The sequence below is a fragment of the Microlunatus panaciterrae genome (genome assembly GCF_016907535.1).
Lineage (GTDB): Bacteria > Actinomycetota > Actinomycetes > Propionibacteriales > Propionibacteriaceae > Microlunatus > Microlunatus panaciterrae.
The window spans coordinates 3,659,308-3,715,326 of record NZ_JAFBCF010000001.1 but is presented as its reverse complement, the minus strand read 5'-3'; the positions used below and the strand labels follow the sequence as shown (position 1 = coordinate 3,715,326).

Sequence of the window (56,019 nt, the reverse complement as noted above, 5' to 3'; positions counted from 1 at the left end):
TACGAATAGCCACCCAAGAGGTGTTTAATGTCCGGCGACGTCCTAGTCTCCCACACGGTCCCCCGTGCAGTACCATCGGCGCTGAGAGGCTTAACTTCCGGGTTCGGAATGGAGCCGGGTGTTTCCCTCTCGCCATGATCACCGAAACTCTATGGAGATTCGATCTGGACGAACTCTCGCAAACTCATGGTTTGCGCTCAGTTCCCGACCGTATCTCGGGAACCTCACAGTGGACGCGTAGCATCTTTGTAGGAACAAGCCCTCGGCCTATTAGTATCGGTCAGCTCAATGCATTGCTGCACTTCCACATCCGACCTATCACCCAGTGATCTGCTGGGGGCCTTACCAGGTTATTCCTGTGGGAGTCCTCATCTTGGAGCGTGCTTCCCGCTTAGATGCTTTCAGCGGTTATCACTTCCGAACGTAGCCAACCAGCCGTGCTCTTGGCAGAACAACTGGCACACCAGAGGTTCGTCCGTCCCGGTCCTCTCGTACTAAGGACAGCACTCCTCAAGACTCCTACGCGCGCAGCGGATAGGGACCGAACTGTCTCACGACGTTCTAAACCCAGCTCGCGTGCCGCTTTAATGGGCGAACAGCCCAACCCTTGGGACCGACTCCAGCCCCAGGATGCGACGAGCCGACATCGAGGTGCCAAACCATTCCGTCGCTGTGAACGCTCGGGAAAGATCAGCCTGTTATCCCCGGGGTACCTTTTATCCGTTGAGTGACGGCGCTTCCACATGCCACCGTCAGATCACTAGTCCCGACTTTCGTCCCTGCTTGAGATGTCTCTCTCACAGTCAAGCTCCCTTGTGCACTTACACTCGAAACCTGATTGCCAACCAGGCTGAGGGAACCTTTGGGCGCCTCCGTTACCTTTTAGGAGGCGACCGCCCCAGTCAAACTACCCATCAGGCACTGTCCCTGATCCGGATAACGGACCTAGGTTAGATAACCAGAACAATCAGAGTGGTATTTCAACGTTGACTCCACACGAACTGGCGTCCATGCTTCAAAGTCTCCCACCTATCCTACACAAATTGTACCGATCACCAATACCAAACTATAGTAAAGGTCCCGGGGTCTTTCCGTCCTGCTGCGCGTAACGAGCATCTTTACTCGTAGTGCAATTTCGCCGAGTCTGCGGTCGAGACAGCGCCCAAGTCGTTACTCCATTCGTGCAGGTCGGAACTTACCCGACAAGGAATTTCGCTACCTTAGGATGGTTATAGTTACCACCGCCGTTTACTGGGGCTTAAGTTCAGTGCTTCGCCGAAGCTAACACTTCCCCTTAACCTTCCAGCACCGGGCAGGAGTCAGTCCGTATACATCGTCTTTCGACTTAGCACGGACCTGTGTTTTTAGTAAACAGTCGCTTGGGCCTGGTCTCTGCGGCCTTCAGTGCCGTCTGGAGTAAATCCATAGACACGTCCGGCCCCCCTTCTCCCGAAGTTACGGGGGCATTTTGCCGAGTTCCTTAACCACAGTTATCTCGATCACCTTGGTATTCTCTACCTGACCACCTGAGTCGGTTTAGGGTACGGGCGGCTCATCAACTCGCTCACGAAGGTTTTCTAGGCAGCATAGGATCACCCACTCGAATGCACGTATGCAAACCAGCCGTCATGTCTCAGGCATATGAGGTGCGGATTTGCCTACACCTCGCCCTACGCATTTAGCCCGGGACTACCATCGCCCGGGATGGGCTACCTTCCTGCGTCACTCCGCAGCTTGCCTAATACAAGCTTGGGTCGCAGACTCAGCTTCGATTGACCCGAAGGTCGCCTGAAGCCTTGCGTGCTTAGCATTACTCGCCTCGGCAGGATCGTTAAAGCGCCGGTACGGGAATATCAACCCGTTGTCCATCGACTACGCCTGTCGGCCTCGCCTTAGGTCCCGACTTACCCAGGGCAGATTAGCTTGACCCTGGAACCCTTGGTCTTTCGGTGGACGGGTTTCTCACCCGTCATTCGCTACTCATGCCTGCATTCTCACTCGTGTGCTCTCCACGACTAGGTCACCCTGTCGCTTCTTAGCGCACACGACGCTCCCCTACCCATCCACGCGCTTGGATCATCAAAGATGACCGGGCACGAACGTGAATGACACAGCTTCGGCGGATTGCTTGAGCCCCGCTAAATTGTCGGCGCAGAATCACTTGACCAGTGAGCTATTACGCACTCTTTCAAGGGTGGCTGCTTCCAAGCCAACCTCCTGGTTGTCACCGCAACTCCACATCCTTTTCCACTTAGCAATCGCTTAGGGGCCTTAGCTGGTGTTCTGGGCTGTTTCCCTCTCGACTACGAACCTTATCGCCCGCAGTCTCACTGCCGCGCTCTCACTTACCGGCATTAGGAGTTTGGTTGATTTTGGTAAGCTTGTGGGCCCCCTCGACCATCCAGTGCTCTACCTCCGGTAAGAAACGCGCGACGCTGCACCTATATGCATTTCGGGGAGAACCAGCTATCACGGAGTTTGATTGGCCTTTCACCCCTATCCACAGCTCATCCCCTCCATTTTCAACTGAAGTGGGTTCGGTCCTCCACGACGTCTTACCGTCGCTTCAACCTGGCCATGGATAGATCACTCCGCTTCGGGTCTAGAGCACGCGACTATGTCGCCCTATTCGGACTCGCTTTCGCTACGGCTTCCCCACACGGGTTAACCTCGCCACGTACCACTAACTCGCAGGCTCATTCTTCAAAAGGCACGCCGTCACCTCGCCCGAAGGCTCAGCTCCGACGGATTGTAGGCAATCGGTTTCAGGTACTATTTCACTCCCCTCCCGGGGTACTTTTCACCTTTCCCTCACGGTACTAGTCCGCTATCGGTCACCAAGGAGTATTTAGGCTTAACGGGTGGTCCCGCCAGATTCACACGGAATTTCTCGGGTTCCGTGTTACTTGGGGTGACGCTCAACAGTGATCAACTTACGTCTACAGGGGTATTACCTTCTGTGCCGTACCTTCCCAGAGTACTTCGACTTCATTGATCATTTTTGACTGTTTGACCGATTAACAGCTCGGTCAGAGCGGCCCCACAACACCATATGTACAACGCCTGTCAGCTATCACATACACATGGTTTGGCCTGTTCCGCTTTCGCTCGCCACTACTCACGGAATCACTTTTGTTTTCTTTTCCTGTGGGTACTGAGATGTTTCACTTCCCCACGTTCCCTCCTACTGCCCTATATATTCAGGCAGAGGTCGCCGGACATTACTCCGGTTTCTTTCGAGGTTTCCCTATTCGGAGATCCCCGGATCGAAGCTCGTTTACCAGCTCCCCGGGGCTTATCGCAGGTTACAACGTCCTTCATCGGCTCTTGGTGCCTAGGCATCCACCGATTGCCCTTAGTAGCTTGTTTTACTACAAAGATGCTCGCGTCCACTGTGAAGTTCTCAAAATACGGGCGGTATCGGATCTCCGGCCAACGGCCTCGGACTCCGGTCCGCAGAAGAGTGTCACCGAGGCAACCGACCCTTCAGGACCCAACAGCGTGCTTAGGCTTCATCGCCATCTCTTTGAGGTTCCACTCCTCTTGCGAGGTTGTACTGACATCGAGATCTTGAATCGGCTTAATAGTCAATGTTCCACATTCCGGTGCTTGTTCAGCTGAGGACATACGCCTCAGCACTGAACGCATGGACAAGCAAGCTTGCCATTAGCTCCTTAGAAAGGAGGTGATCCAGCCGCACCTTCCGGTACGGCTACCTTGTTACGACTTAGTCCTAATCGCCAGTCCCACCTTCGACAGCTCCCTCCACAAGGGTTGGGCCACCGGCTTCGGGTGTTACCGACTTTCATGACTTGACGGGCGGTGTGTACAAGGCCCGGGAACGTATTCACCGCAGCGTTGCTGATCTGCGATTACTAGCGACTCCGACTTCATGGGGTCGAGTTGCAGACCCCAATCCGAACTGAGACTGGCTTTTTGGGATTCGCTTAACCTTGCGGTCTCGCAGCCCTTTGTACCAGCCATTGTAGCATGCGTGAAGCCCTGGACATAAGGGGCATGATGACTTGACGTCATCCCCACCTTCCTCCGAGTTGACCCCGGCAGTCTCCTATGAGTCCCCGGCATTATCCGCTGGCAACATAGGACGAGGGTTGCGCTCGTTGCGGGACTTAACCCAACATCTCACGACACGAGCTGACGACAGCCATGCACCACCTGTATACCGACCTTGCGGGGGCTACATCTCTGCAGCTTTCCGGTATATGTCAAACCCAGGTAAGGTTCTTCGCGTTGCATCGAATTAATCCGCATGCTCCGCCGCTTGTGCGGGCCCCCGTCAATTCCTTTGAGTTTTAGCCTTGCGGCCGTACTCCCCAGGCGGGGCACTTAATGCGTTAGCTTCGGCACGGAGAACGTGGAATGTCCCCCACACCTAGTGCCCACCGTTTACGGCGTGGACTACCAGGGTATCTAAGCCTGTTTGCTCCCCACGCTTTCGCTTCTCAGCGTCAGGAAATGCCCAGAGAACCGCCTTCGCCACCGGTGTTCCTCCTGATATCTGCGCATTCCACCGCTCCACCAGGAATTCCGTTCTCCCCTGCATTCCTCTAGTTTGCCCGTATCGGAAGCAGGCTCAGGGTTGAGCCCTGAGTTTTCACTTCCGACGCGACAAACCGCCTACAAGCCCTTTACGCCCAATAATTCCGGACAACGCTCGCACCCTACGTATCACCGCGGCTGCTGGCACGTAGTTGGCCGGTGCTTCTTCTGTAGGTACCGTCACTTGCGCTTCGTCCCTACTGAAAGCGGTTTACAACCCGAAGGCCGTCATCCCGCACGCGGCGTTGCTGCATCAGGCTTTCGCCCATTGTGCAATATTCCCCACTGCTGCCTCCCGTAGGAGTCTGGGCCGTATCTCAGTCCCAGTGTGGCCGGTCGCCCTCTCAGGCCGGCTACCCGTCGAAGCCTTGGTGAGCCATTACCTCACCAACTAGCTGATAGGCCGCGAGCCCATCCTTGACCGCCGGAGCTTTCCACCTCTAGAAGATGTCTTCAGAGGTCGTATCCGGTATTAGCGGCTGTTTCCAGCTGTTATTCCAGAGTCAAGGGCAGGTTGCTCACGTGTTACTCACCCGTTCGCCACTCGTGTACCCCCGAAGGGGCCTTACCGTTCGACTTGCATGTGTTAGGCACGCCGCCAGCGTTCGTCCTGAGCCAGGATCAAACTCTCCGTTGAAAAATATCGGAATCGATGTCGCCGAAGCGATCATCGGGTACCGTCTGAATCAACGAGCTTGACCTCTGACAGGACCCATTGCTGGGTCTATCAATAATCAATCTCAAAGGAATCCGACCTAGTTCGCAGCACTGTTCCGGACCGAGGTCCGGGTCGTGTCACTAGCCAGGCACGGGTTCTTTAGTGCATATTTGGCATTGACTTTTAGCACGCTGTTGAGTTCTCAAGTTTCGGGCGCACACCGCGCTTCGGCTTCTCAGCTTCCGCTTGGGGCAACTCGACTTACTTTAGTGAGGTTCTTCGCACCGTGTCAAATCGGTGTTTCCGACCCTCCCCGCCCGCACAGAGGCTCCGGACTTGTTGGTGGGTTCTGTCTGGAACGCACACCGATCCGGGGGATCTGTAGTGTTTGGGTCCCCTTCGGCGAGGCCGCTTTCGCGACCCGTTCCTTCCAGGGCTTGCTCTACGTTACTCGTCCGACCTGCACTCGTCAAATCGTCCGTCCTGCTGGTTTCCGCCCGCGCAGATGTTCCGGATTTTGGTGGCTTCTCGTTGAAGGCACACCGATCCGGTCAGTCCTTGACAGGTGGGTTCCTCCCGGTCCGGCCGCTTCAGGTTTCCCTGTCCGCGTCCCGCTCTCGGCGAGGCAGGTAGAACATTACGGACGAGTGTCCCAGGGGTCAAATCCACCAGCGGTGTTCGTCATCACAGGGTGTCGGACGCGTTTCGGCGTGCGTCAGCTCATCGTTTGATGGTAGTGCCGCCGACCGTCTTCTTGCCTCGGCGGGCGACGACGAAGCGGCCGTGCAGCAGGTCTTCCGCAGTCAGCCGGGCGTCGACATCGGCCACCTTGGTGTTGTTGATGTAGGCACCCCCCTCGGCGATGGCTCGCCGGGCCGCCGACTTGCTCGGCACCACCCCGCTGGCCTCGAGCACGTCGACCACCATCGGCAGCTCGCCGCCGGCGACGATCTCCACCGCACCGATCTCCTGCAGCACCCCAGAGAGGGTCGACTCGTCCAGGTCGGCCAGCTCGGAACGCCCGAACAGCGCCTCCGCGGCCGCGATGGCGGCGTCACGTTCAGCCGCGGAGTGCACGAATGCGGTCACGTCATCGGCCAGCGCCCGTTGGGCCGCGCGTCGATGCGGGCTCTCGCGAGTCTCCCGTTCCAACGCCTCGATCTCTTCTTGGCTGCGCGGGCTGAAGACCTTCAGGTACTCGATGACCTTGGCATCCTCGGCGTTCAGGAAGTACTGGTGGAAGGCGTACGGACTGGTGAGCTCGGGGTCGAGCCAGACAGTGCCGGTCTCGGTCTTGCCGAACTTGCTCCCGTCGGCCTTGGTCAGCAGTGGAGTCGCCAGCGCGTGGACCCGTTTCCCGTCGGAGCGGCGCAGCAGCTCCACCCCGGCGGTGATGTTCCCCCACTGGTCGCTGCCACCGAACTGCAGCGTGCAGCCGTACTGCCGGAACAGTTCGCGGTAGTCCATCGCCTGCAGCAGGACATAAGAGAACTCCGTGTAGGAGATCCCGCCCTCCAGCCTCGACCGGACCACGTCGCGGGCCAGCATCCGGTTCACCGGGAAGTGTTTACCGACATCCCGTAGGAACTCCAGGGTGCCCAGGGAGCCCGTCCAGTCGAGGTTGTTCACCACCCTGGCGGCGTTGTCACCGTCGAAGCTGACGAACCGCTGCACCTGGGCCCGGATCTTCTCGACCCAGGCGGCGACGACCTCCGGAGAGTTCAGGACCCGCTCGCCCGTCTCCTTCGGGTCGCCGATCATGCCGGTCGAGCCGCCGACCAGGATCAGCGGCCGATGTCCCGCCCGCTGCAGGTGGCCGGCGACGATCAGCTGCACCAGGTTGCCGAAATGCAGGCTGGGCGCCGTCGGGTCAAAGCCGACGTAGAACGTGACCGGTCCCGCCTGCAGGTGTTCGACAAGGGCGGCCTCGTCGGTGGAGTCCGCCACCAGGCCCCGCCACTTCAGCTCATCGAGAACACTCGTCACGCTGCTTTCCTCCTGCTGTCATCCGCTGCGGAGCCCGCGGACCCGCGGAACCCGCCTTTGAACCTACTGGTTCGCTGCGCACATCTCATCGTGAGATCTCAGCGGCTGGCCACCCGCGGTCCCGGCCAGCGGCACGCTCACACCGAGGTGTCGCACCACATCCGGAACGTCGCCGCCTGGGCGGCCAGCTCCTCGAGCTGCTCGGCCACCCGCGCTGTCGCGGTGCCGCCCCGCCCGTTGCGGGAGTTGATCGACCCCTCGACCGTCAACACGCTCAACACGTCCGGCGTCAGCTGCGCAGAGATCTCCTGCAGCATCTCGGGCGTCAGGTCGGCCAGTTCGATCCCCTCCCGTTCGCAGCGACGGACACAGGCGCCGGCGAGCTCGTGCGCCTCAGCGAACGGGACCCGTCTGCGCACCAGCCAGTCGGCGACGTCGGTGGCCAGCGAGAATCCGCGCGGTGCCAGTGACTCGAGCCGGTCAGGATGGAACGTCAGCGTGCCGACCATGCCGGCCACTGCCGGCACCAGCACCAGCAGTTGGTCGATCGAGTCGAACAGCGGCTCCTTGTCTTCCTGCAGGTCCCGGTTGTACGCGAGCGGCAGACCTTTGAGGGTGGCCAGCAGCCCGGCCAGGTTACCGATCAGCCGCCCAGCCTTGCCCCGGGCCAGCTCGGCCACGTCCGGGTTCTTCTTCTGCGGCATGATCGATGACCCGGTGGACCAGGCGTCGTCCAGGGTGGCGAAGCCGAACTCGTGCGTACACCACAAGATGACGTCCTCACTCAGCCGGGAGAGGTCGACGGCCGTCTGCGCCAGGACGTAGCCGGCCTCGGCCGCCAGATCCCGGGCGGCGGTGCCGTCGATCGAGTTCGGCACACTGTCAACGAAACCCAGATCGAGCGCCACCGCCTGCGGGTCCAGCCCCAGCGAGGTGCCGGCCAGCGCCCCCGACCCGTACGGGCTGATCGACAGCCGCTTGTCCAGGTCGACGATCCGGTCCAGGTCGCGCAGCAGCGGCCACGCATGGGCCAGCAGGTGATGGGAGAGCAGCACCGGCTGGGCGTGCTGGAGATGCGTCCGCCCCGGCATGGCCACGCCGAGGTGCGTCCTGGCCTGCTGCTGCAGCGCCGCCACCAGCCCCAGCAGCTCGGTGCCGACGGCGCGGAGGCTGTCCCGCAGATACAGCCGCAGCAGGGTGGCGATCTGGTCGTTGCGGGACCTACCAGCCCGGAGCCGGCCGCCGAGCTCAGAACCGAGCAGGGCGATCAGACCGCGCTCCAGCGCCCCGTGCACGTCTTCGTCGGTCGGGGTCGGGCGGAAGGCGCCGGAGACGACGTCAGCCTCCAGTCGGTCGAGGCCGTCCACCATGGCGGCCAGCTCGTCGTCGGTGAGCAGGTCGGCCCGGTGCAGTGCCGCGGCGTGCGCCCTGGACCCGGCCAGGTCGTAGCGGGCCAGGCGCCAGTCGAACTGGGTCGAGACACTCAGGGCGAACATGGCCTCGGCCGGGCCGCCGCTGAACCTGCCACCCCAGAGGCGTCCGCTGCTGTCGGGCTGCGTGGTCACGGGCTTCCTTTCGTCTTCTCGGTCAGGCTCTGCTCGGCGGTGCGGTGGGGGGCATGGGCGCTCAGCTGCAGGAACTGGTCCGCGATCGCCTGCCCGCCGTCCGGCGACCGGGTGATCAGCAGGATCGTGTCGTCGCCGGCGATGGTGCCCAGGATCGAGTCCCAGGACACCCGGTCAATGGCGGAGGCGAAGTACTGCGCCGCGCCCGGTGGTGTCCGCAGCACGACCAGGTTGGCCGACGCCTCCGCCGACACCAGCACCTCAGCGCACAGCCTCGCCAACCGGGCTTCGAAGGTGGCGTACTCCCCCACCTGTGGCGTCCGGTCACCGCCCTCGGCCGGCACCGCATAGATCAGGTGCCCCTCCGCCCCCCGGACCCGCATCGCCCCCAGCTCCACCAGGTCGCGGGACAGCGTCCCCTGGGTGACGGTGACACCCTCAGCAGCGAGCAGCTCGGCGATCTCGGTCTGGGAGCGGACCTGGTGGTGCTCCAGGATGGCGAAGATCTTGGCATGCCGCGCAGTCTTCGTCAGTGGCGCCCGGGCTGCTGCGGTCATCGCGCAGGTCCGGCCTCTGCTGCGCGCTCGTCGAGGAAGGCGAGCAGCGCCTTCTGGGCGTGCCGACGGTTCTCCGCCTCGTCCCAGACCACCGACTGCGGGCCGTCCAGCACCTCGGCGGCGATCTCCTTGCCACGGTAGGCGGGCAGGCAGTGCAGCACGATGGCCTGCGGGTCCGCCAACGCCAGCAGCGTGCTGGTGACGGCGTACGGCCCGAACACCTTCTCCCGGTCGCGGCCGTCGTTCTCCTGCCCCATCGACACCCAGGTGTCGGTGGCCACCACGTCGGAGCCGGCCACCGCGTCGGCGGCGGACCCCGTCACCGTGACACTCCCTCCGGTGCTCTGGGCCACCTGGCTGGCGCGGGACACGACGACAGGGTCCGGCTCGAACCCGGCCGGAGCGGCGATCCGGACATGCAGCCCGGCCACCGCGCCACCCAGCAGGTACGAGTGCGCCATGTTGTTCGCTCCGTCGCCGAGATAGCTCAGGGTGAGTCCGGCCAGCCGACCCTTGTGCTGGCGGACGGTCTGCAGGTCGGCGAGGATCTGGCACGGATGGAACTCGTCGGTCAGACCGTTGACCACCGGCACCCCGGCATAGGCCGCCATCTCCTCCAGCCGCTGCTGACCGCTGGTGCGCCAGACGATGGCCGACACCTGCCGACCCAACACCCGCGCGGTGTCGGCGATCGACTCGCCGCGTCCCAGCTGGGAGGTGGACAGGTCCATCACCAGCGGGTAGCCGCCCAGCTCGGCGATACCGACAGCGAACGAGACCCTGGTCCGGGTCGACGACTTGTCGAACAGGACCGCGACCGAGCGTGGACCGGCGAACGGCTGCACCGCGTAGGGGTCAGCCGCCAGCCGGTCGGCGAGATCGAGAACCGCAGTCTGTTCCTCCTGGCTGAGGTCGTCGTCGGCCAGCAGGTGCCGGAGGCCGGTCATCGTACCGCTCCGTCGACACTCACCGACGAGATCAGCTCGGGCAGCACAGCGACGAATGAGTCGAGCTGTTCGGCTGTGATGATCAGCGGGGGCGCCAGCCGGAGGACGTCCGGCCGCGGCGCGTTGATGATGAATCCGGCGTCGAGCGCCACGTCGGCCACCCGGGCGGCGATCGGCGCCGCCAGCACGATCGCGCGGAGCAGTCCTCGGCCGCGGACTCCGGTGATCATCGGCGACTCGAGGGAGCTCACCCGGCCGGCCAGATGATCACCCATCGCGTTGGCGTTCGCCAACAGGTTGTCCCGTTCGATCACCGACAGCACGGCCAAGCCGGCGATGGCGGCGACCGGATTGCCGCCGAAGGTGCTGCCGTGCGAACCCGGCCCCAGCAGGTCGGCCGCCGCCCCGGTGGCGATACAGGCACCGATCGGGAAGCCGTTGCCCAGACCCTTCGCGATGGTGACGATGTCGGCGGTGATCTGCTCGCGGGTATGGTCCAGCCAGGCGCCACTCCGGCCGATGCCTGTCTGCACCTCGTCCAACCAGAGCAGCGATCCGTGCCGACGGGTGATCTGCCGAGCCGCGGCGAGATAGCCCTCGGGCGGGACGATCACCCCGTTCTCGCCCTGGATCGGCTCGAGCACGACGGCGGCGACCGTGTCGTCCACGGCCGCCTCGAGCGCCGCCACGTCGCCGTACGGAACGAAGGTGACGTCGCCGGGCAGCGGCTCGAACGGCGTCCGGTACTTCTCGTTGTGGGTGATGGCCAACGCACCCATGGTGCGGCCGTGGAAGGCTCCCTCGGTGGAGATGATCCTGGTCCGGCCGGTCCGACGGGTCAGTTTGAATGCGGCCTCGTTGGCCTCGGTCCCCGAGTTGCTGAAGAAGACCCGGGCGGGGGTGTCCGGCGCACTGGCCACCACCATCGCCGCCAGCCGCTCCGCCAGGGCCACCTGCGCCGGGGTGCTGAAGAAGTTCGACACGTGCCCGAGGGTGGCGATCTGACTGGTGATCGCCGACAGTACGAACGGGTGGGCATGGCCGAGGGCGTTGACGGCGAGGCCCGACAACAGGTCGAGGTAGCGGACGCCGTCGGCGTCGAAGATGTGGCAGCCCTCGCCCCGGACGAACACGCGTTTCGGCGGACCGAAGGTGTTCATCATGACCTGGCCGTAGCGTGCGGTCAGACTGGCCGACGGCTCGGTGGCCACCAGCTGGCCCAGTGGGTTGTTGCTCATCACAGGGCCTCCCCGGCCTTGGTCGCCCGGGGGTCAGCGGCCAGTGGGTCAGCGGCCAGTGGGTCGGCGGCCCGGGTGCCTGCGGTCACCATCGTGCCGATGCCGGCATCGGTGAAGATCTCCAGCAGCAGCGAGTGCGGAACCCGCCCGTCGATCACGGTGGCACGGTCCAGCCCCCCTTCGACGGCCCGCAGGCAGGCCTCCATCTTGGGCTGCATGCCCGACTCCAGCCGGGGCAGCAGCTCGGCCAGCTCGGTTGCGCTGATCTGCGACACCACCTCCGCACTGTTCGGCCAGTCGGCGTACAGACCTTCGACGTCGGTGAGCACCACCAGCCGCTCCGCCCTCAGGGCAACTGCCAGAGCTGCTGCCGCAGTGTCGGCATTGACGTTGTGCACCTGCCCGTCCTCGTCCGGCGCCACTGTCGCGACGACCGGGATCCGACCCGCCTCGATCAGGTCCAGGACCGCCTCGGGTCGCACCTCCACGACGTCACCCACCAGACCAAGGTCGACGGTCTCACCCTCCACCGACAGACCACGCCGCTCGGCAACGAACAGTCCACCGTCCTCGCCGGACAGACCGACAGCGAGCGGCCCGTGGGAGTTGATCAATCCCACCAGCTCGCGGCCGACCTTGCCGACCAGCACCATCCGGACGACGTCCATCGCCTCCGGCGAGGTCACCCGCAGTCCGCCGCGGAACTCGCTCTTGATCCCCAGCCTGCCGAGCATCTGCGAGATCTGCGGGCCGCCGCCGTGCACGACGACCGGCTGCACTCCGCAGCGTCTGAGGAAGACGATGTCCTCGGCGAAGGCACGCTTCAGGTTCTCGTCGATCATGGCGTTTCCGCCGTACTTGATCACGATCGTCTTGCCGCCGTAGGTCTCCAGCCAGGGCAACGCCTCGATCAGAATCGAGGCCTTGTCGCCGGTGCTGATGTGTGCAAGTCCTGTGGTCACGAGGAGTACTCCGCGTTCTCTTTCACGTAGTCGTAGGTCAGGTCATTGGTACGGATGGTCGCGGTATGGCCGCCGGCATGCAGGTCGACATCGACCTGCACCTCCCGTCCGCTGAGGTCGACCAGCTCGCGCGGCTCGCCGATGGCACCCCCCACACAGACGGCGACGCCGTTGAACGAGACATCGAGCTGGTCGGGTTCGAAGGCGGCATCGGTGGTGCCGATCGCGGCCAGAACCCTGCCCCAGTTGGGATCCTGGCCGAAGATCGCGCACTTGAACAGGTTGTTGCGGGCGATCGTGCGCCCGACGTCGACGGCCTCCTGCTCCGAGGCGGCACCGCGGACGGTGATGGTGATGTTGTGAGCCGCTCCCTCCGCGTCGGCCAGCAGCTGCAGCGCCAGGTCGTCGCAGACGGTGGTCAGCGCGGCGGTGAGCTCGGTGGGGTCCGGTCTGCTGCCGGACGCACCGCTCGCCATCACAATCACTGTGTCGTTGGTGGACATGCAGCCGTCGCTGTCGAGCCGGTCGAAGGTCAACCGGCAGGCTTCGGCCAACGCCGGTCGCAGGGTCGCCGGCTGGACCACGGCATCGGTGGTGATCACCACCAGCATGGTGGCGAGCCCGGGAGCCAGCATCCCGGCACCTTTGGCCATCCCGGAGATGGACCAGCCGTCGGCAGTGACATCGGCCTGCTTGCTGACCGTGTCGGTGGTCATGATCGCGACCGCGGCATCCGCGCCGCCGCTCTGGTCCGCGTTCGCCACCAGGTCGGGAACCGCAGCCTCAATCGCGGCCATGTCGAGCCTGGTGCCGATCAGTCCGGTGGAGCAGACGGCGACGTCGATGGCGCCGATGCCCAGCTCGGTCGCGACCAGCTCGGCGGTGCGGTGGGTGTCGGCGAACCCTGCTGGGCCGGTGCAGGCGTTGGCACCACCCGAGTTCAAGATCACCGCCTGCAACCTCGAGTCGGCCAGCACACGCTCGGTCCACAGCACCGGCGCCGCCTTCACCCGGTTGCTGGTGAACACCCCGGCCGCGGCGAAGTCGGGACCGAGGTTGCGGACCAACGCGAGATCGGGCCGACCGCTGCTCTTCAGCCCGGCGGCGACGCCGGTGGCCGCAAACCCCCGCGGTGTGGTGATGCTCATGTCAGCTCCTCGTTCTCGATCCGATGTCCCGCCGCCACCCACACCTCGACCGCCTGGTGTGCCTGCGCGCTGGGGATCAGGATCCAATCGGTGTCGAAGGTCGACTCGGCCAGGATCGAGATGCCGGCATCGGCCAGCGGCGCCAGCAGTCCGGCCAGCACCCCGACCAGTGAGTGGTCGAGCGGTCCGTCGATGCTGAACACCGTGAACGGACCGACGGCCGGCACGGTCCCCGGGATGTCCTCGAAGTCAGTGATCAGGCACAGCTCGTCCGCCGTCCTGCTGGCGCTCCAGAACGGGGTCTCGTGGGCGTTCTCCAGGGCCCAGCCGGGGACCGAGGCGTGCGCCGGCAGCTGCGCCATGCCGACCTCGACCGAGTGCCGGGTGAGCTCCCAGGCGACGGTCACGGCGCCACCCCGATCGTCGACAGGCCGAGGGTCTCGGGCAGGTCCAACGCCAGGTTCATGCACTGCACGGCCGCCCCGGCGGTGCCCTTGGTGAGGTTGTCCAATGCTGCGACGGCCACCAGCCGGCCGGCGCCGCGGTCAACGGTCACCTGCACGTGCACGGCGTTGGAGCCGAGCACCGACTGCGTCTGCGGCCACTGCCCGGACGGCAGCAGGTGGATGAACGGCTCGGTGGCGTAGGCCTGCTGGTAGGCGCGGTAGGCATCGTCAGCCGTCGCCCCGGCGTCCGCCAGTGGCGCGGTACAGGTCGCCAGGATGCCGCGGGACATCGGGACCAGCACCGGCGTGAATGACACCGAGGGGCTGGCTGCGCCGCAGGCAGCGAAGTTCTGCACCATCTCGGGCGTGTGCCGGTGCACTCCGCCGACGCCGTAGGCACTGGCCGAACCCATCAGCTCGGCCCCGAGCAGGTGCGGCTTGAGCGACCGCCCGGCACCCGACGGTCCGCTCGCAGCCACGATCACGGTGTCATGGGCATCGGTCAGTCCGGCCCGGATCGCCGGCAGCAGGGCCAGCGTCGCCGTAGTCGGGTAGCAGCCGGGTACGGCGATCCGGTGCGCGGACTTGAGCCGGTCGCGCTGGCCGGGGAGCTCCGGCAGCCCGTACGGCCAGGTGCCGGCATGGGGCGACTGGTAGAACTGCTGCCACGCCTCGGGATCGGAGAGGCGGAAGTCGGCGCCGCAGTCGATCACCACACAGTCGGGATCGAGCTGGGCCGCCACCTCGGCCGACGCGCCGTGTGGCAGCGCCAGGAAGACGACGTCGTGACCGGCCAGGGTGCCGACCTCGGTAGGTTGGACCACCCGGTCGGCCAGCGGGACCAGGTGCGGCTGGTGCTCGCCCAGCCGGCTGCCGGCGCTGGCTCCGGCGGTGACCGCACCGATAACGACCTGGGGATGACCCGACAGCAGCCGGAGCAGCTCCCCGCCCGCATATCCGGTGGCTCCAGCCACGGCGACCTTCAACGTCATATGCATGATTATGCCATAAGCCACATTTATATGTCACCGACCCCCGCTAGGCTGCACTCATGCGCATCGTCATGATCGGAGCAACGGGCCACGTCGGCAGCTATCTCGTGCCGCGGCTGGTGAACGCCGGCCACCAGGTGCTGGCCGTCAGCCGCGGGCAACGCGAGCCCTACCACCCGGACCCCGCCTGGGACCGGGTAGAACGCCTCCAGATCGACCGTACGGCGGAGGAGGACTCCGGAACCTTCGGAAGGCGGATCGCCGACCTCGAGGCCGAGGTGGTGATCGACATGGTCTGCTTCACCGCCAAGTCGGCCGGCCAGCTCGTCGAGGGGCTGCGCGGTCGGGTCCGGCAGCTGCTGCACTGCGGCACCATCTGGGTCCACGGACTGAGCACGGTCCTGCCGATGCGGGAGGACGACCCCAAGACGCCGATCGGTGACTACGGCACCAACAAGCTGGCCATCGAGGAGCTGCTGTTGGCCGAGACCCGGTCGGGCGGGTTGGCCTCGACGATCATCCATCCCGGACACATCAGTGGGCCCGGCTGGCCGGTGATCAACCCGGTCGGCAACCTCGACCCTGCGGTCTGGACGACCCTGGCGACCGGACAGTCGCTACTGGTGCCCGGGTTGGGCGCCGAAACGATGCACCATGTGCACGCCGACGACGTGGCCCAGCTCTTCCAGCTGGCCCTGGAGAAGCCCGACGCCGCCCTCGGTGAGAGCTTCCACGCGGTCAGCGAGCGGGCCCTGACCGTCCGTGGCTACGCCGAGGCGGCTGCCCGCTGGTTCGGTCAGCACGCCCAGCTGGAGCAGGTTAGCTGGGAGGAGTTCCGCCGGCGCACCGACGACCAGCACGCGGCGGCCAGCTGGGATCATCTCTCGCGCAGCCAGGTCGCAAGCATCGACAAGGCTCGCCGGCTGCTCGGCTACCAGCCCGCCTACAGCTCCGACGAAGCTGCCCGCGAGGCGGTCACCTGGCTGGTCGAGGCCGGCCAGCTCGACCTCGGTCCGCGAGGAGCCCTGCTCTAGCCGAGCACAGACCGGCCCCGGCAGCGCTCTCTGGCCCCCGTTCCCCTGATCCCTGTGCCTCTCATGAAAGTGCCCTTCACTCGGTGCGCTGAACCGCCCCGGTCGCCGCCGCCGCAGCGTCGACGGCGGCGTCGCGGGCGGCGGCCGCCTCCCCGTCGGTGAGGGTGCGGTCGGGGGCACGGAAACGGAGCGCGAAGGCCAGCGACTTCTTCCCCTCGCCGATCTGCGGCCCCCGGAAGATGTCGAACAGCCTGACCGACTCCAGCAGGGCGCCGGCGCCGGACCGCAGCGCCGCTTCCACCGCGGCAGCGGGGACCTCCTCATCGACGATCAGCGCCACGTCCTCCTTCGCCACCGGGAAGGAGGAGATGGCAGCCACCTCACCGGCGCCGGGCGCGGCAGCGACCAGTGCGTCCAGGTCGATCTCTGCCGCGGCGCTCCGGGGCGGCAGCCCGAAGCTCCGGCAGACCTCGGGGTGCAGCTCTCCGGCGAACCCGATCACCTGATGAGAGTCGGCGAGGCTGAGCTCGGCGCACCGGCCGGGATGCCAGGGGGCCACGTCGGCGCTCCGACGCTGCAGTCGCAGCCCGACAGCCTGCGCCGCCGTCTCGGCGAAGGCGACCGCGTGCTGCCAGCCGGCCCGGATCGCCTCGCCCTGCCAGCCCTTCGGCAGCCAGTTGCCGGCCAGCACGACCGCAAGGTGCCGCGGCTGGTCGGCCAGTGCCGCATTCAGCGCGGCGAGCTCGTCGTCGCCCGGGCGCCCTGCCACTGCAGGCCGCGGGGCAGCCGGCGCGCCCGGCCGCGCATAGAAGACGGAACCGGACTCGTACAGCGCCAGGTCGTCGTTGCTTCGGCTGGTGTTGCGCACCATCGCAGCGAACAGTCCCGGGAGCAGGGTGGTGCGCAGGTACGGATGGGTCTCCGACAGCGGGTTGGCCAGTCGGACCAGCTGACGCCGAGAGTCGTCCCGCTCCACACCGAGCTGGTCCAGCTCGTGCTCGGACTGGAACGGGAAGGTCAGCACCTCGACGAAACCGGCGGCGGCAACGGCGGCGTTCACCGCGCGCCTGGACCGCTGCGAGGGGCTCAGACCCCGTCCGACCGGCGCTCGCGGCACCACCGGCTCGATGGTGTCGTAGCCGACCAGCCGACCGACCTCCTCGACATAGTCGTACGGGTCGCGCAGGTCGGAGCGCCAGCTCGGCGGGACGAGCTGCAGCCGGTCTCCCTCGACTCCGACGTCCACACCGATCAGGGTGAGCAGCTCGACCACCTGCTCGGCCGGCACCTCGGTGCCGAGAACACGACCCGGCAGAGCGGCGTCGATCGTCTGGGTCGGCTGCGTTGGCACCGCCCCACGCACCGTCTCCTCGGCGGCCACCGTCCCGCCGGCCAGCTCGACCAGCAGGTCGGCAGCCCGGTGGGCCGCGGCGTAGGCGGCCGCCGGGTCGACACCGCGTTCGAACCGGCGAGACGCCTCCGAGGACAGCTTCTGCCGCCTGGAGGTGCGGGCGATGGTCATGGCGTCGAAGTTGGCCGCCTCGATCACGATCGTGGTTGTGTTCTCGGACAGTTCGGTTGACTCACCACCCATCACCCCCGCCAGCCCGATCGGGCCTCTGTCGTCGGCGATCACCAGATCTGCCGGGTCCAGGTCGCGGACGATGTCGTCAAGGGTGGTCAGCTTCTCCCCCGCCCGGGCCTCACGGACCACGATGCCACCGTTCAGCCGGTCGGCGTCGTAGGCGTGCAGCGGCTGACCGGTCTGCAGCATCACGTAGTTGGTGATGTCGACCGCCAGCGAGATGGGCCGCATCCCGGCCAGCTGCACCCGGCGGGCCAGCCAGCGGGGGCTCGGCCGGGACGGGTCCACGCCCCGTACCGTGACGGCGACGAAGAGTGGCGCTGCGGGAGACTCCAGGCTCACCGCCCAGCCGGCGGTCGACTCGGCCGGAACCGGACGGTCGACCGGGTCGGTGAACGTGGTGCGGGTCGCCTGAGCCGACTCCCGGGCCAGTCCGCGGATGGACAGGCAGTAGCCGCGGTCGGGGGTGACGGCGATGTCAAGGACCTCGTCGCGCAGATGCAGCACCGGTGCCGCATCCTGGCCCGGGACCAGACCGTCGTCGGGCAGCACCATGATGCCGGAATGGTCATCGCCGAGACCCAGCTCGCGGGCCGAGCAGATCATCCCGTCGGAGACGTGGCCGTACGTCCGGCGGGCCGCGATGGCGAACTCGCCGGGCAGGACGGCACCCGGCAGCGCCACCACCACCAGGTCACCCACCTGGAAGTTGTGCGCACCGCAGACAATGCCACGCGACGGCGGCTGATCACCGTCGGCAGGGTCGTTGTGCTCGCCGACATCGAGCCGGCAGTAGCGGATCACCTTGCCGTTGGAGTGCTTCTCGTTCTCATACGACAGCACCCGGCCCACCACCAGCGGGCCGGTGACATCTGCACCGGCCTGCTCGACCGTCTCCACCTCGAGACCGGCGCGGATCAGCGCCTCGGCCAGATGACGGCCGCCGAGCTCCTCGGGCAGCGCGGCATGCTCACGCAGCCAGGACAGGGGCGCTCTCATCGGGCTCCTCCCACCAGGGAACGGCTGAACCGGACGTCCCCTTCGATCATGTCGCGCATGTCCTCGGCGTTGTTGCGGAACATCAGGGTGCGCTCGACGCCCATGCCGAAGGCGAACCCGGAGTAAACGTCGGTGTCCACCCCGCAGGCCTGCAGTACGCGCGGATTGACCACGCCACAGCCGCCCCACTCGATCCATCCTTCGGAGGCGCAGGTCCGACAGGGGTTGTCAGGGTTTCCGACGGAGGCACCGTGGCAGACGAAGCACTGCAGGTCCACCTCGGCCGACGGTTCGGTGAACGGGAAGTAGTTGGGGCGGATCCTGGTCCGGGTGTCGCCGAACATCGCCTGGGCGAAGTAGTCCAGAGTGCCACGCAGATGCGCCAGGGTGATGCCCTTGTCGACGCAGAGCCCCTCGATCTGGTGGAAGACGGGCACGTGCGTCGCGTCGTACTCGTCGGCCCGGTAGACCTTGCCGGGACAGACGACATAGACGGGCAGCTCCCTCGTCAGCAGGCTGCGTGCCTGCACCGGTGAGGTGTGCGTACGCAGCACCACACCGCTGTCGGCCGGGTCCGCGAAGAGGGTGTCCTGCATGGTCCGCGCCGGATGGTCGGGGATGAAGTTCAACGCGTCGAAGTTGAGCCATTCGGCCTCGAGCTCGGGGCCTTCGGCCACCTCCCAGCCCATCGCCACGAAGACGTCGCACATCCGATCCATCAGTGCCGTGATCGGGTGGACGGCGCCCTGGGGGGTCAGCTCGACCGGGAGGGTGACGTCGACCCTCTCCTCGACCAGCACCCGGGCCAGCTCGGCCGCGGTGACCTCGGCCTCGCGAGTCTTCAGGGCCTGGTTCACCTCACCACGTGCCCTGCCGATCCGCTGCCCGACGTCCTTGCGCGCCTGCGGCGGCAGTGCCCCGATCTCCCGGTTGGCCAGCGCCAGCGGCGACCGGTCACCGGCGTGCGCGATCCGCGCCTGCTTGAGCTCGGCCACCGTCGTCGCCGCGGCGAACGCAGCCAGCGCCTCAGCCACCATGGCCTCGACGTGCTCCGCGTTCAGCGGCGTGACCTGGACGGGGTCGTAGCTCTTGTTTGGCCCGGACATGGGCTCCCCTCGTGATGTGGCTTCGTGGATGGTGCGAGTGACAGTCTAGGAAGGCTGACCGGTCGTCGCCGCACCGGACTGGCCGGTGGACCTGTGCCGCTGCTCAGCGGCGGTGGCATAGAGGCAGACCGCAGCGGCGGTGCTCAGGTTGAGACTCTCCGCGGCGCCGTAGATGGGCACCCGCACCACCTGATCGGCGAGTCGGGCGTCCTCGGCCGGCAACCCCCACGCCTCGTTACCCATCAGCCACACCGTCGGTCGGGCCAGGCCACCGGATCCTTTCAGCTCGTCCAGGTCGACAGCGCCGGCACCGTCGGCCGCCAGCACCTGCAAACCTCGCCGGCGGCACTCGGCCAGCGTGGTCGCCAGCTCCACTCCCTGCACCAGCGGCAGATGAAACAGGCTGCCGACGGTGGCGCGCACCGTCTTGGCGTTGTAGAGGTCGACCGAGCCCTCGCTGAGCAGCACCGCGTCCGCGCCGAAGGCGTCGGCGCAGCGGATGACCGTGCCGGCGTTGCCCGGGTCGCGCACCTGGGCGCAGCAGACCACCAGCCGGGGATCACCCGCCAGCGCCTGATCCAGCGACACGTCGATGACGCGGCAGACGGCGACCACGCCCTGTGGGGTCACCGTGTCGCTGAGACCGGCGATGTCCTGGTCTGACAGCAGCCGCGGTTCGACCCCGACCGCCCGGGCCGACTGGATCAGGTCGCCGTGCCGCTCGACGCTCGAGCCGCCGACGAACAGCGCGGCGACCACCCCGGCTGCGGCCAGTGCCTCGCGGACCGCCTGCCGGCCCTCCGCCAGGAACAACCCGGCCCTGATCCGCTCCTTGCGCCGAACAAGCCGACGAGCCGACCGGATCTGAGCCTGGCTGGCAGGACTCAGTCTGGTCGGCTCGTCGTTGGCGGAGATGTCGAGCCTGTTGTCGTCAGGCCGCAGACGAGTCCGCGATCGGCACGTTGGCCTTGGCGACCCCGACCAGGACGGCGAACGCCTTGGGGTCGGTGACAGCCAGGTCGGCGAGGATCTTGCGGTCGACCTCGACCCCGGCGGCCTTGAGGCCGGAGATGAAGCGGTTGTAGGTCATGCCCTCCGCACGGGCAGCGGCGTTGATCCGCTGGATCCACAGCTTGCGGAAATCACCCTTGCGGGCGCGACGGTCGCGGTAGGCGTAGACCAGGGAGTGGGTCACCTGCTCCTTGGCCTTGCGGTAGAGGCGCGAACGTTGGCCGCGGTAGCCGGCAGCCTGGTCCAGAACTTCACGACGCTTCTTGTGCGCATTAACAGAACGCTTGACGCGTGCCATCCGGATACTCCTTATTTCTCTGATCGGGGCGGGCCCGAGGGGTTCTCAGGTCGGGCTCGTCCACGGCTCGGTGCTGAGCGCGGTGGGTTGGGCCCAGTCGGTTGGGTGGCGCCTTGGGGCGCCGGCGCTCACTTGCCGAGCAGCTTCTTGGCCTTCTGGGCGTCGCCCTTGGACATCACGGCATCGCCGTCGAGACGCCGGGTGCGGGTGGTCGGCTTGTGCTCGTTGAGGTGCATCTTGCCGGCCTTGCGGTGCATCACCTTGCCCGAGCCGGTGATCTTGAACCGCTTCTTGGCACCGGAGTGCGTCTTCATCTTCGGCATGCTGGAGACTCCATTTCCTTGTCTTCGGGAGAAGAACCGTGTGGTTCTGGTACTGCTAACTCAGGTCGATGTCAGCGTCGAGGTTGTCGACCGGGCCGCGCTTCCGCTTCGGGTGGGGCTCGGTGGCGGCCTGGGCCCGATGATCGGCCTGCTCGGTGCGCTCGGCAGCCGCATCGGCCTGCCGCTCCGCTGCCCTGCGGTCGCGCTCCGCCCGGACCTCCGCCCGCGCCTCCGTCTTCTTCTTGTGCGGTCCCAACACCATCAGCATGTTGCGACCGTCCTGCTTCGGGGACGACTCGACGAAACCGAACTCGCCGACATCCTCGGCCAGCTTCTTCAGCAGGTTGTAGCCGAGCTCCGGGCGTGACTGTTCACGGCCCCGGAACATGATCGTGATCTTGACCTTGTCCCCGGCCTTGAGGAACCGCACGACGTGACCCTTCTTGGTCTCGTAGTCGTGGCTGTCGATCTTGGGCCGGAGCTTCATCTCCTTGATCACGGTGTTCGTCTGGTTACGACGCGTCTCACGGGCCTTCTGCGCGTTCTCGTACTTGAACTTGCCGTAGTCCATGAGCTTGGCGACCGGCGGACGCGCCATCGGGGCGACCTCCACCAGATCGAGTTCAGCCTCACGCGCCAAGCGCAGGGCGTCATCGATGCGCACGATCCCCACCTGTTCCCCGGCGGGCCCGACGAGTCGGACCTCGGGAACGCGAATGCGATCGTTGATTCGCGGTTCGGTGCTGATATGTCCTCCAAGTTGAAAAGTTGACGGTCGATCGACCCGGAGAACGCACAAAGGGCTCCCGCTGCGCGGAAGCCCTGAACATGCCTCAAGTCCGGATGCTCTCGCCTCCGGCTCGGGACCTACCCGACAACGGTTACCGAACGGATCGGAAGGTGCTGTGACGGGTGGGAGATCAGGTCTCCGCTTTGCGGACCCAGTGAACTCACTGAATCGGTCGGACGACAGACTAGCAAAGAATGCGCCGGCAGGCACATCTGGCGACTAGACGTCGACACCTGAAGAACCTGCGAGGATGCGACCTTATTCCCGGCCGTCTCTCTGCCCGTCCGGCCCGCCCGACCCGTCGGGGTGCCCGCTACCCTCGCCCACCACCCAGCCGAACTGGCCGCCGGGCAGGTCCACCAGCCGGTGGCCCTGCGCGAGCTGGTCAAGCACCTCGCCCTCGATCACCAGCGGATGCGGCCCCGAGTGGTCCACCAAGAGCGCCACAGCCTGGTCGGCCAGGGCGGACCGAGCGGCCAGATCCAGCGTCACCGGGACCGGCCGGGCCTGCGGGCTCCAGGCCCGCAGCGCGTCCATCCCGGTGAAGACCACCATGGCGCGCCGGCCATCCCCGGCCTGCAGCATGACCACCGACATCTCGGCCTCCCTATCCGAGGTCAGCCCGTCCACCGTGGTCGCCACGCTGGTGGCGGTCGCCACCACCGGCACCAGCACTCGGTCGGCACAGAGCTGCGCAACCGCGCGCAGGTAGTCGGACGGCTCCCTGCTGCCGTCCGCGGCGGCGAGCAGCCGACGGGTGAGGTCGGTCGCCTTCCCCTCGTCATCGGGGAAAGCGGAGTCGGTCAGGGTTCGCTCGTGCGCCATGTCCACCACCGTAGGGGTCCCGGCCGGCCGGGGAGTGGGCGGTGCAGCACCAGGGCCGGCTGAGGGATCTCCCCCATCGCCGGATTGGGCCCCACGTGGCACTGTGGAGACATGCCCGCAGTAGACACCGTGTTGTTGCCGTTGTGCGTCGGCCTGTTCCTGCTCGGGGTGATCGCCACCGGCGTCGCCTGGCGGCGGCACAACAAGGGCCGGGTCATCCAGGGCGTCGCTCTGGCGCTCGCCCCCATCGCACTCTTCTTCAGCGGCCTGTTGCGGCTGGTGTGGAATGGCGCGGTGGCCGTGATCAACTGGGCCGGAGCGGTGATCTTCTCCCCCGCGGTCTGGTTCGGGCTGTCGCTGCTCGGCCTGTGCATCGTCTTGTGGGTGGTCGGGGGCCTCGTCAGCCGCCGCGGCGCCGGCGGCTCGAAAGCTGAGCCCGGCAAGGCCGTCACCGCCGGTGGCCTTCAGACCCCCAAGGCATCGGCGACCAGAGCCGTCGCGAAGACGGGCCCGGCGAAGGGCAGGCAGCCGGCTCCGATCGACGAGGAGATGGCCGAGATCGAGGCACTGCTCAAGTCGCGCGGCATCGAGTAGCAGCCGAGCCGGGGGTCAGTGCGACGCCAGGAACGCGCGGTGCCGCGCGCGAAGCTCCTCGACCGCCCGCACCGCACGCGGTCCGTCGCTGGCCTGGATGCCCATCAACTGTCTCTTCTCGGCGTCCAGGTCGACCTGGAACGGGCGCCCGTCGCTCGGCTTGAGCAGCAGCAGCGCCCACGGGTCGCCGGGTCGCAGCAGGATCGTATGCACTCGCGACCATTCCACCCGGTGCCGGCGCAGCCCGTTGCGGAGCAGCAGCCCATCCGCGTCCGCCCAGACCGCACTCGCGGCCATGGTGATCATCGCGAACACGAGGAAGCCGAGAATCGCCAGCAGCGTCAAGAGCTGCGAGAAGGTGAAACCCGCCCTGAGATGAGGCGGCAGGGCGACCCAGCCGACCGCGCAGAGCACCACCAGGGCGACGGTGAAGATCACGGCCACGATCCTCAACCGGAACGGGCGGAACACCACCGGCGCTACAACCGGCATGCGGCGATGTCGGTGACCAGGATGGCCCTGGCGCCGAGCTCCCACAGGTCGTCCATCAGTTGCTGGGCGTCCTTGCGCGGCACCATCGCCCGGACCGCGTACCAGCCCTCTCGGGCCAGCGGCGAGACGGTCGGCGACTCCAGCCCCGGGGTGATCTCGGAGGCCTTGTCGACGATGTCGGCGGACGCGTCATAGTCCATCATCACGTAGTTTCGCGCCACCATCACGCCGTTGAGGCGCCGCACCAGAGGCTCCAGCCCGACCGGGGGCTCGGCCTCCGAGCGGCGGATCAGGATGCCCTCCGACTCCAGGATCGGCTCGCCGAACAGTTCCAGCCCGTTCTGTCGCAGCGTCGTGCCGGTCTCGACCACGTCGGCGATGACATCGGCCACCCCGAGCCGGATGGCTGTCTCGACCGCTCCGTCCAGCTTGATCATCCGGGTGCTGACGCCGTGCTCTGCGAGGTAGCTCTGCACCAGACCCGGGTAGGACGTGGCCAACCGCAGGCCGTGCAGCTTCTCGACGGTCAGCTCGGCGCCCGCCGGGGCGGCGAACCGGAACCGGCTGCGGGCGAAGCCAAGCGGACGCACCTCGGTGGCCTTGGCACCGCTGTCCACCAGCATGTCCCGACCGGTGATGCCGACGTCCAGCGTCCCCTCGCCGACGTAGACGGCGATGTCGCGCGGACGGAGGTAGAAGAACTCCACCCCGTTGGCCTCGTCCAGCAGGACCAGCTCTTTGGCGTCGGACCGCTGCGCATAGCCGGCCTCGCGGAGCATCGCGGCTGCCGCCTCGGAGAGGGAGCCCTTGTTGGGGACGGCGACTCTGAGCAGGCTGGCCGACGATCTGGGCGGACGGTGGGAGTTCACGACGCTCAATCTACCCAGCCGCTCAGAGGTGGGCGTACACGTCTTCGAGGTCAAGACCGAGCGACAGCATCATCACCTGCAGGTGGTAGAGCAGCTGGCTGATCTCCTCGGCCGCCTCCGCTGTGGACTGGTACTCCGCAGCCATCCACACCTCGGCCGCCTCCTCGACGATCTTCTTCCCGATCTGGTGCACACCCGCATCCAGGCTCGCCACGGTCGCGGATCCGGCCGGACGGTTGGCTGCCTTGTCGCTGAGCTCCTGGAAGAGCGAGTCGAAGGTCTTGTAGGTCACCGACTCAGCCTAACGGCTGCGTCAGCACCTCCTGGTCGGCTCCGGCGTCACCGGGCCGAACGGCCCGTTCACGACGCTGGATCCGCCACCAGGAGACGAAACCGATCACACAGAAGGCGCCGTAGACCGCGTACATGATCGCCGACGGATAGTACTGGGCTGTCAGCAGCAGCGGTACGCCGACGAGGTCGACCGCGATCCAGATCAGCCAGAACTCGACCCAGCCGCGCGCCATCCCGTATGTCGCCAGCACCGAGCCGGTGAGGATCCAGGCGTCGGCCAGCGGTCCCCAGGAGCCGAGTGCCTTGAGGATGAAGTAGAAGGAGGCGTAGAGCACCACAGCGCCCACGGCGAGCTCGACCAGGCCTCGGCGACCGGCCCAGCGGGGTGTGACCCCGACCCCGCCCTCGGAGCCGTTCTTGCGGTACTGGTACCACCGGTACCAGCCGTAGACGCTGACGATGAAGAAGAAGATCTGCCGACCGGCCTGGCCCCACAGGTCGAGGTTCTGGGGGGTGTGGAAGACACCGCCGAGGAAGACCGTGAACAGCACGATGTTGCCGATGATCCCGATCGGCCAGGCGGCCACCCTGCGCCGCATGCCCAGCAGTGCGCTGGCCAGTCCAAAGCCGTTGCCGACGATCTCGCGCCACAGAATGGGCTTGCCGAGACCGAGGTCGAGCTGGGCGTTCGCAAACCTCAGAAGCAGTTCCGAGATGTCCATCAGTCTCTCCACTCATCCGGTCGCGCAGGCACCGGGGCGATAGAGACATCACCGGCCGCCAGCGGGCAGCGGTGACGCACTCGCGTGATCCTCCCATCCGGACTTTCACCGTCGGTTGTGGAGTTTCACCACATCAGCCGATCGCTGGCTGCGATCGGGTCGCGGACTGTACCGCCGGCTCGGAATTGCACCGACCCCGGAACACGCGCGAGTTGTTCACTCGTCGCCCAGCAGTCTATTCAGTCAGCGGCGGACTGACCAACCGGCACCCCAGGAAGACAGTGGCGAACCGAGACGCCGAGGTCACAGGCGTACGCCGAGGAGGGCGTCGCAGACCTGGGCGACCAGCGTCGGCGCCTCCGAGTCGTCGGAGTCGATCGCGGTCGAGGCGCCGGCCCAGGCGTCCACCGCTGCCAGCGCGGCCGGGGCGTCGAGGTCGTCGGCCAGCGCCGCGCGGACGGCTTCGACCACCGGTGCGGCGTTGAGGCCGGAGTCCAGCCGGACCGCTTCACGCCACAGCGCCAGCCGCCGCCGGGCCGACTCGAGCAACTCCGAGGTCCAGGTCCATTCGGAGCGGTAGTGGTTGGCCAGCAGGGCCAGCCGGATCGCCATCGGATCCTCGCCCCGCTCGCGCAGCTGCGAGACCAGGACCAGGTTGCCCTTCGACTTCGACATCTTCTCCCCGTCCAGGCCGACCATCCCGCTGTGGACGTAGAGCCGGGCGAACGGCTGACCGGTGGCGACCCGTCCCTCGGCCGCGCACATCTCGTGGTGCGGGAAGACCAGGTCGCTGCCGCCGGCCTGCACGTCGAAGCCGGTGCCGAGCAGGGCGAGCGCGATGGCCGTGCACTCTATGTGCCAGCCAGGTCGACCGCGTCCGAACGGGCTGTCCCAACCCGGCTCCCCGGGGCGCTGCTGCAGCCACAGCAGACAGTCCAACGGGTGCTTCTTGCCAGGACGGTCCGGGTCACCGCCGCGTTCGCGGAAGATCTCCAGCGCCTCCGCGTCCGGGAGATGGGCCAGCGACCCGAACTCGTCATCGGCCCCGCAGCTGAAGTACAGGTCGGGGTGCTCGGCGTCATCGACCCGGTAGACCGCGCCGCGCTGCTCCAGCCGCTGGATCAGCTCGATCACCAGCGGGATCGACTCCACCGCGCCCACGTAGTGCTCTGGAGCGATGACATTGAGTGCCGTCATGTCGTCGCGGAACAACTGCGTCTCCCGCTCGGCGAGATCCACCCAGTCGATCCCGGTCGCCGCCGCCCGCTCCAGCAGGGGGTCGTCGACGTCGGTCACGTTCTGCACATAGTTGACCCGGTGACCGCTGTCACGCCAGACCCGGTTGAGCAGGTCGAACGAGACGTAGGTATTGGCGTGCCCCATGTGGGTGGCGTCGTAAGGCGTGATCCCACACACGTACAGGGTGGCGACGCCCTGGCTACTGCCCGGTGCGGCCGGCTGGAGGGACTGCGACGCCGTGTCGAACAGCTCGAGCGCCGGAGTGCTGGCTGGGCGCTGAAGTCGACGGACGGGAGGAGAGTTCCAAGCCTGCATGCGATGCAGCCTATCTGCCGGCCCGAATCCGATCGGGGGGCGGATCCGAACGGGGACGGCTCAGAAGGGGGGCCAGGGAATGGACGGCCAGTCGTCGCCCGGTTGCGGCAGACAGCCCTCGCCGAGCAGTCGGTCGGCACGCCACAGCAGGGCGTCGATCTCCTGAGCCGAGAGCAGCGACTCGAGCAGGCTGGCGGCATCCGCACGGACCCGGCCCACGGCCTCGATCGCCTGCCGCTCCAGCGGCTTCCCGGCCCACCCCCACAGCAGCGTCCGCAACTTTGGTTCGGTGTGGAAGCTGATGCCGTGGTCGACCCCGAAGACGGCACCGGCACTGGCCAGGATGTGGCCTCCCTTGCGGTCGGCGTTGTTGATCAACGCGTCGAAGGTCGCCATCAGCCGCAACCGCGGGTGATCGGCGTGCACCACGGCGACGGGGCGGTCCCGCGCGTCCAGACCCTCGACGACGTCGAAGTACCCCGGCCGCGGAACCTGGGCCGACGAGACGATGTCGACCAGCGGCTCAGGATCCTCCTCGTCCTCCTCCACCCAGACCTGCAGCGACCCGACCCCGACCGGGCCGTCGACCAGCACCGTCACCGGGACGAGGTCGAAGCCGCCCAGCCGGGAAACCTCGTAGGCCGCCACCTCGCGCAGCGCGAGGGTGTGCTCGGGGAAGTCCCACAGCGGACGTTCCCCCTTCATCGGCTTGTAGACGCACTGGACATCCGAGCCAGCGCTGTGCAGAGTGGCCAGGAAGGTGGCGTTGGAGGCCTGCAGCAGCCGACCGGTCACCTCCAGCTCACCGTCGGCCAGCTCGGTGGTCAGCGCGGGATGCCGTGGCCCGACCGGCTCAGCCGGGGCCGGGTCCGAGCTCACGGTCGGCTCACTGGTCGAACAGCGGACGGCGGTAACCGTTCGCCCGCGGGCAGATGTGCCCGGTCGGGTCGATCGGTTGCAGACAGAACGGGCAGGCGGGCCGGCCGGCTGCCACCAGGGCCTGCGCCCGCGCAACGAAGTCGCGGGCGTACGCCGGAGTGATCCTGACCACGAACACCTCATCGGCCTCGACCTCGGCCGACTCCAGCTCGGTCGCAGCGACCTCGGCGGCAGTGTCTGGCTCTTCGTCGGAGTCGACGTTGGCGAACAGCTCGATCACGATCCGATCCGCCTGGGGATCCCAGGCGATCGTCATCGTGCCGACCCGGAACTCCTCGGTGATCGGCGCGTCGAGCGGCTGGGTGTCGTGGGCCTTCGCACTCGCCGGAGGCACCTCGACCGCACCCTCGGTCCGTCGCCGCACCTCGTCCAGAACCCGTTCCAGATGCTCGGCCAGAACAGAGACCTGCTGCTTCTCGCACGCGACGCTGGTGATCCGGTTCCCCTCCCGGGCCTGCAGGAAGAAGGTCCGCTCCCCGGGCTGACCGACCGTCCCGGCAACGAACCGGTCAGGGCTGTCATAGCGGTGCACAAGAATCGCCATAGTGGAAGCCTATGCCAGCCGGTCAATCCGGAAACGCTCGCCCGGCCGACGGGCCGTCATGCCTCGACCACCTCTTCGGCTCCCATGCCGCCACCGATCGGTGCGTCGTCGGCAGCCTTCCGGGTCCTCGCGCGAGACGTCTTCTTCTTCGCAGGCTGGCGGAAGAAGGTCGCCAGTTCTGCGGTCTGCGAGTTCATGGTCAACACGTAGGGCCGGGTGGCGGTGTAACGGATCACCGACACCGATGCCGGGTCGACGATGATCCGCTGGAAGGCGTCCAGATGCATACCGAGCGCGTCGGCCAGCACGGCCTTGATCACGTCGCCGTGCGACACCGCAGCCCAGACGGCGTCGTCGCCTACGGTGTCAGCCAGCCGCTGGTCCCAGCCCCGGACCGTGCCGATGGCGCGCGCCGACATCTCGGTCATCGACTCACCGGCCGGGAACCGCACCGCGGACGGCTGCTGCTGCACGGTCTGCCAGAGCTTCTCCTTGCTCAGGTCGCGCAGCGATCGTCCGGTCCACTCGCCGTAGCCGCACTCGATCAGCCCCTGTTCCACCGACACCGGGCAGCCGTCCCCGCGAGCCGTCACCAGCGCCTGGGTCGTCTGCCGACACCGCCGCAGGGGTGACGTGACGAGGGCGCGCAGCGGGATCGTGGCGATCCGACCACCCACCTCGCGGGCCTGCTGGACGCCCGTCTCGTCCAGCCCGACACCCGGCGTGCGACCCGCCAGCACGCCGGTGCTGTTGGCGGTGGTGCGGCCGTGGCGGATCAGCAGAACGGTGGTCATACCTGTGAGATTAGTGCCACGCCATCGGAGCTGCCGGTGCGGTAGCGCCCTGCGGGGGTGGTCAGCTCGGCTGGTCGAGCGCGCGGTAACGACCGCGCAGGTGGGCCAGTGCACCATCCGGATCGACCTCCCCGAGCTCCACCCGTTCGATGCGGGCCCGGACCAGCAACCCCCAGCCGGCATGGTCAGGGTCGCCGTCGAGCAGCCTCGCGCCCAGCCAGCCAGAGGTGTCGCTCAGCACCGGCCCCCAGTCGGTCGAGGTCCAGTTGGCCAGCCGGAAGGGTCCGCCCGGGGCCGGCGCCATCCCGGCAAAGGCGTCAGCCAGCCCCCGATGCCGCCAACCCAGCAGGCTGACCGCCAGGACGCGGGTCTCGCTGGCGAGCTCCCAGAGATCGGAATCCTCGTCGACCAGCCCGACCAGCTCAGCCGGGCTGCCGTCGGCGAACAGCACCGACGACACCGTCCAGCCGGCCCTCCGGTCGGCGTCCGCGCTCGTCCAGACCGTCACCGGGGCTGGCATCCGACCGCGAAGGCGCCGCAGCGGCTCCCGCTCGTCCTCGGGGGGGAGGAACGGGTGCGAGGAGTGGATGGTCATCTGGTCAGTCTGACCGATCCGTCGGGGTGAGCGATGACCTGGTGGCATCAGCCCGGGATCGAGTACCTCGAGGAGAACATCCCGGCAGGGTCATACCTGCGACTGACCTTGACCAGCCCGCTCCAACTGCTGCCGTAGTAGTCCGCCAGTGGCCGGCCCCGTTCCAGGTAGTTGACGTAGCCGCCGACCGAGGATCGACCGAGCGAGGCGTGGCCTCGCCGGATGAAGGCCTGCGCGGACCTGACCGCGGCACCGCTGGCCGTGCTGGGCAACCCGACGTACCACTGCACGGTGGCCATCGAGTGCCGCCATGGGAAACAGGACGTGGCCCTGGACCCGTCCCGGACGGCACCTCCGAGTGGGTCGAGGATCGCGACGCCCGGCTGGCCGGTCCTGGCCCGGTCCTGAACGACGGCCACCAGAGCTGTCGCCTTCGCCCTGCTCAGCGGCCTGCCGATGATGTCTGAGCCGGCGGACCAGGACTGCCGCACCGAACCGCGTGGCCCCGCCAGCAACGCCACGGCATCGCGGTGCGACCGGGATGCATATGAGACGGCGACTGGTGCCCGCCCGATGGCCTCGATCAGGGCGTTCGCCTCGGTCCTGGCCGAGCCGCCCCAGACGACGCCGACGATCCGTGGCACGACCGCCCCGCCGGCCGCCTCCAGGTGCACGTTGGCCCAACAATGACGGGGCATCACACCCAGTCGCCGTTGCCAGCCGCGGATCACGTGCACCGCAGCGGCCGGGGAGAAACGCAGGAAGAAGAACTGCGCCGAGTGCGCTGGGAACGTGCGGAAAACGAACTGGGTGACGATGCCGAAGTTGTCACCGCCACCGCCGCGGAGGGCCCAGAACAGGTCCGGTTCGCGACTGGCCGACACCAGGCGCACCCGGCCGTCCGGAGTCACCACCCGGATCGCGGTCACGGCATCGAGAGTGAGTCCGTAGAGCCGCGTCTCGGCACCGATCCCACCGCCCAAGGTCAGACCGGCAACGCCGACTGTGGGGCACGTCCCGGTGGGGATCGTCCGTCGGTGCCGGTCCAGCAGCTCGTGCACGGCGGCGAGCCGAGCGCCGGCGCCGACTGTGAGGCGGTGCCTCGCCGGGTCGTAGGCGAGGGCGTTCATCCGCCGGGTGTCGATGACCAGAACCCCGGTGCCGGTCGAGTCGCCTACGTACGAATGCCCACCCGAACGGGGCCGGATCGCCAGTCGGTGGCGACGGGCGAAGGCGAGAGTGACGGACACGTCTGAGGACGTCGCCACTTGGGCGATCGCGATCGGACGGGCACTGTCGCGCCGCGGGTCGAAGGTTCGTCGCACCGAGCCGTAGCCCGGGTCGCCGGGCCGGAACAACGGCCCACGCAGGGCCGTCGACAGAGCCTGCCAGTCGGCTGCCGTCGGAGCGTGACCGGTCGTCTGGGCAGAGGCCCGCAGGCTCCCGACGTCGCCCGCCACTGGCGGGGCGGCCACGCCTACCGCGCCGGCGACAGCGGCCAGCAATATCGCCCTTCGGCTGATCGGATCCTGCGGTCCCCCGTCCACATGATCAGCATGCGCGCCTCGCCGCTCTTCGACAAGCTCAGAGCGCGCGGCTCCACAAGCACAGAGCGCGTGCATCGACAAGCACAGAGCGCGGGACCGGCCGACGTGGCGGCTTGGTGCTGCGCTCCGCGAGGTCCATGATGGGTCACTGTGGCCGGAGCGGGCCCGCACCTGAGGCAGCAGAAGAGACACCGAGGAGTACGTGGAACATGGGTTGGTTCGAGGCACTTGTGCTGGGCATCGTGCAGGGGCTGACGGAGTTCCTCCCCATCTCCTCCAGCGCGCACATCTCGATCGTCGGGCAGTTCTTCGGTGGCAAGGATCCCGGCGCCGCCTTCACGGCGATCACCCAGATCGGCACCGAGACGGCTGTGGTCATCTACTTCCGCAAGGACATCGGGCGGATCATCGGCGCCTGGTTCAAGGCTCTGATCGGTAAGGCCCCCAAGGACGATCCCGATGTCCGGATGGGCTGGCTGGTGATCATCGGCTCGATCCCGATCGTCGTACTCGGCCTGCTGTTCCAGGACGCCATCGACCACGCGCTGCGCAACCTGTGGATCACCGCAGCCATGATGGCCGGCTTCGGTCTGGTGATCGGTGTCGTGGACCACTTCGCCCGGAACACCCGACCGCTGGTCTCCCTCAGCTGGAAGCACGGCATCCTGTTCGGGCTGGCCCAGTCCCTGGCGCTCGTCCCCGGCGTCTCACGCTCGGGTGCGACCATCACCGCCGGTCTGGCGATGGGCTACAAGCGGGAGGCCGCCGCCCGCTACTCGTTCCTGCTGGCCATTCCCGCGGTGCTCGGGTCCGGGTTCTTCAAGCTCTTCGACATCTCCAGCGACCCGGTGCCGCCGGCCTGGGGTCCGATCGCGCTGGCCACCGTGGTCGCGTTCGCCATCGGCTATGTCGTCATCGCCTGGCTGCTGCGCTACGTCAGCACCCACAGCTTCATGCCGTTCGTGGTCTATCGCGTCGGCCTGGCTGTGCTGGTGGTCGTACTGCTGCTGACCGGCGTACTGGAGCCGCTGCCTCAGGGCTGACCCTGACCCAGACCGGCCAGGTCGTAGGCCTCGCGGACGGTGTCGAGCGCCGCCAGCTTGTCGCCCAGGGTGGCGCCGTACGGTGCGACTGAGCAGACGGTGACTCCCGACTCGGCCAGGGTGCGCAGGCCGGCGCTGATCCGACGGCGGTCACCGAGCAACGAGGTCCTGTCGATGAACTCGAACGGGACGGCCGCCATCGCATCACGATGGCGGCGCGCGAGGAAGAGGTCCTGCACCTCCGCGGCGGCGTCGGCATAGCCCATCCGGACGGCCAGCCTGTTGTAGAAGTTCTTGTCCCTGCTGCCCATCCCGCCGAGGTACAGCGCGGCGTAGCCCCGGACCGGGTCGGCACAGCGCTGCACGTCGTCACCCACCACCAGCGGCAGGGTCGGCACCACATCGAAGCCCTCGAGGCTCCTGCCCACCTTGGCCCGGCCGGCAGCGACATGGCTGAGCTGCTCGCCGGCGAAGTCCGGGGCATAGAACACGGCCAGCCACCCGTCCGTCAGCTCACCGGCCAGCTGGAGGTTCTTCGGCCCGACGGCCGCCAGATGAAGCGGAATGTCATCGCCGTACGGGGCGATGGTCAGCTTGAGCGGCTTGCCGGCGCCGTCCGGCAGCGGCAGCTGGTAGTGCTCGCCCTGGTAGGTGACCGTCTGTCGGGCCAGCGCGGCCCGGACGATGTCGATGTACTCGCGGGTCCGGCCGAGCGGCTTGTCGAACCGTACGCCGTGCCAACCCTCCGACACCTGCGGACCGGATACGCCCAGACCGAGCACGAACCGGCCGCGGGTCAGCACGTCGAGGCTGGCAGCGGTCATCGCCGTCATCGCCGGAGTGCGGGCGGGAATCTGCATCACTGCAGCGCCGACCTTGATTCTGCTGGTCTGCGCGGCGAGCCAGGCCAGCACAGTGGGACTGTCGGATCCGTAGGCCTCGGCGGCCCAGACAACCTCGAAGCCCAGCTCCTCCGCCCTGCGGGTCAGCTGCAGCTGTCCCTGCGGGTCGTCCGAGCCGACCAGGTAGCCGAGGTTCAGTCCGAGACGCATGGCTCCACCGTAGTCGTTCAGTGCCCGGCCAGAGGCAGACGTTAGGGTCTTCTGCATGGAGACCAGGCGGGTCGGTACGAGTGGGTTGGCCGTGTCACGGCTCGGCCTGGGCACGATGACGTGGGGACGCGACACCGCGGCCCAGGAGGCCCGCGCACTGCTGGAATCCTTCTGCGAGGCGGGCGGCACCCTGCTGGACACCGCGGCCGCCTACGGCGCAGGCGACGCGGAACGGCTGATCGGCCGGCTGGTCGCCGAGGTGTCAAGGCGAGAGGACATGGTGATCGCCACCAAGGCGGGCTTCGTCATCCGCAACGGGAAAAGGATCGTGGACACGTCGCGGCGGGCCCTGCTCCGTGACCTCGCCGGCTCGCTGCGGCGGCTGAACACCGACTACATCGACCTGTGGCAGATCCACGCCTGGGGCGACGCACCGTTGGAGGAGTCGCTGGCGGCGATGGATCATGCGGTCGCACAGGGCATGGTGCGCTATGCCGGGATCTCCAACTTCGTCGGCTGGCAGACGGCTCAGGCCGCCACCTGGCAACGCGCCTTCCCAGGCCGGACGCCGGTCGTCAGCGCCCAGGTGGAGTACTCGCTGCTGGCGCGGCGGGCCGAGGTCGAGGTGCTGCCGGCAGTGGAGGCCTTCGGGCTCGGGTTCTTCCCGTGGTCACCGCTGGGTCGCGGGGTGCTGACCGGCCAGTACCGCAGGGGCACGCCCCGCGGGTCGCGCGGCTCGAGTGATCATTTCGCCTGGTTCGTCGAGCCCTACCTTCAGACCCGTTCCCGCGCTGTGGTGGAAGCCGTCGCCAAGGCGGCCGACGGACTGGACCTGACCCCGCTCGAGGTGGCGCTGCTCTGGGTCCGCGACGCTCCGCTGGTGACCGCACCGCTGCTGGGCGCCCGCACCGCCGGCCAGTTGAAGGCGTGCCTGGACACCGAAGCCAAGAGCCTGCCGACCGAGATCGCGACCGCGCTGGACGACGTCTCCGGTGGCCCGATGGTGGCCAGGACCGGTTGATCCTGCACGATCACACCGTCAGGGTGCTACCGCACCATCACACCGGCAAGGTGCTGCCGCACCAGGGACAGAACCGGATCGAGATCACTCCGGTGCCGCCGTCATGGATGATCAGCCCGTACTCACGAAACCGAGGTGAATAGATCACCACCTGGTCGGGACAGTCGAACGGGTTGGGATGCAGCGCACACACGTGCTCGAGCCGACTGGTCATCTGGCGGCAGCAGTGCCGTACGGCAGGGTCACTCACCGACCCACACACCTGCTCATCAGATGCTCGGCATGACCTTGATGATCTTGCGGCGGATCCACACCTCGCGGGTGCCGTCGGCGTAGCGCCGTAGCCGGGTGAGCTCCCAGCCGCCGTACTCGGCGTGGTCGGTGAGCAGCTGGCGGACGGCGCGGCGGGAGACGTGGCGGCCAAGGCGCACCCGCTCAACCTCATACTCGACCGTCCTGGCCCGGGTAGCTGTCGTTCTCATCGAGCGTCAGCCTAGACGGATGCTCAAGCGACGGCGAGGAATCTGTCCAGTACGCGAGCACCGAACTCGAGAGCGTCGGTCGGCACCCGCTCGTCGACGCCGTGGAACATCCCGACGAAGTCAAGGTCGGCAGGCAGCCGCAGCGGGGCGAAGCCGAAGCAGCGGACGCCCAGCCGGTCCCAGGCCTTGGCGTCGGTGCCGCCGCTCATCAGGTAGGGGACGGCCCGCGCCGACGGGTCCTCGGCCAGCAGACAGGACTGCATCGCCTCCACCAGGGCGCCGGAGAACTGGGTCTCCACCGACGGCTGGCGGCTCACCACCTCGTATCGGACCTTGTCCCCGATCAGCTGGGAGATGGTGGCGAAGAACTCCTCCTCACCACCAGGCACGAACCGACCGTCGATGGCCGCGGTGGCGCGGCCCGGGATGACATTGTGCTTGTAGCCGGCCGACAGCATGGTCGGGTTGGCCGTGTTCGACATGGTGGCCCCAACCATCCGGGCGATGCTGCCCAGCCGGGTCAGGGTCTGCTCGGCCTCGTCGGGGTCGAGCTCGATCTCGAACGCATCCGAGACGGCCTCAAGGAAGGCGCGCTGGGCCTCGGTGATCCGGTGCGGCCAGGCGTAGCTGCCGATCCGCGCCACAGCGCCGGCCAGCTCGGTGACCGCGTTGTCGGCGTTGCGCATCGAGCCGTGCCCCGCGGTCCCGTCGGCGATCAGGTTCAGCCACGCCAGGCCCTTCTCCGCGGTCTGCACCAGGTAGAGCCGGAGGTCGTCCTTCACCGTCAGCGAGAAGCCGCCCACCTCGCCGATCGCCTCGGTGCAGTCCCGGACTGTCTCCGGGTGGTGGTCCACCAACCACTGGGCCCCCTTGGTGCTGCCGGCCTCCTCATCGGCGGTGAAGACCAGCCGGATGGGCCGCCGCGGCGCGACACCCGCCACGGCCCGGGCCCGCACCACGCTCAGCACCATGGCGTTGAAGTCCTTCATGTCCACCGCACCCCGGCCCCACACGCAGCCGTCCTTGATCTCGCCGGAGAACGGCGGCACCGCCCAGTCGTCGGCGTTGGCCGGCACCACGTCCAGGTGGCCGTGCACCAGCAGCGGAGCGACATCGGGGTCCACCCCGGCGGGCTCCCACCGGGCCACGACCGAGGTCCGCCCCGGCTCGGACTCGAACAGCTCGGAAGCGATGCCGACCTCGTCGAGCAGGGCCGCGACGTGCTCCGCCGCCGCCCGCTCCCCCGGCCCCCGCTCCGGACCGTAGTTGCTGGTGTCGATCCGGATCATGTCCCGGCAGATCTCCACTACCTCGCGGTCGGGTGCATAGGTCGCCTCGGTCATGGCTCCATCCTCGCATCCACGCCTCACCGGCCCGTGACACCCGCGCCCAGGGGCGAATCGGCATCCGGCGGATCCCTTGCTATAGTTTCCCCCGCTGTCCAGGAAACTGGTCAGCCGGTCCGGGTGGCGGAATAGGTAGACGCGCTAGCTTGAGGTGCTAGTGCCCGTATTAGGGCATGGGGGTTCAAGTCCCCCCTCGGACACACTCATTGGCCAGATGCGGCGAGAGCGAGACATCGCGAGTCGCCGGGTTGGCCTGTAACAAACCTGTTGAGCCAGTTCACGCTGCTGCCTCGTCGATGTCCAAACGCGCAGCCGATGCGCTTCCCCGGTCTTCCGTGGGTTTGGATGCGGCCCGGCGTGACCATTGTGTGCCGTAGGGCGGGCGTCATCTCCCTGAACCAGGAACGGCCAGAGAATCCGGACGGCGGACCACACGCCGCTTGGCCCGGGCCATCTTGACCAGGTACGCCGGTGTCGGCGGCATCCACCCGAGCTGTCTGGCCGTGCCCAAGTCGTCGCGGTGGGCCCAATGCTCGACGATCACACCGTCTTCGATCCGGAACCAGTGCGACTGCGTCATGGCGAAGGTCTTCCCGGTCGGCGGAAAGACGCTGTCCACCGTCCCATCGGCGCTGTATACCGCCCAAGGCGCGGTGTGCCGACCGTTCATGGTCGAGTTCACCGCCACCAGGGTGCCGTCGGCGACGGCGTGATGGATGTCGTAGTGCAGGCCGGCGAAGGCAGACCGCAACCACTGAGCAGTGGCGTAGAACCCGGCCGGGCCGGGGACCCGCGACGACGGCGGCTGAATCCGGTTCTCCTGATCGACCGCCCCCGGGGCATAGAGCGGGTCAAAATCGGCACGATCCCCTTCCGCCATCCGGTGGATGCTGGTCACCGCAACCGAGATCAGATCGGACACGGCGCCGGGAGTAGGTTGCACGACCATGATGTCCCCCTATCAGATACAGTTCGACTTTATCTAAAGTTTGGAGTGCTCAGTGAACCCTGTCAAGAGGCCGTACGACGCGAGCGGGCGGCGGGAGCAGGCCCGCGCCCGCCGCCTGGCCGTGGTGGTGGCGGCGCGCGAGCTGTTTGAGCGCGATGGGTTCCGGGCAACGACCTTGGCCGCGATCGCCGAGGCAGCCGGGGTCTCGGTGGAGAGTGTCTACAAGAACTTCGGCAACAAGGCCGCTGTAGTGAAGGCCGTGTTCGACCTGGTGATCGCCGGCGACGATGAGCAGGTGCCGATCGCCGAACGCCCGGCGATGCAGCTGATCCGAGACGAGCCCGACGTGCAACGCAAGATCGCGATGTTCGTCGACGGCCTTGTCAAACGCCTGGCACGTTCGGCCAAGGTTCAGATCCTGATCCGTGACGGGCGCCACGTCGACGACGCGCTCACCCCAGTCTGGGACACGCTCAACGAGGAAGGCTTGACCGGGATGACGATGCTGGGACACCACCTGCTCGACACCGGGCAGCTACGCGAAGGTATCGAACTCGACGAGGTCCGTGATCTGCTCTGGAACTATCTCGCCATCGACCACTACGAGCGGCTGGTCCTGTCCCAGGGCTGGACGCACGAGCGGTACCGGCAATGGCTGACCCGCGCCATGACGACCGCTGTCTGTCCGTGACGACTGCGACCAGCGGGCCAGGCGACGGTACTTGAACTTGTCCGGCCACGTCTCAGGTCAGACAGGATGGCGGTGACGAAATCGAGCGACCAGGCCGACGATCACCAGATCTCTCCCCAACGTCTGCCTCGTGACCACAGCACGTGCCCTCTACGTCTACCAGCTGCGCGCCATCGAGGGTCCATCCACGTTCCGGTGACCGGACGGCTCGAAGGGTGCCGCTCAGCCCACCGGCGTTCGCCCGACCCTGACGCAACATCCTGCCGACTCTGAGGCAGACCCCGACTCTGGGGAGGTCGCCTGCAGCGAGGTCGCCTGCAGGCCCTCGATCAAGCCCGCCAGATAGGCCCGGTTGATCCCGCACACGAGCTCGGGCTCCTGTGTCGCGTGAGGGTCGAACGGGCAGTTGCGGAGTCGCAGGTCGCCCTCGACGTCCCGGAACGGCTGGTATCCGAGGTGGTCCAAGACCCGCCGCACGATGCCGAGGCCACGCTCGGGGCTCATCCGACCGCCCCGGTGGGACCTCCGCTCGGCCTCACCCGCGGCGCTGCCCAGCTCACGGGCCAGCCGCAGGGCAGCCTCGGACACGGACTCCTCCGGTCGGTGTCGGGACACCGCCGTCACCAGGATCTCCGACAACAGGTCGGGCCGACGGGAGGGGATGGACACCTCGATGGTGGCGTCAGCAACCTGGTACACGTGGGGCCGCCGTCCGACCCGCTGCTCGCCACTGGTCCGGACCACGAGCAGCCCGACCGCGGCCAGCTTGTCCAGATGGAAGGCCGCGAGCTTGCGTGAGATGCCGACGGCGACGGCGGCCTGCTCACGCGTCAGTCCCTGGTGCGAGCGTCGCACCTGCTCGAACAGTGCCCGCCGGAGGTCGTCGGCAAGGGCCGCGACAGCGGTCACCGATGCCGGATCCAGCGGCTCCGAGACCTCCATGAACAGCATGATATCGACCACCTCCGTTAGCAGAACCCCTGCTGCATACTGCTGCTCAGCGGCTCCTTGACAGCCGTTGATCGTAAGAGAAACATGTTTTGGAGAAACACCTGTGCAGCATCTGATCGTGAAGGGGGCGATCGTGGCAGGGATCGACGACCGGGCGAAGACGCCCATCTCGCCCGTGCTGGCGGGACCGTACGGTCATCCCTTCCATCCCATCCTGGTGACAGTGCCGATCGGTGCCTGGGTCGCGAGCCTGGTCTTCGACATCGTGTCGCGGCTGGCCGCCGCACCGGCCGCGTTCACCCTCGGTGCGCGCTGGTTGATCGCGATCGGAGTGCTCGGGGCACTTGCCGCCGCCGGCGTCGGCTTCCTGGACTTCTACGCCATTCCCACCAGGACCCCGGTACACCGGACGGCGCTGCTGCACCTGTCTGTGAACCTGACCCTCACCCTCGCGTATGCGCTGAACTTCTTCTGGCGCGGCCAGGGCGACCCGACTCGGACCCCACTCGGCCCGCTGCTGCTGTCCGTCATCAGTCTGGCCGGGCTGGGCGTCTCCGGCTACCTGGGCGGCAAGCTGGCGTACCACTACGGCGTCCGCGTCGCCGCCGAGTCGGTGCAGGCGGAGGGGTTCACCGGGCCAGCTGAGCATGGGGCGACTTCCCCGCCTCAGACCACCGGTCCAGACCAGAGGGCCAGAACGCAGCAAGGAGGAGACTGACATGGCCATCGCGGCGCTCATCACCTGGATCATCACGGCAGGGTTCGGGTTCTACATGCTCGGAACGTGGCTCCGCGGAGGCGGCGCCCGCGGCGGCGGGCCCTCCGCCCGCAGCCACTTCCGGCCACCGGTGGTGTTCGGGCACTTCGGGCTGGCGGCAGCCGGGCTCGTCGTCTGGATCGTCTACCTGGTCACCGACAGCAGCCTGCTGGCCTGGATCGCCTTCGTGGACCTCCTGGTGGTGGTCACGCTCGGCGACGTACTCGTCCTGCGCTGGACGAAGGATCGCCGGACGGCCGGCGCCGCTCCCGTCGCAGCAAATGCCCCCGCCGCAACCTCGACCGGGGCCGCAACGACGCTGGTCGAACAGCAGATCCCTCGGACCATCGTCATCGTGCACGGGGTGTTCGCCGTGACCACGGTTGTGCTCGTGCTGCTCGCCGCACTCGGTGTCGGCGGCAGCTGACGGGTCGGCGCGGACAGATGGCGTCAGTCGTTGGTCCGCGCCTTCAGCCGCGCGTTCTCGGCTCGTACCTCGGCCTGGATCGCCCGTTCCGCCAGCAGCCACTCCGGCTTCGCCGCCAGCAGTTCCTGGATCTCGGCCGTCGTCATCGCCCTCGACATGCCGGCGCGGACCAGACCCGAGGTGGAAACCCCGAGCTTGCGAGCGACCTCCTGTCGCGGATGCGGACCGTGCAGGCGGAGGTCCACCAGCCACTGCGGCGGGTCGTTCTGCAGGGCGTTCAGCTCCTCCCGGGTGACCGGTCCACTACGGAACTCCTCCGGTGTCGCGGGCAGGAAGATGCCCAGCTTCTTGGCTGCAGTCTCCGGCTTCATGGTCTGCGGGGCGGCTCCACTCATGGCCTCAGCGTAGACGCTGTAGTTGCCCTGCGAGGATGGCAGGCGTGACCGAGCCATGGGACGCAGCGGCAGGCCCGCTGCGGGTCGCCTTCGTGCCTGGGGTAATGCCGGACAAGTGGGCGGCCACCTGGCGCCGGCGGGTTCCCGAGGTGGAGCTCGTACTCCTTCCCAGCGCCGATGAGGATCAGCTCGCAGTGCTCCGAGATGGCCGGGCCGACGTCTGCTTCCTTCGACTCCCGGTCGACCGGGAGGGACTGAACGTCATTCCGCTCTATCGTGAGGTCGCGGTCGTGGTCGTTCCGAAGGACCACGTGGTGGCCGCCTTCGATGAGGTCTCGGTGGCCGACCTCGCCGACGAACATCTGCTGCAGGACCCGGACAACGTGCCCGAATGGCGCGACCTGGCCGTCGAGGTCCGGGACCGGACCCGCTTTCCGGTACCTGCGATGACGACCGGCGAGACGTTCGCAAGCATCGCCGCCGGCGCCGGCATCGCGATAGTGCCGATGTCCATAGCACGCCTCCACCACCGCAAGGAGCTCACCTACCGACCGGTTACGGGCGTGGCGGGGTCCCAGATCGGTCTGGCCTGGTTGCGCGAAGCCCCGAACGCCCCGGACGACAGGATCGACTACTTCATCGGCATCGTCCGTGGCCGCACCGAACGCAGCTCGCGGACCGTGTCCGCCCCGCCGAAGGAGGCGGCCGGCCGCGCCGTCTCCACCGACGGCCCGGCATCGAAGGCCAGCGGCAACGCCCGACACCGACCGCGACCAGGTGGATCGCGGTCGAGGTCCTCCCGGCGGGGTCGGCACTGAGACCCCTTGGTGGAGCTCTTTGACAGGCTCAGGCCGCGTGATCGGACCGGACACCAGCTGCACGCCGGAACGCGCATATCGGCGCGTCACCGCTGAGCGGCGATGTCCCTGAGCGTGGAGCTCGATCGGGCCCTGCACTGACGTGCCGATTCGTACGTTGCACTCCAGGCTCGCGCCCCCTGCCGGACCCTGATCCTGTCGAAAAGCCTTCCGGTACGGGCTCGCCGCGAACGGCGGGCCTTCGATGCCTCACGTGAGCGAGAGTTCATGGGCCCCCATCGAAAACTCGACAGAACGCGAGTTCTGGCAGGCCCAGGGCGGCGATCCCGGTGGAAAACTCGACAGAACGCGACTTCTGCCGGACAGGAGCGCGGCCGGGATCGAAAGCTCGTCAGAACGCGACTTCTGGCGAGGTCAGCCGCGATCTGGCGCGAAAAGTCGCGTCCTGACGACTTTTCGGAGCCCCCAGCCGCAATCCGCCTTCGAGAAGTCGCGTCCTGACGACTTTTCGCAGCCCCCGGCCGCAATCCGCCTTCGAAAAGTCGCGTCCTGACGACTTTTCGCAGCCCCCAGCCGCAATCCGCCTTCGAAAAGTCGCGTCCTGACGACTTTTCGGACCCCCCAGCCGCGATCTGGCGCGAATAGTCGCGTTCTGATGACTTTTCGAAGGCCGAGCGCGCGTCCCCCGCAGCACGGCCTCTTCCGCGAACGCGCGGAGCGCGATTGGCTCAGCCGGCAGAAAGGGCCGGCGCATCCACCTGGTCGCGGTCACAGACGAGTCGGCCGTCCACGACCCGGAGCTCGGCCGCCTGGATCGAAGAGCGACGGCTGCGGATCGTCGGGTGCTCCTGCCCGGTGCGGTCAGGATGGGTGAAATAGAAGATCCAGGCCCGGTCGGCACAGACCACCACGTCGGCATGCAGGCCTGGGCCGACATCGTCGAGCCGGAGATGCTGCTCGCCGATCTCACCACCGAGGACCAGGCCGGCCTCCTGCCAGTGCGTCAGGTCGTCGGAGCGATGGGCCAGCTGACCCCTCCAGGTGTCGACCAGCAACCAGTGGCAGCCACCGAAGAAGAACACGTTGGGACCCTCGTGGCCACCTGGAGTACGCAGCACCTCACCGGCGACGGTCCAGCTGTAGAGGTCGTCGCTGTCGGCGGCCCAGGTCGACGACCCGGTGGTTTCGTCCTTGAACCACATCCGGAAGCCGCCCTCCGGTCGCCGGACGACGCAGGCGTCGATCACCCGGTCGGAGCTCAACGGCAGCGGACCCTGGTGCGTCCAGCCGATCAGGTCGGGGCTGGTGTAGTGATGGATCCGCATCCGCGGCGGCGGACCCTGCACCGGGATGCCGCGGATGTAGCTGACGAACATGTGGAAGGTGCCGTCGTGCTCGATGATCTCCGGAGCCCAATAGGTGCCACGACCCCACTCGAAGGCGAGCCCTTCGACCGTGCCGCGGTACTGCCAGGTCTCACCGCCGTCATCGGATGAGGCGACCCCCAGATCACTGCCGAACAGCCAGGTGAGCCCGGTCTCGATGGTGATCGTGGTACGCCGGTTGGTGTAGATCATCCACCAGGCCCGCTCGTGGGGGTTGTAGATCACCGTCGGGTCGGCTGCACCGTCGAAGATCGGGTCACGGAACAGTGGCGCTGCTGCAGGCTTCATCTCGTCCTCGGGCTGGGATCTGCGGTGATCATCCACCCTATCGGCGAAGTCGTGCCACGCTGTGAACATGAACGTGTTCCTCGTGCAGCCTGCGGAGGTGAGCGAGAAGAATCCGCACGAGGTGGAGACTCTGCTGCAGCGCGATGACGCCTTCGTCTGGGTCGACATCCCCGAGTGGGACGACGAAGCGGAGAGGCTGCTGGTGTCGACCTTCGGCTGCCACCCACTGGTGATCACCAGCTGCAAGGAGCGGAACTTCGTTCCGACGGTGCACAGCTATGAGGCGCACACGTTCGTCATCCTGCATGTTCCGCTGGCCGGGGAGGCCGGCCACGTGCACTCCCTCGAGCTGGACCAGATCATCAGCGGCCGCTATCTGATCACCGTCCATGGGCCCCGCAACCCGGCCGTGCCGCTCGAGGAGTCGACCGCCGAGACCCGTGGCGTGCTGAACCGGATGGAGCAGGGACGCTTCCGGCCGCGGTCGCCGTACGAGCTCTCGTACGCCATCGGCTCAGCCATCGCCCGGCGTCAGAGCAGGACCGTACGGATGGTGGCCAACCGACTACCCCAGCTGGAGCAGCAGGTGTTGGGCTCAGACTTCCGTCGACCGGAGGACCTGCTCGAGCAGCTGTTCCTGCTTCGCCACGAGCTGCTGATCGCCCGGACGATGGCTGCGCAGGCACACGACATGTATGTCCGGATCGACTCGTTGGAGCGCTTCATCGCCGAGGCCGACCGGCCCTTCGCCCGAGACCTCAGCGTGCAGTTCGACCGGGTCCGCAGCGTCGCCGACGGCGAGAGCCAGTTTCTGTTCGGCGTCATCGACCTGTACCAGACCAGGGTGACCACCAAGATGACCGTGGCGATGGAGCGGCTGGCGGTCATCGCAGCGATCACGCTGCCGGTGACAGCCCTCGCCTCCGTCTACGGCATGAACGTGATCGTCAACACCCGCACCCACGTCGTCCAGCTGGTCGCGGTCCTCGCGGTCATGCTGGTCATCTCCGGGCTGTTGCTGCGGTGGACCAAGAAGCAGGGCTGGTGGTGACCACTGGAACCGGCCGGGCAACGGCCGGCGGTGCTGACGGGCCGGAGGGCTACTTCGATCCCCGCTGCAGGGCGTAGGTCGCCTTCACCTTCGCCTGCCAGCGGAGCAGCTCGGTCCGGATCTGGTTGATCTCGGCCTTGTTCTGCTCGCCGATGATGTTGTGGGTCTCGTTCGGGTCTGCGGCCAGGTCGAAGAACTCGTCCGGTCGGTTGCCGAAGTGGTAGATGAACTTCTTGCTGCCCTTGATGTAGGCCAGGCAGCGATCCTCGTGGAAGCAGCTCACCATCAGCGGCCGGTTGGTCGGCTTGTCCAGCATCGAGGTGGTCCGGTAGTGGCCCCCGCTGATGTCGTAGCCCAGCAGGTCGGCCACGGTCGGCAGGATCGCCAGGTTCTGCACCGGTGTCTCGATCGTCTTCCCGCCCTTGAACCGGGTCGGGTCGTGGATCAGCAACGGGATCTTGATGCCTTCGTTGTAGATGGTGTCGTCGTGCTGCTTGCGACCGTGCTCACCGAACCCCTCACCATGATCAGCCATGACGACGAAGATGGTGTTGTCGTAGAGCCCCATCTTCTTGTACTGGTTGATCACCTGTTTGACGAACCTGTCCTGGTAGCGGACCGTGTTCAGGTAGTTGTTCAGCACCGGGTCGTCGGACAGGTGCTGGGCCGGGAAGTCGGCCGGGACGCGATAGTTGTGGTGGCTGGTGACCGTGAGGTAGGTCATCAGAAAGGGTCGGTTCTTGTGCTTCAGGGCCCAGTCCCGGCTTGGCTTCAGCATGATGTCGTCTTCGTACCCGAAGTAGTTGGCGTGGTTGTACCCGGCCTTCGACAGATCCTCCAGCGGGTAGAACTCGTCGTAGCCGAAGTTGTGCACCAGCATCCGGCGCCGCTCGAACTTCTCGGTCGCGGACTGGAAGAAGACGCTCTTGTAGCCCTGCTCCTTCAACAGCGTGGGCAGGCACTTCGCCGCCAGACCGTTCGGCTCCGCCTCGGTGTTCTCGCTGTCGAAGGGCGGCTCCACACCGCAGTTGCCGGCGGTGATGGACTTGGAGGTGTGCGGCAGGACCGCGTAGGCGTTCTGCGCCACCAGGCTGTTCTTGGCCAGCTCGCTCAGATACGGGGTGGTGGCGAGCGACGGGTCGGAGAGCGAGGTCGACTTGAACCGCTCGGACTCCATGAAGATCATCACGACATTGCGCTTCTTGGTCTGCGCCGTCTTCACCAGCCGGGTCTGGTCCGGGATGTCGGCCCGCGTCGGCGGGACGTACCCGCCCGGAGGTCGCTGCCAGGCGGCCTGCACGGAGTTGACCGCCATGTTCACGACACTGTTGCGGCTGAAGGCACTGGCACCGTTGAAGCTGGGCAGCGCTGACAGCAGCACGAGAGCCATCGCCGACCCCGTCACAAGGGCGACCGAGGCGAAGTGGGTGAGCGGCCTCCGGCGCCGGCCCTTCGGCAGCACCGGCAACCATTGCCCCTGGACGATCCGCGTGATCAGGGCCGGTCCGAACAGGCCGTAGCCGATCGTGCCGAACAGGAGCGCCCAGTGGATCGGGCCCATCTCCACCGCGATCGCGCCCCGGATCTGGTTGAAGGTCGTGAAGAACTCGACCACGGTGTCGGTCTCCAGCAGGGATCCGGTCTTCATGTAGTAGAAGTGCCCGGCGGCGGTGAGCAGCAGCAGCAGGATCACCGAGACGTGCAGCACCAGCAGCAGCAGCGCCCGCAACCACACCCGCCGTGCCAGCGCAAAGGCGCCGACCCACAGCACCAGCAGCGCGGCGTTGAAGAAGACGTCGGAGCGAATCTCGTCGACAAAACCCAACGGACCCGGGGCACTGCTCTGGGCTCTGATCCGGATGACCTTGAAGACGAGATCGAGGGCGAACAGCGGCAGCAGCAGGCTCAGCAGGTAGGTCCAGTGGGCCGTCGGGAGCAGTCGGCCGATCTGCCTCAGGCGCGCAGCGACCGTGGTCTTGGGTGGCTTGGCGGCCTCGGAGTTGGCAGACATCAGTCTGGAGTTTACCAAGAGTTCGGTCAATCGTCGTACGAGCGCACGCCACGGCCAACCGTGCCCGGCCCGGAGTCCCACCTCCAGCACACCCGGACAGCACCGTGCGGTGGACGGCTCCTTGACATGAGGCAAACGCCTTCCCTAGCGTTTCCAGACATCGCGACTCGGGCATTCTCCGCGATTGTCAACTGAACGGTTCCCCAGCTCAGAGAGTTCTCGATGAACAGCCCTTCAGTACGGTCCATGCGCGTCGACCACCAGGCCAGGCCATTGGCCGTCACCTCGTCAGCCCCGCGATTCAGCTGGGTCCATCACAGCGACTTCTCTCCGCAGCACAGCTATCGGCTGCGGGTGTGGCAGCAGCCCGGCGCCACAGGTGAGCCGATCTGGGACAGCGGCGACGTCGTCCGCTCCGACGGGCTGGGAGCCGACTACGCCGGTCCCCGACTGACGACCGGGACGCGGTTCTTCTGGCAGGTCTCCGTCACCGACGGCGCCGGCCGAGTGGCGGACTCGGTGGTCGAGTGGTTCGAGACGGCGCCGGACTTCGGTGCCGTCGGGCGTTGGATCGCCGGGCCAGCAACGACGGGCGACAGCGCGGAACCGGTGCTGTCCAAGACCTTCACTGTGGTCGGCGAGGTCGCCTCGGCCCGGCTCTACGCCTGCGGGCTTGGCCTCCACCGGTTGCGGCTGAACGGGCAGCCGGTCAACGACCACCGGCTCTCACCACCGTTCACGCACTTCGACAAGCGGGTGCTGTATGTGCCCACCGATGTGACCTCGCTGCTGAACCCGGGCGAGACCACGCTGGAGATCGCGCTGGGACGCGGCTTCTATGCCCTGCCCACGCCCAACGTCTGGCACTGGCACCAGCCGCCGTGGAAGGACGACCTGCGCGCGATCGCCGAGCTGCACCTGGTCTACGCCGACGGCAGCACGGAGATCCTCGGGACGGACGAGACCTGGTCCTGCCGCTCGGGCGGCACCACCTTCGACTGCCTCTACGCTGGTGAGTCGTTCGACGCACAGGCGTCGGGGGACCCGCAGCCGGTCCGGGTCGTGTCCGGACCCGACGGAATCCTCCAGCCGCAGCGTCACGAACCGGTGCGGGTGACCTGGAGCGGCACGCCAACCTGGACGCAGGTGGGTGACTCCTGGGTCGCGGACTTCGGCCGCACCATGGCGGGCTGGGCCTCACTGCGGACCGACCAGCCGGCCGGCCGGCCCATCAGCCTGACCTACGCCGAAGTGCTTGAGAGCGACGGCACGGTGCGGCCGGTCAACCAGCACATCGACGGCGACCGCTTCCAACGGGACGAGTACATCGGCGACGGAGCGCCGGACCAGCGCTGGGAGCCCAGCTTCACCTACAAGGGGTTCCGCTACGTCCAGCTCGACGGGCTGGCCGAGCCTCCCCGTGAGGACACCCTGACCGCCCACCTGGCCCACAACGACGTGGACCAGGTCGGCTTCTTCAGCTGCAGCGAGCCTCTGTTCGAGCGGTTCGAGCGGGCAATGGCGCGCACCGTGCTGAACAATCTGCATCACATCCCCACCGACACCCCCGTCTACGAGAAGAACGGCTGGACCGGCGACGCCCAGCTCGGCACCGAGACGATGTTGTACCAGTTCGGCATGCGCGGCCTGTTCGCCAAGTGGCTGGACGACCTGGCCGACAGCCAGCGCGCTGACGGGTCGCTGCCGGTGATCTCGCCCACCGCGGGCTGGGGCTACACCGACCTAGGTCCGTCGCCGGAGTGGACGACGGTCTATCCCTTCGTGCTGCGTCAGCTGTACCGCTGGTACGGCGACGAACAGCTGGTGCACCGGCACTGGAAGCCGCTGAAGGCCTACCTCGGCTGGGAGCTCGGCAAGCTGGTCGACGGTGTCGCTGTATCCGAACTGGGTGACTACCTGCAGCCCGGCACCCACGGCAACGGGCCGGACGACTCCGGCGTGACCGCCACCGCCTTCCTGATCCGGGCCCTCCGCCACGCGGCAGAGCTGGCCCAGGTGGTGGACGACGCCGTCGCCGGCGAGCATTTCCGGCAGCAGGAGCGGCTGCTCACCGCCGCTCTCAATGCGACCTACCTCCATCCCGACGGCAGCCAGTATGTGGTCGGCGACCACTACAGCCAGACCTCCAACGCCGTCCCGTTGGTGTTCGGCCTGGTCCCGACCGAGCAGGTCCAGACGGTGGCCGACCGCCTCGCCGACGACGTCCGTGCCCGCGGCAACCGGCACAACGTCGGCTGCATCGGCGCCAACACGCTGCTGAAGGCGTTGAGCGACAACGGCCACGCCGATGTTGCGCTCGCTGTCGCCCGACAGACCGAATACCCGAGCTGGGGGTTCTGGTTCGAGCACGGTGCCGACACCATGTGGGAGATGTGGGAGACCACGGCGCGGTCTCGCAACCACTACTTCCACGGGACCGTGGCCCAGTGGTTGATCGAGGACGTTGCCGGGCTGCGCGCACCCGAGCAGGGCTGGCGCACCTTCGAGGTGTCCCCCAGGGTCATCGGTGATCTCGATCGGGCCGGGCATCGGATCGAGACGGTCCGCGGCACGGTGGCGTCGGGCTGGACCAGGAACGGCTCGGACCTCACCCTGGAGATTCAGGTGCCGTCGGGTGCCACGGCCACGGTCTCCGTCCCAGGATCGGGCATCCAGCTCAGCGGGGGCCCGAGTTCGCAGCGCACGCCGGTCCTGGACCAGCTGGAGCGGGGCTTCTCCTCGTTCGTCGTGGGGACCGGCCGGTGGTCATTCAGCTCCAGGCTGGCCGACTGACCAGCATGGCGCGTTGACCGGGTCCCACGGTGGGCTCAGCCGGTGCGCTGCTCCGGGAGGCGGCGGGTCTCGATCACCTGTTCAGCAACAGTACGCAGCTTGACGTTGCTGTCCTGGGAATGCCGGCGCAGCACGGCGAACGCACGATCGGCGTCAATGCCATACCGTTCCATCAAGATGCCCTGGGCCTGGCCGATCAGGTGTTTCGCGCCGATCGCGGCCCGCAGCCCGGCATCCTCCTGCGCCGCCATCAGGGCCAGCGACGCATGCTGGCCGAAGATCTCGGCGACGTCGACGTCATCCGGGTCGAAGGCGTCAACCGACTGCGAGAACAGGTTCAGGGCACCGATGGTGGTCTGCTTCGTGAACAGCCGGACGCCCAGGATGCAGCGCCAGCCGAGCTCGGCCACGCCGGCCGCCCACCGTGGCCACCGCTCGTCCGCGCGGGTGTCCCGAACGAGGAAAGTGTCGTGGCTCCAGATGGCCTGCAGGCACGGGCCCTCACCGCACGCGGACTGCAGCGCCTCCGCTCTGCGCACGACCTCATCGCTGGCGGCGGCCGTCTGCACCACCTGGCCGGGACGGATCAGCAGCACACCGGCGCCGTCCGCCGCCGTCGCCTGCACGGCATTCTGGACCACGGTGTCGAGGGTCTGAGCCACGTCCGGCTGGCTGACCATGTCGATCGTCATCTCTGCCAGGCTGGATGCCAGCTGCACGTCCATCAGACCTCCCCAACGACGCTCCGTCGCGGCACATCATGGCAGATTTCGCCGCGGGACGGGGTGCGATGGTCAAGGTCGACCGATGTCAGTCCTCGCGCAGGGACTTCCTGGCCTCGTCCTTCGTCATCGACGCGGCTCCGCTGATGTCGGCGTTCTGCGCCTTGCGCACCAGCTCGTCCCGCGTCGCCTCACCCGGCTTGTCGCCCAGATGCTCGGCCCGGACTGTGCTGAACGCCACCGCCAGCTCCTTTCGGCGCTCGTCGGACAGCCTCTCGCGCAGGCCCGGCAGCACCGTCTGCTCCTCCTCGCCGACATGGTGGGCCACCGCGCCGACGAAGTCACGCAGGACGTCATCGAACTCGGCGGCCTCCGGGTCGAGGGCGGTCAACCGCTCCAGCAGCTGCTCGGCCTCCTCGTGCTCGTGCTGGCTGTGGGCCACCTCGTCGGTCTCCCCGGCCTCCCGCGCGGCCGGATAGACCTCCGACTCCTCGGCGCGGCTGTGCGCGACGAGCAGCGAGGCCACCTCGGGCAGAAGGAGGCTGCGACGCTCCGGCTGGCTCATCAACAGCTGGAAGAGCCGCTCAAGCTCGCGATGGTCCGCCTCGATCAGGTCGACGACATCAGCGGGGTCGGTCATGGTCCTGCCTTCCTCTGCACACGGTCGTTGCATGTCGCACCTGAGATACCCCGCGCCGGGCGGGACCAAACTCCGGCTCCGCCGTGCCCTACAGGCCCTTGCCGCCGGTGACCGGCAGAACCGCACCGGACACGTACGAGGCGTCGTCCGAGGCGAGGTAGACGTATGCTGGCGCGAGCTCGGCCGGCTGCCCGGCCCGCCCGAGCGGGGTGTCCTGGCCGAACGACCCGAGCGTCTCGGGCCAGGAGGTCGCCGGGATCAGGGGGGTCCAGATTGGTCCGGGGGCGACCGCGTTGACCCGGATCCCCCGCTCCCCCAGCTGCTGCGCCAGCGCCTTGGTGAACGCCACCTGGGCTGCCTTGGTCATCGCGTAGTCGATCAGCGCCGGGGACGGGTCGAAGGCCTGGATGGACGACGTCGTGATGATGGACGCCCCCGGCTTCAGGTGCGGGATCGCCGCCCGCGCCGTCCACATCAGCGCATACAGGTTCGTCTTGAACACCCGGTCGAACTCCTCGGTCGGCAGGTTCTCCAGACCATCCCGGTTCTCCTGGTAGGCGGCGTTCAGCACAAGCACATCCAGACCCCCGAAGGTCTCGACCGTCCGGTTCACCAGGTCAGCGCAGTACTGCTCATCGCGGGCGTCACCGGGCAGCAACAGCGCCTCCCGGCCCGCCTTCTGGATCCAGCCTGCGGTGTCCCTCCCGTCCTCCTCTTCCTCCGGCAGATAGGACAGTGCGACGTCGGCACCCTCTCGCGCGAAGGCGATCGCCACCGCACGCCCGATCCCGGAGTCACCGCCGGTGATCAACGCCTTACGGTCCTGGAGCTTTCCCGACCCGGCGTACGTCTCCTCACCGTGATCGGGGCGCGGCTCGGTGGCTCCGGTCAGGCCGGGCTGTTCCTGTTGCTGCTCAGGGAACCCTTCGGTCCGGTACCTGTTGGCGTCGAGCTCAGACTTGTCGGTCACACCCGGTCCTTTCATGATCATGTTCACGGCACCGCGTGGTGCGTGCATACGCCCTGTACCCAGCCTCCGACCGTTCACACGGCGGCTGGTCGGCCCGGCTCGAGGATCACCTTGATACAGCGGTCACGTTTCTGCTGGAACATCCAGTACGCCTCCGACGCGGACTCCAGCGGCAACCGGTGGGTGACCAGATCCATCACGCCCAACGGGTCGTCGGCGTTCAGCATAGGCATGATCTCGTCCACCCATTGCCGAACGTTGGCCTGGCCGAACCGCATCGTCAGCTGCTTGTCGAAGAGCTGCAACATCGGCAGTGGGTCGAACGGACCGGCGTACACCCCCGCCACCGAGACGGTGCCGCCACGTCGGACAGCATCGATGGACTGGTGCAGCGCGGCAACCCGATCCCGGCTCGACTCGACCACCTCGGCGGACGCCCCGCCGGCCCCGGCGGACCGATGCAGCAGCACCGCCGGCGGTGCACCGTGTGCCTCCATCCCGACGGCGTCGATGACTGCGTCCGGGCCTTCTCCACCGGTCAGTTCACGCAGTGCCTCGGTCACATCGCTCACCTTGCGGGTGTCGATGACATGGATGCCGTGCCGGCGCGCCATCGCCAGCCGCTCGGGCACCCGGTCGATGCCGAAGACCTGATCGGCCCCCAGCTGCCAGGCGATCCGGGTGCACAGCTGGCCGACGGGGCCGAGCCCCCAGACGGCGACCGAACCGCAGGGAGGCACCTCGGCGTAGATGACCGCCTGCCAGGCCGTCGGCAGGATGTCGGAGAGAAACAGGTACCGCTGGTCGGGCTCATTGTCGTGCGGCAGCACGACCGGGCCGAACTGCGCCTGCGGCACCCGCAGATACTCCGCCTGCGCCCCTGGGACCTGGCCGTAGAGGGCCGAGTAGCCGAACTGCGCGGCGCCAGTGCCCTGGCCTCGTACCCGGGTGGTGGAACACTGCGAGGTGAGCCCGGTGCGGCAGTAGCCGCAGTCACCGCAGGCGATGTTGAACGGCACCACCACCCGGTCGCCCACGCTCAGCCTGGTGACCTCCGGCCCCAGCTCCTCGACGATCCCGATGGCCTCATGGCCGAGGATGTCGCCCCGGCACATGTAGCGCCCCATCGGCCCGGCCAAGTGCAGGTCGGAGCCGCAGATGCCGCTCGAAGTCACCGAGATGATGGCGTCGGTCGGCTGCTCGATGCGTGGGTCGGGAACCGTCTCGACCCGGACGTCATTGACGTCCTGCCAGGTCACGGCCCGCACAGGTCAGCCTCCACAGTCGACCGTCCAGCCAGTCCTCGACGTTTGGCCCATGGCTGATCGATACCCCGGTGCGGTAACTGACAAACATCGTCCGCCGCCCAGCCAGCAGCGCTTTCCGCTCCGAGCCAGGCAACAGGAGGCTCAGCTGGCCCGTTTGCTGCGCTTGCTCGGAGCCGTCTTGTGACTCGACTCGCCCGATCTGCCCGACTTGGATGATCCAGACTGTGCTGAGCCCGACCTGGTGGACCCTGACCTGGTGGTGCCGGACGTGCTCGCGCCTTTCCGGCCGGCCTTGGCGGTACTGCTGGCCGCCTTCTTCGCCGCCTTCTTCGCTGGCTTCTTCCCTCCTCCCCTGCTGGTGCGGCTGTTCTCGACACTCCGACGCAGCGCCTCCATCAGGTCAACCACCTCACCGCCCTCCTCCTCGCCGTTCCGGCCGAAGGTGGCCTCGGTGTCCAGCGCGGCACCCTGCTCGAGCTTGGCCTCGACCAGCCGGTGCAGCTGGTCCTGATACTCGTCGGTGAACTTCTCCGGAGTGAACTCGCCGCTCAGGGTCTGCACCAGGCTGGCCGCCATCTCACGCTCCTTGCTCGAGACGCTGGTGTTCTCGTCGAGTTCTGGGAACTCGGCCTCGCGCACCTCGTCGTCCCACAGCAGCCCCTGCAGCAGCAGGACCTTTCCCCGTACCCGGAGCGCGCCCAGCCGGGTCCTGCGCCGCAGCGTGAACTGCACGACCGCCGTCTGGTCGGTGTCCGACAGGGTGCGGCGCAGCAGAGCGTACGCCTTGACCGCCTTGGCGTCAGGGACCAGGAAGTAGCTGCGCGCGAACATGATCGGGTCGATCTGGGAGCTCGGCACGAACTCCAGCACCTCGATCTCGCGGCTCCGTTCCTCCGGTAGGACGCTCAGGTCGTCCTCGGTCAGCACGACGGTCTGATCTCCATGTTCGTACGCCTTGTCGATGTGGTCATAGTCCACCTGCCGACCACAGACCTCACATCGACGCTGGTAGCGGATCCGGCCGCCGTCCTTGTCGTGCACCTGGTGCAGCTCGAGATCATGGTCCTCGGTGGCGCTGTAGACCCGGACCGGAACGTTGACCAGACCGAACGCGATCGAACCCTTCCAGATGGAACGCATAAACCCTCCCTTGCAGTTCAGTGCAGTTCAGTGCAGTTCGGCGCTTGTGTGGAACGCACGCGACCGGCCTCACCCGACAGCGCGACCCTTGCGGCGGAACGCGGCCGGCAGTACGGCGATGCCGATGACGACGAGCGCCATGAACCCACCCGCAAGCAGCCCAGCGGTCAGGTTGAGGGCGACGTCGAAGATCAGTAGCGAGGTCCCCGTCAGAACCAGGCCGACCCCGGCCAACGCACAGCGCAGGATGACGTGTCCGGTCTGCACGATGTCGTCCTTGACGTGCTCGCGGAACAGCGATCGATGCAGGCTGACGGGGGCGAGGGCGAGCGCTGTGGTGAGGCCGGCGGTGATGACCAGAACCAGGTAGACGGTGAGCTGGAAGTCGTCCATCTCCTTGAACTTCGGCTGGAAGGCGATGGCGAGGAGGAAGCCGCTCAGGATCTGCGTACCGGTCTGGGTGACTCTGAGCTCCTGCAGAATCTCGTTCCAGTTTCGGTCCATCCGCTCGGACTCGGTCTCGTCCCGACCGTCCTGCGGGTCCGCGTCCCGGTCCTCTGCCTGTTTCGGTTCGCTCACTGTCACCTTCCCTCTGACCTGATGCTCGGCGCCTTTCACCTCTCACTGCGCGGCACGGCATCACCCTATCCACCCGGCAGCGGGGAGGTACCCTCCGACACCTGGTCGTAGCCGGCCGCCTGCCCCTTCCATGATCAACAACTGGCGCTTGCGGACGACTCCCCCGGCGTATCCGACGAGTGAGCCACCGCTCCCGACCAGACGATGACAGGGGATGATGATCGACAGCGGATTGCGTCCGTTCGCTGCTCCGACGGCCCTGGCCAATGCGGCACTGCCCAGCTCCAGTGCCAGCTCGGTATAGGTCCGGGTCTGCCCGTAGGGGATCTGTGCCAGCAGCCGCCAGACCCGTCGCTGGAAGGCGCTCCCGACGGGGGCGGTCGGCACCGTGAACTGTCGCCGCCGACCGCCGAGATACTCCGCGAGCTCCTGCACCACCCGGTCGAACCCCTCCACTGTCGCCGGACCGAGCTGGGCACGGCCCGGCATCCGGATGTGCTGCTCGTAGTAGACCCCGGTCAGCACCCCGTCGGTGTTCAGCAGGGTGAGCGGGCCAAGAGGTGACTCGATGACCCGATGCGTGTTCACCGCACGGACTCGAGCCGCAGCAGGATCTGCTTGGCCTCCGAGCCGCCGACGTAGCGACCGGTCTCTCCGCTGGATCGGATGACCCGGTGGCAGGGGACGACCACCGGCACCGGGTTGGTCGCGCAGGCGCTGCCGACGGCACGAACCGCCCGTGGATGTCCGGTCAGCTCCGCTACCGCGGCATAGCTGGCCGTCGTCCCGTAGTCGATCTGCCTCAACCTCGCCAGCACGTCTCGGCGGAACCCCGACGCCAGCCGAAGATCCAGCGGCAGGTCGAACGTACGGCGGCTGCCCGAGAAGTACTGCTCGAGTTGGCGGGCCACCGGATCCAGCCGCCCAGGAGCGTTGAGGATGCGCGGACTGATCCGCTCGGCGAGCGAGGTGAGGACCTTGTCGTGGTCCTCGACCGCATACGCCACCCGGACGAGACCCTCCCCGGTGGCCGCCAGCAGCAGCGGCCCGACGGGGGTGTCGACGGTCCGGTACGCGACGTCGAGCAGACCTGACACCTGGGCCTCGACAGCGAGCCGCTCGTGCAACCGACCCAGGGTCACCGCGTCGGTCTGGTGCAGGCTCGCGAGCCAGGCCGTGTCGAGAGTGTCCTCGGCGCCCTCGGCCAGCAGTCCACGGTGCTCCATTGGCTCGGGTGTGTTCATGTCTGTGCTCCTTGGCGAAAGT

General features: G+C 67.3%; 54 protein-coding genes, 1 tRNA gene, 3 rRNA genes and 1 riboswitch (1 of these 59 only partly in view). Of the genes, 11 read left to right on the top strand and 47 right to left on the bottom strand.

Annotation, left to right across the window (positions count from 1 at the left end; genetic code table 11):
- Nucleotides 1-29: 29 nt before the first annotated feature.
- From rrf to argC, 12 genes are all read right to left on the bottom strand, one after another.
- Nucleotides 30-146 (bottom strand): 5S ribosomal RNA (rrf, locus tag JOE57_RS16960).
- A 104-nt stretch (nucleotides 147-250) separates the two neighbouring features.
- Nucleotides 251-3,369, bottom strand: a 23S ribosomal RNA gene (locus JOE57_RS16955).
- Between the two features lie 309 nt (nucleotides 3,370-3,678).
- A 16S ribosomal RNA gene (locus JOE57_RS16950) occupies nucleotides 3,679-5,197 on the bottom strand.
- The 16S, 23S and 5S rRNA genes sit together here, the layout of an rRNA operon.
- A gap of 741 nt (nucleotides 5,198-5,938) precedes the next feature.
- Nucleotides 5,939-7,204 (bottom strand): tyrosine--tRNA ligase, encoded by a 1,266-nt coding sequence (gene tyrS, locus JOE57_RS16945; RefSeq protein WP_204919773.1) that lies wholly within the window; start codon nucleotides 7,202-7,204, stop codon nucleotides 5,939-5,941.
- 137 nt (nucleotides 7,205-7,341) lie between these two features.
- Nucleotides 7,342-8,700, bottom strand: coding sequence for an argininosuccinate lyase (gene argH / locus JOE57_RS16940; protein WP_239580093.1), 1,359 nt, complete (start codon nucleotides 8,698-8,700; stop codon nucleotides 7,342-7,344).
- A 65-nt stretch (nucleotides 8,701-8,765) separates the two neighbouring features.
- Nucleotides 8,766-9,326 carry an arginine repressor gene (locus JOE57_RS16935; RefSeq protein ID WP_204919770.1) on the bottom strand — a complete coding sequence of 187 codons (561 nt, stop codon included), beginning with the start codon at nucleotides 9,324-9,326 and terminating at the stop codon, nucleotides 8,766-8,768.
- A complete protein-coding gene (gene argF / locus JOE57_RS16930) occupies nucleotides 9,323-10,273 on the bottom strand; it encodes an ornithine carbamoyltransferase (RefSeq protein WP_204919768.1) in 951 nt (316 codons plus the stop codon). Before argF ends, JOE57_RS16935 begins: the two co-directional genes overlap by 4 nt.
- Nucleotides 10,270-11,511 (bottom strand): acetylornithine transaminase, encoded by a 1,242-nt coding sequence (locus JOE57_RS16925; RefSeq protein WP_204919766.1) that lies wholly within the window; start codon nucleotides 11,509-11,511, stop codon nucleotides 10,270-10,272. Before JOE57_RS16925 ends, argF begins: the two co-directional genes overlap by 4 nt.
- Complete coding sequence (gene argB, locus JOE57_RS16920; protein WP_204919764.1) at nucleotides 11,511-12,473, bottom strand: acetylglutamate kinase; 963 nt, start codon at nucleotides 12,471-12,473, stop codon at nucleotides 11,511-11,513. The genes JOE57_RS16925 and argB overlap by 1 nt, the downstream gene beginning before the upstream one ends.
- Nucleotides 12,470-13,621: a bifunctional glutamate N-acetyltransferase/amino-acid acetyltransferase ArgJ gene (gene argJ / locus JOE57_RS16915; RefSeq protein WP_204919762.1), complete on the bottom strand. Its 1,152-nt coding sequence runs from the start codon at nucleotides 13,619-13,621 to the stop codon at nucleotides 12,470-12,472. Before argJ ends, argB begins: the two co-directional genes overlap by 4 nt.
- Nucleotides 13,618-14,028 (bottom strand): ACT domain-containing protein, encoded by a 411-nt coding sequence (locus tag JOE57_RS16910; RefSeq protein WP_204919761.1) that lies wholly within the window; start codon nucleotides 14,026-14,028, stop codon nucleotides 13,618-13,620. Before JOE57_RS16910 ends, argJ begins: the two co-directional genes overlap by 4 nt.
- Nucleotides 14,025-15,059: an N-acetyl-gamma-glutamyl-phosphate reductase gene (gene argC / locus JOE57_RS16905; RefSeq protein WP_204919760.1), complete on the bottom strand. Its 1,035-nt coding sequence runs from the start codon at nucleotides 15,057-15,059 to the stop codon at nucleotides 14,025-14,027. The genes JOE57_RS16910 and argC overlap by 4 nt, the downstream gene beginning before the upstream one ends.
- Nucleotides 15,060-15,118: 59 nt before the next feature.
- Between argC and JOE57_RS16900 the strand changes: the two genes are divergently transcribed.
- Nucleotides 15,119-16,093, top strand: a complete 975-nt coding sequence (locus JOE57_RS16900; protein WP_204919759.1) for an NAD-dependent epimerase/dehydratase family protein — start codon at nucleotides 15,119-15,121, stop codon at nucleotides 16,091-16,093.
- A 76-nt stretch (nucleotides 16,094-16,169) separates the two neighbouring features.
- Here JOE57_RS16900 and pheT read toward each other — a convergent pair whose 3' ends face one another.
- From pheT to JOE57_RS16865, 7 genes are all read right to left on the bottom strand, one after another.
- Entirely contained in the window at nucleotides 16,170-18,677 is a 2,508-nt protein-coding gene (gene pheT / locus JOE57_RS16895; RefSeq protein WP_204919758.1) for a phenylalanine--tRNA ligase subunit beta, read from the bottom strand.
- Nucleotides 18,674-19,783 carry a phenylalanine--tRNA ligase subunit alpha gene (gene pheS / locus JOE57_RS16890; protein WP_204919756.1) on the bottom strand — a complete coding sequence of 370 codons (1,110 nt, stop codon included), beginning with the start codon at nucleotides 19,781-19,783 and terminating at the stop codon, nucleotides 18,674-18,676. Before pheS ends, pheT begins: the two co-directional genes overlap by 4 nt.
- 45 nt (nucleotides 19,784-19,828) lie before the next feature.
- Nucleotides 19,829-20,698, bottom strand: coding sequence for a TrmH family RNA methyltransferase (locus JOE57_RS16885; protein WP_204920541.1), 870 nt, complete (start codon nucleotides 20,696-20,698; stop codon nucleotides 19,829-19,831).
- Nucleotides 20,699-20,714: 16 nt separating this feature from the next.
- On the bottom strand, nucleotides 20,715-21,092 hold the full coding sequence (gene rplT, locus JOE57_RS16880) for a 50S ribosomal protein L20 (protein ID WP_204919755.1): 378 nt from the start codon (nucleotides 21,090-21,092) through the stop codon (nucleotides 20,715-20,717).
- Nucleotides 21,093-21,220: 128 nt separating this feature from the next.
- On the bottom strand, nucleotides 21,221-21,415 hold the full coding sequence (gene rpmI / locus JOE57_RS16875; protein WP_204919753.1) for a 50S ribosomal protein L35: 195 nt from the start codon (nucleotides 21,413-21,415) through the stop codon (nucleotides 21,221-21,223).
- Nucleotides 21,416-21,470: 55 nt separating this feature from the next.
- Nucleotides 21,471-22,214, bottom strand: coding sequence for a translation initiation factor IF-3 (infC, locus tag JOE57_RS16870; protein ID WP_204919752.1), 744 nt, complete (start codon nucleotides 22,212-22,214; stop codon nucleotides 21,471-21,473).
- A 249-nt stretch (nucleotides 22,215-22,463) separates the two neighbouring features.
- The gene (locus JOE57_RS16865) at nucleotides 22,464-23,030 is read right to left on the bottom strand and encodes an SseB family protein (RefSeq protein WP_204919751.1); all 567 of its coding nucleotides are present in this window, start codon (nucleotides 23,028-23,030) and stop codon (nucleotides 22,464-22,466) included.
- Between the two features lie 111 nt (nucleotides 23,031-23,141).
- Between JOE57_RS16865 and JOE57_RS16860 the strand changes: the two genes are divergently transcribed.
- Nucleotides 23,142-23,624 carry a hypothetical protein gene (locus JOE57_RS16860; protein ID WP_204919750.1) on the top strand — a complete coding sequence of 161 codons (483 nt, stop codon included), beginning with the start codon at nucleotides 23,142-23,144 and terminating at the stop codon, nucleotides 23,622-23,624.
- A 15-nt stretch (nucleotides 23,625-23,639) separates the two neighbouring features.
- On the opposite strand, the gene JOE57_RS16855 is transcribed toward JOE57_RS16860, so the two are convergent.
- The 10 genes from JOE57_RS16855 to JOE57_RS16810 form a co-directional block, all read right to left on the bottom strand.
- Nucleotides 23,640-24,116: a PH domain-containing protein gene (locus JOE57_RS16855; protein ID WP_204919749.1), complete on the bottom strand. Its 477-nt coding sequence runs from the start codon at nucleotides 24,114-24,116 to the stop codon at nucleotides 23,640-23,642.
- Nucleotides 24,104-24,985 (bottom strand): ATP phosphoribosyltransferase, encoded by an 882-nt coding sequence (gene hisG, locus JOE57_RS16850; protein WP_420827688.1) that lies wholly within the window; start codon nucleotides 24,983-24,985, stop codon nucleotides 24,104-24,106. The genes JOE57_RS16855 and hisG overlap by 13 nt, the downstream gene beginning before the upstream one ends.
- Before the next feature lie 22 nt (nucleotides 24,986-25,007).
- On the bottom strand, nucleotides 25,008-25,277 hold the full coding sequence (locus tag JOE57_RS16845; protein ID WP_204919748.1) for a phosphoribosyl-ATP diphosphatase: 270 nt from the start codon (nucleotides 25,275-25,277) through the stop codon (nucleotides 25,008-25,010).
- Between the two features lie 4 nt (nucleotides 25,278-25,281).
- The gene (gene pnuC / locus JOE57_RS16840) at nucleotides 25,282-25,995 is read right to left on the bottom strand and encodes a nicotinamide riboside transporter PnuC (RefSeq protein ID WP_204920539.1); all 714 of its coding nucleotides are present in this window, start codon (nucleotides 25,993-25,995) and stop codon (nucleotides 25,282-25,284) included.
- Nucleotides 25,996-26,082: 87 nt separating this feature from the next.
- Nucleotides 26,083-26,209, bottom strand: a riboswitch (FMN riboswitch).
- A 95-nt stretch (nucleotides 26,210-26,304) separates the two neighbouring features.
- Nucleotides 26,305-27,555 (bottom strand): cysteine--1-D-myo-inosityl 2-amino-2-deoxy-alpha-D-glucopyranoside ligase, encoded by a 1,251-nt coding sequence (gene mshC, locus JOE57_RS16835; RefSeq protein WP_204919747.1) that lies wholly within the window; start codon nucleotides 27,553-27,555, stop codon nucleotides 26,305-26,307.
- A 60-nt stretch (nucleotides 27,556-27,615) separates the two neighbouring features.
- Nucleotides 27,616-28,434: an SCO1664 family protein gene (locus tag JOE57_RS16830; protein ID WP_338041359.1), complete on the bottom strand. Its 819-nt coding sequence runs from the start codon at nucleotides 28,432-28,434 to the stop codon at nucleotides 27,616-27,618.
- Between the two features lie 7 nt (nucleotides 28,435-28,441).
- On the bottom strand, nucleotides 28,442-29,038 hold the full coding sequence (locus JOE57_RS16825; protein ID WP_204919745.1) for a DUF3090 domain-containing protein: 597 nt from the start codon (nucleotides 29,036-29,038) through the stop codon (nucleotides 28,442-28,444).
- A gap of 56 nt (nucleotides 29,039-29,094) precedes the next feature.
- Nucleotides 29,095-29,832: an MSMEG_4193 family putative phosphomutase gene (locus tag JOE57_RS16820; RefSeq protein WP_204919743.1), complete on the bottom strand. Its 738-nt coding sequence runs from the start codon at nucleotides 29,830-29,832 to the stop codon at nucleotides 29,095-29,097.
- A gap of 61 nt (nucleotides 29,833-29,893) precedes the next feature.
- The gene (locus tag JOE57_RS16815) at nucleotides 29,894-30,427 is read right to left on the bottom strand and encodes a flavin reductase family protein (protein ID WP_204919742.1); all 534 of its coding nucleotides are present in this window, start codon (nucleotides 30,425-30,427) and stop codon (nucleotides 29,894-29,896) included.
- Between the two features lie 47 nt (nucleotides 30,428-30,474).
- A complete protein-coding gene (locus JOE57_RS16810; protein WP_204919740.1) occupies nucleotides 30,475-31,974 on the bottom strand; it encodes an FAD-binding protein in 1,500 nt (499 codons plus the stop codon).
- 209 nt (nucleotides 31,975-32,183) lie between these two features.
- Between JOE57_RS16810 and JOE57_RS16805 the strand changes: the two genes are divergently transcribed.
- Nucleotides 32,184-33,017, top strand: a complete 834-nt coding sequence (locus JOE57_RS16805) for an undecaprenyl-diphosphate phosphatase (RefSeq protein WP_204919738.1) — start codon at nucleotides 32,184-32,186, stop codon at nucleotides 33,015-33,017.
- On the opposite strand, the gene JOE57_RS16800 is transcribed toward JOE57_RS16805, so the two are convergent.
- Nucleotides 33,008-34,069, bottom strand: a complete 1,062-nt coding sequence (locus tag JOE57_RS16800; RefSeq protein WP_204919736.1) for an LLM class F420-dependent oxidoreductase — start codon at nucleotides 34,067-34,069, stop codon at nucleotides 33,008-33,010. The genes JOE57_RS16805 and JOE57_RS16800 overlap by 10 nt on opposite strands.
- A 55-nt stretch (nucleotides 34,070-34,124) precedes the next feature.
- On the opposite strand from JOE57_RS16800, the gene JOE57_RS16795 reads away from it, so the two are divergent.
- The gene (locus JOE57_RS16795; RefSeq protein WP_204919735.1) at nucleotides 34,125-35,090 is read left to right on the top strand and encodes an aldo/keto reductase; all 966 of its coding nucleotides are present in this window, start codon (nucleotides 34,125-34,127) and stop codon (nucleotides 35,088-35,090) included.
- Nucleotides 35,091-35,127: 37 nt separating this feature from the next.
- Here the strand turns inward: JOE57_RS16795 and JOE57_RS16790 are convergent, their stop codons facing one another.
- From JOE57_RS16790 to JOE57_RS16780, 3 genes are read right to left on the bottom strand one after another with little or no spacing between them, the layout of a single operon-like run.
- Complete coding sequence (locus tag JOE57_RS16790) at nucleotides 35,128-35,340, bottom strand: DUF6980 family protein (protein ID WP_204919734.1); 213 nt, start codon at nucleotides 35,338-35,340, stop codon at nucleotides 35,128-35,130.
- Between the two features lie 19 nt (nucleotides 35,341-35,359).
- Nucleotides 35,360-35,572, bottom strand: a complete 213-nt coding sequence (locus tag JOE57_RS16785) for a DUF5703 family protein (protein WP_204919733.1) — start codon at nucleotides 35,570-35,572, stop codon at nucleotides 35,360-35,362.
- A 23-nt stretch (nucleotides 35,573-35,595) separates the two neighbouring features.
- A complete protein-coding gene (locus JOE57_RS16780; protein ID WP_204919732.1) occupies nucleotides 35,596-36,915 on the bottom strand; it encodes a M20/M25/M40 family metallo-hydrolase in 1,320 nt (439 codons plus the stop codon).
- A gap of 117 nt (nucleotides 36,916-37,032) precedes the next feature.
- On the opposite strand from JOE57_RS16780, the gene JOE57_RS16775 reads away from it, so the two are divergent.
- Nucleotides 37,033-37,118, top strand: a tRNA-Leu gene (locus JOE57_RS16775).
- A gap of 185 nt (nucleotides 37,119-37,303) precedes the next feature.
- Here the strand turns inward: JOE57_RS16775 and JOE57_RS16770 are convergent.
- Nucleotides 37,304-37,867 (bottom strand): ester cyclase, encoded by a 564-nt coding sequence (locus tag JOE57_RS16770; RefSeq protein WP_204919731.1) that lies wholly within the window; start codon nucleotides 37,865-37,867, stop codon nucleotides 37,304-37,306.
- A gap of 52 nt (nucleotides 37,868-37,919) precedes the next feature.
- On the opposite strand from JOE57_RS16770, the gene JOE57_RS16765 reads away from it, so the two are divergent.
- Entirely contained in the window at nucleotides 37,920-38,558 is a 639-nt protein-coding gene (locus JOE57_RS16765) for a TetR family transcriptional regulator (protein ID WP_204919730.1), read from the top strand.
- Between the two features lie 222 nt (nucleotides 38,559-38,780).
- On the opposite strand, the gene JOE57_RS16760 is transcribed toward JOE57_RS16765, so the two are convergent.
- Nucleotides 38,781-39,500 (bottom strand): helix-turn-helix transcriptional regulator, encoded by a 720-nt coding sequence (locus JOE57_RS16760; RefSeq protein WP_204919729.1) that lies wholly within the window; start codon nucleotides 39,498-39,500, stop codon nucleotides 38,781-38,783.
- 127 nt (nucleotides 39,501-39,627) lie between these two features.
- Here JOE57_RS16760 and JOE57_RS16755 point away from each other — a divergent pair, with 127 nt between their 5' ends.
- On the top strand, nucleotides 39,628-40,227 hold the full coding sequence (locus JOE57_RS16755; protein ID WP_338041358.1) for a DUF2231 domain-containing protein: 600 nt from the start codon (nucleotides 39,628-39,630) through the stop codon (nucleotides 40,225-40,227).
- Between the two features lies 1 nt (nucleotide 40,228).
- A complete protein-coding gene (locus JOE57_RS16750) occupies nucleotides 40,229-40,693 on the top strand; it encodes a hypothetical protein (protein ID WP_204919728.1) in 465 nt (154 codons plus the stop codon).
- A 23-nt stretch (nucleotides 40,694-40,716) separates the two neighbouring features.
- Here the strand turns inward: JOE57_RS16750 and JOE57_RS16745 are convergent, their stop codons facing one another.
- Entirely contained in the window at nucleotides 40,717-41,088 is a 372-nt protein-coding gene (locus JOE57_RS16745) for a DUF5997 family protein (protein ID WP_204919727.1), read from the bottom strand.
- 44 nt (nucleotides 41,089-41,132) lie between these two features.
- On the opposite strand from JOE57_RS16745, the gene JOE57_RS16740 reads away from it, so the two are divergent.
- Nucleotides 41,133-41,906: a LysR substrate-binding domain-containing protein gene (locus tag JOE57_RS16740; RefSeq protein ID WP_338041357.1), complete on the top strand. Its 774-nt coding sequence runs from the start codon at nucleotides 41,133-41,135 to the stop codon at nucleotides 41,904-41,906.
- Between the two features lie 728 nt (nucleotides 41,907-42,634).
- On the opposite strand, the gene JOE57_RS16735 is transcribed toward JOE57_RS16740, so the two are convergent.
- Entirely contained in the window at nucleotides 42,635-43,648 is a 1,014-nt protein-coding gene (locus JOE57_RS16735) for a glycoside hydrolase family protein (protein ID WP_204919725.1), read from the bottom strand.
- Between JOE57_RS16735 and JOE57_RS16730 the strand changes: the two genes are divergently transcribed.
- Nucleotides 43,647-44,630, top strand: coding sequence for a magnesium transporter CorA family protein (locus tag JOE57_RS16730; RefSeq protein WP_204919724.1), 984 nt, complete (start codon nucleotides 43,647-43,649; stop codon nucleotides 44,628-44,630). The two genes, JOE57_RS16735 and JOE57_RS16730, sit on opposite strands and share 2 nt — an antisense overlap.
- A gap of 49 nt (nucleotides 44,631-44,679) precedes the next feature.
- Here JOE57_RS16730 and JOE57_RS16725 read toward each other — a convergent pair whose 3' ends face one another.
- On the bottom strand, nucleotides 44,680-46,641 hold the full coding sequence (locus tag JOE57_RS16725; RefSeq protein WP_204919723.1) for a sulfatase-like hydrolase/transferase: 1,962 nt from the start codon (nucleotides 46,639-46,641) through the stop codon (nucleotides 44,680-44,682).
- Between the two features lie 246 nt (nucleotides 46,642-46,887).
- Here JOE57_RS16725 and JOE57_RS16720 point away from each other — a divergent pair, with 246 nt between their 5' ends.
- Complete coding sequence (locus JOE57_RS16720; protein WP_204919722.1) at nucleotides 46,888-49,434, top strand: alpha-L-rhamnosidase; 2,547 nt, start codon at nucleotides 46,888-46,890, stop codon at nucleotides 49,432-49,434.
- A gap of 35 nt (nucleotides 49,435-49,469) precedes the next feature.
- On the opposite strand, the gene JOE57_RS16715 is transcribed toward JOE57_RS16720, so the two are convergent.
- The 9 genes from JOE57_RS16715 to JOE57_RS16675 form a co-directional block, all read right to left on the bottom strand.
- Complete coding sequence (locus JOE57_RS16715; RefSeq protein WP_204919721.1) at nucleotides 49,470-50,159, bottom strand: GAF and ANTAR domain-containing protein; 690 nt, start codon at nucleotides 50,157-50,159, stop codon at nucleotides 49,470-49,472.
- Between the two features lie 85 nt (nucleotides 50,160-50,244).
- Complete coding sequence (locus JOE57_RS16710; protein ID WP_204919720.1) at nucleotides 50,245-50,796, bottom strand: hemerythrin domain-containing protein; 552 nt, start codon at nucleotides 50,794-50,796, stop codon at nucleotides 50,245-50,247.
- 88 nt (nucleotides 50,797-50,884) lie between these two features.
- Nucleotides 50,885-51,766 carry an SDR family oxidoreductase gene (locus JOE57_RS16705; RefSeq protein WP_338041356.1) on the bottom strand — a complete coding sequence of 294 codons (882 nt, stop codon included), beginning with the start codon at nucleotides 51,764-51,766 and terminating at the stop codon, nucleotides 50,885-50,887.
- A 74-nt stretch (nucleotides 51,767-51,840) separates the two neighbouring features.
- On the bottom strand, nucleotides 51,841-53,034 hold the full coding sequence (locus JOE57_RS19255; protein WP_204919719.1) for an alcohol dehydrogenase catalytic domain-containing protein: 1,194 nt from the start codon (nucleotides 53,032-53,034) through the stop codon (nucleotides 51,841-51,843).
- 141 nt (nucleotides 53,035-53,175) lie between these two features.
- Nucleotides 53,176-54,174: a non-homologous end joining protein Ku gene (gene ku, locus JOE57_RS16695; RefSeq protein WP_204919718.1), complete on the bottom strand. Its 999-nt coding sequence runs from the start codon at nucleotides 54,172-54,174 to the stop codon at nucleotides 53,176-53,178.
- Between the two features lie 69 nt (nucleotides 54,175-54,243).
- A complete protein-coding gene (locus JOE57_RS16690; protein ID WP_204919717.1) occupies nucleotides 54,244-54,753 on the bottom strand; it encodes a DUF6328 family protein in 510 nt (169 codons plus the stop codon).
- Between the two features lie 60 nt (nucleotides 54,754-54,813).
- Nucleotides 54,814-55,341 (bottom strand): methylated-DNA--[protein]-cysteine S-methyltransferase, encoded by a 528-nt coding sequence (locus tag JOE57_RS16685; RefSeq protein WP_338041355.1) that lies wholly within the window; start codon nucleotides 55,339-55,341, stop codon nucleotides 54,814-54,816.
- Nucleotides 55,338-55,997: a methylated-DNA--[protein]-cysteine S-methyltransferase gene (locus JOE57_RS16680; protein ID WP_239578979.1), complete on the bottom strand. Its 660-nt coding sequence runs from the start codon at nucleotides 55,995-55,997 to the stop codon at nucleotides 55,338-55,340. The genes JOE57_RS16685 and JOE57_RS16680 overlap by 4 nt, the downstream gene beginning before the upstream one ends.
- Nucleotides 55,994-56,019: the 3' portion of an RNA polymerase sigma factor gene (locus JOE57_RS16675; RefSeq protein ID WP_204919716.1), read on the bottom strand. It continues 457 nt past the right edge of the window; only the last 26 of its 483 coding nucleotides appear in the window; its start codon lies beyond the right edge, outside the window; it ends in the stop codon at nucleotides 55,994-55,996. The genes JOE57_RS16680 and JOE57_RS16675 overlap by 4 nt, the downstream gene beginning before the upstream one ends.

Excerpts from the sequence above, each read along its gene's own strand:
- JOE57_RS16735 (WP_204919725.1), bottom strand. The coding sequence starts at position 43,648 with ATGTTCACAGCGTGGCACGACTTCGCCGATAGGGTGGATGATCACCGC.
- JOE57_RS16900 (WP_204919759.1), top strand. The coding sequence starts at position 15,119 with ATGCGCATCGTCATGATCGGAGCAACGGGCCACGTCGGCAGCTATCTC.
- rplT (WP_204919755.1), bottom strand. The coding sequence starts at position 21,092 with ATGGCACGCGTCAAGCGTTCTGTTAATGCGCACAAGAAGCGTCGTGAA.
- JOE57_RS16760 (WP_204919729.1), bottom strand. The coding sequence starts at position 39,500 with ATGGAGGTCTCGGAGCCGCTGGATCCGGCATCGGTGACCGCTGTCGCG.
- JOE57_RS16725 (WP_204919723.1), bottom strand. The coding sequence starts at position 46,641 with ATGTCTGCCAACTCCGAGGCCGCCAAGCCACCCAAGACCACGGTCGCT.
- pheS (WP_204919756.1), bottom strand. The coding sequence starts at position 19,783 with ATGTCCGGGCCAAACAAGAGCTACGACCCCGTCCAGGTCACGCCGCTG.
- JOE57_RS16750 (WP_204919728.1), top strand. The coding sequence starts at position 40,229 with ATGGCCATCGCGGCGCTCATCACCTGGATCATCACGGCAGGGTTCGGG.
- JOE57_RS16720 (WP_204919722.1), top strand. The coding sequence starts at position 46,888 with ATGCGCGTCGACCACCAGGCCAGGCCATTGGCCGTCACCTCGTCAGCC.
- ku (WP_204919718.1), bottom strand. The coding sequence starts at position 54,174 with ATGCGTTCCATCTGGAAGGGTTCGATCGCGTTCGGTCTGGTCAACGTT.
- JOE57_RS16785 (WP_204919733.1), bottom strand. The coding sequence starts at position 35,572 with ATGAGAACGACAGCTACCCGGGCCAGGACGGTCGAGTATGAGGTTGAG.
- JOE57_RS16800 (WP_204919736.1), bottom strand. The coding sequence starts at position 34,069 with ATGCGTCTCGGACTGAACCTCGGCTACCTGGTCGGCTCGGACGACCCG.
- argH (WP_239580093.1), bottom strand. The coding sequence starts at position 8,700 with ATGTTCGCCCTGAGTGTCTCGACCCAGTTCGACTGGCGCCTGGCCCGC.
- JOE57_RS16935 (WP_204919770.1), bottom strand. The coding sequence starts at position 9,326 with ATGACCGCAGCAGCCCGGGCGCCACTGACGAAGACTGCGCGGCATGCC.
- JOE57_RS16820 (WP_204919743.1), bottom strand. The coding sequence starts at position 29,832 with ATGACCACCGTTCTGCTGATCCGCCACGGCCGCACCACCGCCAACAGC.
- JOE57_RS16925 (WP_204919766.1), bottom strand. The coding sequence starts at position 11,511 with ATGAGCAACAACCCACTGGGCCAGCTGGTGGCCACCGAGCCGTCGGCC.
- JOE57_RS16780 (WP_204919732.1), bottom strand. The coding sequence starts at position 36,915 with ATGACCGAGGCGACCTATGCACCCGACCGCGAGGTAGTGGAGATCTGC.
- JOE57_RS16715 (WP_204919721.1), bottom strand. The coding sequence starts at position 50,159 with ATGGACGTGCAGCTGGCATCCAGCCTGGCAGAGATGACGATCGACATG.
- argJ (WP_204919762.1), bottom strand. The coding sequence starts at position 13,621 with ATGAGCATCACCACACCGCGGGGGTTTGCGGCCACCGGCGTCGCCGCC.
- JOE57_RS16805 (WP_204919738.1), top strand. The coding sequence starts at position 32,184 with ATGGGTTGGTTCGAGGCACTTGTGCTGGGCATCGTGCAGGGGCTGACG.
- pheT (WP_204919758.1), bottom strand. The coding sequence starts at position 18,677 with ATGAGAGCGCCCCTGTCCTGGCTGCGTGAGCATGCCGCGCTGCCCGAG.
- JOE57_RS16730 (WP_204919724.1), top strand. The coding sequence starts at position 43,647 with ATGAACGTGTTCCTCGTGCAGCCTGCGGAGGTGAGCGAGAAGAATCCG.
- argC (WP_204919760.1), bottom strand. The coding sequence starts at position 15,059 with ATGACGTTGAAGGTCGCCGTGGCTGGAGCCACCGGATATGCGGGCGGG.
- JOE57_RS16770 (WP_204919731.1), bottom strand. The coding sequence starts at position 37,867 with ATGGTCGTGCAACCTACTCCCGGCGCCGTGTCCGATCTGATCTCGGTT.
- argF (WP_204919768.1), bottom strand. The coding sequence starts at position 10,273 with ATGACCGGCCTCCGGCACCTGCTGGCCGACGACGACCTCAGCCAGGAG.
- JOE57_RS16795 (WP_204919735.1), top strand. The coding sequence starts at position 34,125 with ATGGAGACCAGGCGGGTCGGTACGAGTGGGTTGGCCGTGTCACGGCTC.
- JOE57_RS16865 (WP_204919751.1), bottom strand. The coding sequence starts at position 23,030 with ATGGCGCACGAGCGAACCCTGACCGACTCCGCTTTCCCCGATGACGAG.
- JOE57_RS16745 (WP_204919727.1), bottom strand. The coding sequence starts at position 41,088 with ATGAGTGGAGCCGCCCCGCAGACCATGAAGCCGGAGACTGCAGCCAAG.
- JOE57_RS16860 (WP_204919750.1), top strand. The coding sequence starts at position 23,142 with ATGCCCGCAGTAGACACCGTGTTGTTGCCGTTGTGCGTCGGCCTGTTC.
- JOE57_RS16680 (WP_239578979.1), bottom strand. The coding sequence starts at position 55,997 with ATGAACACACCCGAGCCAATGGAGCACCGTGGACTGCTGGCCGAGGGC.
- JOE57_RS16710 (WP_204919720.1), bottom strand. The coding sequence starts at position 50,796 with ATGACCGACCCCGCTGATGTCGTCGACCTGATCGAGGCGGACCATCGC.
- mshC (WP_204919747.1), bottom strand. The coding sequence starts at position 27,555 with ATGCAGGCTTGGAACTCTCCTCCCGTCCGTCGACTTCAGCGCCCAGCC.
- JOE57_RS16815 (WP_204919742.1), bottom strand. The coding sequence starts at position 30,427 with ATGACCATCCACTCCTCGCACCCGTTCCTCCCCCCCGAGGACGAGCGG.
- rpmI (WP_204919753.1), bottom strand. The coding sequence starts at position 21,415 with ATGCCGAAGATGAAGACGCACTCCGGTGCCAAGAAGCGGTTCAAGATC.
- JOE57_RS16825 (WP_204919745.1), bottom strand. The coding sequence starts at position 29,038 with ATGGCGATTCTTGTGCACCGCTATGACAGCCCTGACCGGTTCGTTGCC.
- JOE57_RS16855 (WP_204919749.1), bottom strand. The coding sequence starts at position 24,116 with ATGCCGGTTGTAGCGCCGGTGGTGTTCCGCCCGTTCCGGTTGAGGATC.